The 57,671-nt window shown below is 58.5% G+C and carries 51 protein-coding genes and 1 tRNA gene (1 of these 52 running past the window's edge); 30 read left to right on the top strand and 22 right to left on the bottom strand.

Annotated features, from left to right (window positions below; all coding sequences use genetic code 11):
• Together bshA and HKN37_06165 are read left to right on the top strand one after the other, a co-directional pair.
• Positions 1 to 966: the 3' portion of an N-acetyl-alpha-D-glucosaminyl L-malate synthase BshA gene (bshA, locus tag HKN37_06170; GenBank protein NNE46227.1), read on the top strand. Its footprint begins 183 nt before the window's first position; only the last 966 of its 1,149 coding nucleotides appear in the window; its start codon lies off the left edge, out of view; its stop codon occupies positions 964 to 966.
• Between the two features lie 62 nt (positions 967 to 1,028).
• Complete coding sequence (locus HKN37_06165; GenBank protein NNE46226.1) at positions 1,029 to 2,126, top strand: hypothetical protein; 1,098 nt, start codon at positions 1,029 to 1,031, stop codon at positions 2,124 to 2,126.
• Here the strand turns inward: HKN37_06165 and HKN37_06160 are convergent.
• Positions 2,123 to 2,779: an MBL fold metallo-hydrolase gene (locus HKN37_06160; protein NNE46225.1), complete on the bottom strand. Its 657-nt coding sequence runs from the start codon at positions 2,777 to 2,779 to the stop codon at positions 2,123 to 2,125. The genes HKN37_06165 and HKN37_06160 overlap by 4 nt on opposite strands.
• A 155-nt stretch (positions 2,780 to 2,934) precedes the next feature.
• On the opposite strand from HKN37_06160, the gene HKN37_06155 reads away from it, so the two are divergent.
• From HKN37_06155 to HKN37_06145, 3 genes are all read left to right on the top strand, one after another.
• Positions 2,935 to 4,386 carry a YjgP/YjgQ family permease gene (locus HKN37_06155; protein ID NNE46224.1) on the top strand — a complete coding sequence of 484 codons (1,452 nt, stop codon included), beginning with the start codon at positions 2,935 to 2,937 and terminating at the stop codon, positions 4,384 to 4,386.
• A 3-nt stretch (positions 4,387 to 4,389) separates the two neighbouring features.
• Entirely contained in the window at positions 4,390 to 5,073 is a 684-nt protein-coding gene (gene rsmI, locus HKN37_06150) for a 16S rRNA (cytidine(1402)-2'-O)-methyltransferase (GenBank protein ID NNE46223.1), read from the top strand.
• A gap of 136 nt (positions 5,074 to 5,209) precedes the next feature.
• The gene (locus tag HKN37_06145; GenBank protein NNE46222.1) at positions 5,210 to 8,065 is read left to right on the top strand and encodes a DUF2723 domain-containing protein; all 2,856 of its coding nucleotides are present in this window, start codon (positions 5,210 to 5,212) and stop codon (positions 8,063 to 8,065) included.
• A 24-nt stretch (positions 8,066 to 8,089) separates the two neighbouring features.
• Here the strand turns inward: HKN37_06145 and HKN37_06140 are convergent, their stop codons facing one another.
• The 4 genes from HKN37_06140 to HKN37_06125 form a co-directional block, all read right to left on the bottom strand.
• Positions 8,090 to 8,602: a hypothetical protein gene (locus HKN37_06140; GenBank protein ID NNE46221.1), complete on the bottom strand. Its 513-nt coding sequence runs from the start codon at positions 8,600 to 8,602 to the stop codon at positions 8,090 to 8,092.
• A gap of 2 nt (positions 8,603 to 8,604) precedes the next feature.
• Positions 8,605 to 9,081, bottom strand: coding sequence for a ribosome silencing factor (rsfS, locus tag HKN37_06135; GenBank protein ID NNE46220.1), 477 nt, complete (start codon positions 9,079 to 9,081; stop codon positions 8,605 to 8,607).
• Between the two features lie 65 nt (positions 9,082 to 9,146).
• Positions 9,147 to 9,608, bottom strand: coding sequence for a LytR C-terminal domain-containing protein (locus HKN37_06130; protein NNE46219.1), 462 nt, complete (start codon positions 9,606 to 9,608; stop codon positions 9,147 to 9,149).
• 134 nt (positions 9,609 to 9,742) lie between these two features.
• Entirely contained in the window at positions 9,743 to 10,252 is a 510-nt protein-coding gene (locus HKN37_06125; GenBank protein ID NNE46218.1) for a hypothetical protein, read from the bottom strand.
• A gap of 131 nt (positions 10,253 to 10,383) precedes the next feature.
• Here HKN37_06125 and tsaD point away from each other — a divergent pair, with 131 nt between their 5' ends.
• The 3 genes from tsaD to mltG are packed head-to-tail and all read left to right on the top strand — an operon-like array spanning position 10,384 to position 12,881.
• Entirely contained in the window at positions 10,384 to 11,388 is a 1,005-nt protein-coding gene (gene tsaD / locus HKN37_06120; GenBank protein ID NNE46217.1) for a tRNA (adenosine(37)-N6)-threonylcarbamoyltransferase complex transferase subunit TsaD, read from the top strand.
• A 32-nt stretch (positions 11,389 to 11,420) separates the two neighbouring features.
• Positions 11,421 to 11,804 carry a chorismate mutase gene (pheA, locus tag HKN37_06115; GenBank protein ID NNE46216.1) on the top strand — a complete coding sequence of 128 codons (384 nt, stop codon included), beginning with the start codon at positions 11,421 to 11,423 and terminating at the stop codon, positions 11,802 to 11,804.
• Positions 11,805 to 11,840: 36 nt separating this feature from the next.
• Complete coding sequence (gene mltG, locus HKN37_06110; GenBank protein ID NNE46215.1) at positions 11,841 to 12,881, top strand: endolytic transglycosylase MltG; 1,041 nt, start codon at positions 11,841 to 11,843, stop codon at positions 12,879 to 12,881.
• A 14-nt stretch (positions 12,882 to 12,895) separates the two neighbouring features.
• On the opposite strand, the gene HKN37_06105 is transcribed toward mltG, so the two are convergent.
• Together HKN37_06105 and HKN37_06100 are read right to left on the bottom strand one after the other, a co-directional pair.
• Positions 12,896 to 14,476 carry a hypothetical protein gene (locus tag HKN37_06105; protein NNE46214.1) on the bottom strand — a complete coding sequence of 527 codons (1,581 nt, stop codon included), beginning with the start codon at positions 14,474 to 14,476 and terminating at the stop codon, positions 12,896 to 12,898.
• Between the two features lie 192 nt (positions 14,477 to 14,668).
• Positions 14,669 to 16,087 (bottom strand): hypothetical protein, encoded by a 1,419-nt coding sequence (locus HKN37_06100; protein ID NNE46213.1) that lies wholly within the window; start codon positions 16,085 to 16,087, stop codon positions 14,669 to 14,671.
• 260 nt (positions 16,088 to 16,347) lie between these two features.
• Here HKN37_06100 and HKN37_06095 point away from each other — a divergent pair, with 260 nt between their 5' ends.
• From HKN37_06095 to HKN37_06080, 4 genes are all read left to right on the top strand, one after another.
• Positions 16,348 to 17,823 (top strand): proline--tRNA ligase, encoded by a 1,476-nt coding sequence (locus HKN37_06095; GenBank protein ID NNE46212.1) that lies wholly within the window; start codon positions 16,348 to 16,350, stop codon positions 17,821 to 17,823.
• Positions 17,824 to 17,868: 45 nt separating this feature from the next.
• On the top strand, positions 17,869 to 18,546 hold the full coding sequence (locus HKN37_06090) for a hypothetical protein (protein NNE46211.1): 678 nt from the start codon (positions 17,869 to 17,871) through the stop codon (positions 18,544 to 18,546).
• 140 nt (positions 18,547 to 18,686) lie between these two features.
• Positions 18,687 to 21,173 (top strand): TonB-dependent receptor, encoded by a 2,487-nt coding sequence (locus HKN37_06085; GenBank protein ID NNE46210.1) that lies wholly within the window; start codon positions 18,687 to 18,689, stop codon positions 21,171 to 21,173.
• A gap of 11 nt (positions 21,174 to 21,184) precedes the next feature.
• Positions 21,185 to 21,877, top strand: coding sequence for a hypothetical protein (locus tag HKN37_06080; protein ID NNE46209.1), 693 nt, complete (start codon positions 21,185 to 21,187; stop codon positions 21,875 to 21,877).
• Between the two features lie 66 nt (positions 21,878 to 21,943).
• Here the strand turns inward: HKN37_06080 and HKN37_06075 are convergent, their stop codons facing one another.
• Positions 21,944 to 22,366, bottom strand: a complete 423-nt coding sequence (locus HKN37_06075; protein ID NNE46208.1) for a hypothetical protein — start codon at positions 22,364 to 22,366, stop codon at positions 21,944 to 21,946.
• Between the two features lie 366 nt (positions 22,367 to 22,732).
• Here HKN37_06075 and HKN37_06070 point away from each other — a divergent pair.
• From HKN37_06070 to rny, 10 genes are all read left to right on the top strand, one after another.
• Positions 22,733 to 22,806, top strand: a tRNA-Val gene (locus HKN37_06070).
• 117 nt (positions 22,807 to 22,923) lie between these two features.
• The gene (gene thrS, locus HKN37_06065) at positions 22,924 to 24,894 is read left to right on the top strand and encodes a threonine--tRNA ligase (protein ID NNE46207.1); all 1,971 of its coding nucleotides are present in this window, start codon (positions 22,924 to 22,926) and stop codon (positions 24,892 to 24,894) included.
• Positions 24,895 to 24,953: 59 nt separating this feature from the next.
• On the top strand, positions 24,954 to 25,475 hold the full coding sequence (locus tag HKN37_06060) for a translation initiation factor IF-3 (GenBank protein NNE46206.1): 522 nt from the start codon (positions 24,954 to 24,956) through the stop codon (positions 25,473 to 25,475).
• Between the two features lie 166 nt (positions 25,476 to 25,641).
• Positions 25,642 to 25,836 (top strand): 50S ribosomal protein L35, encoded by a 195-nt coding sequence (gene rpmI, locus HKN37_06055; GenBank protein ID NNE46205.1) that lies wholly within the window; start codon positions 25,642 to 25,644, stop codon positions 25,834 to 25,836.
• 24 nt (positions 25,837 to 25,860) lie between these two features.
• Positions 25,861 to 26,208 (top strand): 50S ribosomal protein L20, encoded by a 348-nt coding sequence (rplT, locus tag HKN37_06050; protein NNE46204.1) that lies wholly within the window; start codon positions 25,861 to 25,863, stop codon positions 26,206 to 26,208.
• A 157-nt stretch (positions 26,209 to 26,365) separates the two neighbouring features.
• Entirely contained in the window at positions 26,366 to 27,376 is a 1,011-nt protein-coding gene (gene pheS, locus HKN37_06045; GenBank protein ID NNE46203.1) for a phenylalanine--tRNA ligase subunit alpha, read from the top strand.
• A gap of 24 nt (positions 27,377 to 27,400) precedes the next feature.
• Positions 27,401 to 29,881 (top strand): phenylalanine--tRNA ligase subunit beta, encoded by a 2,481-nt coding sequence (locus tag HKN37_06040; protein NNE46202.1) that lies wholly within the window; start codon positions 27,401 to 27,403, stop codon positions 29,879 to 29,881.
• A gap of 81 nt (positions 29,882 to 29,962) precedes the next feature.
• Positions 29,963 to 30,253 (top strand): hypothetical protein, encoded by a 291-nt coding sequence (locus tag HKN37_06035; GenBank protein NNE46201.1) that lies wholly within the window; start codon positions 29,963 to 29,965, stop codon positions 30,251 to 30,253.
• Between the two features lie 10 nt (positions 30,254 to 30,263).
• Positions 30,264 to 30,557: a cell division protein ZapA gene (locus HKN37_06030; protein NNE46200.1), complete on the top strand. Its 294-nt coding sequence runs from the start codon at positions 30,264 to 30,266 to the stop codon at positions 30,555 to 30,557.
• A gap of 363 nt (positions 30,558 to 30,920) precedes the next feature.
• Entirely contained in the window at positions 30,921 to 32,618 is a 1,698-nt protein-coding gene (gene rny, locus HKN37_06025; protein ID NNE46199.1) for a ribonuclease Y, read from the top strand.
• 12 nt (positions 32,619 to 32,630) lie between these two features.
• Here the strand turns inward: rny and HKN37_06020 are convergent, their stop codons facing one another.
• From HKN37_06020 to HKN37_06000, 5 genes are all read right to left on the bottom strand, one after another.
• Complete coding sequence (locus HKN37_06020; GenBank protein ID NNE46198.1) at positions 32,631 to 33,743, bottom strand: metal ABC transporter permease; 1,113 nt, start codon at positions 33,741 to 33,743, stop codon at positions 32,631 to 32,633.
• Positions 33,740 to 34,900 (bottom strand): metal ABC transporter permease, encoded by a 1,161-nt coding sequence (locus HKN37_06015; protein NNE46197.1) that lies wholly within the window; start codon positions 34,898 to 34,900, stop codon positions 33,740 to 33,742. The genes HKN37_06020 and HKN37_06015 overlap by 4 nt, the downstream gene beginning before the upstream one ends.
• 12 nt (positions 34,901 to 34,912) lie before the next feature.
• The gene (locus HKN37_06010; GenBank protein ID NNE46196.1) at positions 34,913 to 35,686 is read right to left on the bottom strand and encodes a metal ABC transporter ATP-binding protein; all 774 of its coding nucleotides are present in this window, start codon (positions 35,684 to 35,686) and stop codon (positions 34,913 to 34,915) included.
• Positions 35,687 to 35,701: 15 nt separating this feature from the next.
• On the bottom strand, positions 35,702 to 36,649 hold the full coding sequence (locus tag HKN37_06005) for a zinc ABC transporter solute-binding protein (protein NNE46195.1): 948 nt from the start codon (positions 36,647 to 36,649) through the stop codon (positions 35,702 to 35,704).
• Positions 36,650 to 36,725: 76 nt separating this feature from the next.
• Positions 36,726 to 37,871 carry a hypothetical protein gene (locus HKN37_06000; GenBank protein ID NNE46194.1) on the bottom strand — a complete coding sequence of 382 codons (1,146 nt, stop codon included), beginning with the start codon at positions 37,869 to 37,871 and terminating at the stop codon, positions 36,726 to 36,728.
• A gap of 145 nt (positions 37,872 to 38,016) precedes the next feature.
• Here HKN37_06000 and trxA point away from each other — a divergent pair, with 145 nt between their 5' ends.
• A complete protein-coding gene (gene trxA / locus HKN37_05995) occupies positions 38,017 to 38,832 on the top strand; it encodes a thioredoxin (GenBank protein NNE46193.1) in 816 nt (271 codons plus the stop codon).
• A gap of 52 nt (positions 38,833 to 38,884) precedes the next feature.
• On the opposite strand, the gene HKN37_05990 is transcribed toward trxA, so the two are convergent.
• The 6 genes from HKN37_05990 to HKN37_05965 form a co-directional block, all read right to left on the bottom strand.
• Entirely contained in the window at positions 38,885 to 39,922 is a 1,038-nt protein-coding gene (locus tag HKN37_05990; GenBank protein NNE46192.1) for a radical SAM/Cys-rich domain protein, read from the bottom strand.
• 145 nt (positions 39,923 to 40,067) lie between these two features.
• On the bottom strand, positions 40,068 to 40,400 hold the full coding sequence (locus HKN37_05985; GenBank protein NNE46191.1) for a 4-carboxymuconolactone decarboxylase: 333 nt from the start codon (positions 40,398 to 40,400) through the stop codon (positions 40,068 to 40,070).
• Between the two features lie 98 nt (positions 40,401 to 40,498).
• Positions 40,499 to 42,310 carry an ABC transporter ATP-binding protein gene (locus HKN37_05980; protein NNE46190.1) on the bottom strand — a complete coding sequence of 604 codons (1,812 nt, stop codon included), beginning with the start codon at positions 42,308 to 42,310 and terminating at the stop codon, positions 40,499 to 40,501.
• Positions 42,307 to 43,257: a ribonuclease Z gene (rnz, locus tag HKN37_05975; GenBank protein NNE46189.1), complete on the bottom strand. Its 951-nt coding sequence runs from the start codon at positions 43,255 to 43,257 to the stop codon at positions 42,307 to 42,309. The genes HKN37_05980 and rnz overlap by 4 nt, the downstream gene beginning before the upstream one ends.
• A gap of 3 nt (positions 43,258 to 43,260) precedes the next feature.
• Entirely contained in the window at positions 43,261 to 45,060 is a 1,800-nt protein-coding gene (locus HKN37_05970) for an ABC transporter ATP-binding protein (protein ID NNE46188.1), read from the bottom strand.
• A gap of 34 nt (positions 45,061 to 45,094) precedes the next feature.
• On the bottom strand, positions 45,095 to 45,544 hold the full coding sequence (locus HKN37_05965) for an NUDIX pyrophosphatase (GenBank protein NNE46187.1): 450 nt from the start codon (positions 45,542 to 45,544) through the stop codon (positions 45,095 to 45,097).
• Between the two features lie 88 nt (positions 45,545 to 45,632).
• On the opposite strand from HKN37_05965, the gene HKN37_05960 reads away from it, so the two are divergent.
• The 3 genes from HKN37_05960 to gyrA all read left to right on the top strand — a co-directional run bounded on the left by HKN37_05960 (position 45,633) and on the right by gyrA (position 50,628).
• Complete coding sequence (locus tag HKN37_05960; GenBank protein ID NNE46186.1) at positions 45,633 to 46,949, top strand: SpoIIE family protein phosphatase; 1,317 nt, start codon at positions 45,633 to 45,635, stop codon at positions 46,947 to 46,949.
• 105 nt (positions 46,950 to 47,054) lie between these two features.
• Positions 47,055 to 47,798 carry a hypothetical protein gene (locus tag HKN37_05955; protein ID NNE46185.1) on the top strand — a complete coding sequence of 248 codons (744 nt, stop codon included), beginning with the start codon at positions 47,055 to 47,057 and terminating at the stop codon, positions 47,796 to 47,798.
• A 238-nt stretch (positions 47,799 to 48,036) separates the two neighbouring features.
• The gene (gyrA, locus tag HKN37_05950) at positions 48,037 to 50,628 is read left to right on the top strand and encodes a DNA gyrase subunit A (protein ID NNE46184.1); all 2,592 of its coding nucleotides are present in this window, start codon (positions 48,037 to 48,039) and stop codon (positions 50,626 to 50,628) included.
• Between the two features lies 1 nt (position 50,629).
• Here the strand turns inward: gyrA and HKN37_05945 are convergent, their stop codons facing one another.
• On the bottom strand, positions 50,630 to 51,985 hold the full coding sequence (locus HKN37_05945) for an L-lysine 6-transaminase (protein NNE46183.1): 1,356 nt from the start codon (positions 51,983 to 51,985) through the stop codon (positions 50,630 to 50,632).
• Between the two features lie 150 nt (positions 51,986 to 52,135).
• Here HKN37_05945 and lipA point away from each other — a divergent pair, with 150 nt between their 5' ends.
• From lipA to HKN37_05930, 3 genes are all read left to right on the top strand, one after another.
• Positions 52,136 to 53,140: a lipoyl synthase gene (gene lipA / locus HKN37_05940; GenBank protein NNE46182.1), complete on the top strand. Its 1,005-nt coding sequence runs from the start codon at positions 52,136 to 52,138 to the stop codon at positions 53,138 to 53,140.
• 140 nt (positions 53,141 to 53,280) lie between these two features.
• Positions 53,281 to 53,703, top strand: coding sequence for a nucleoside-diphosphate kinase (gene ndk, locus HKN37_05935; protein ID NNE46181.1), 423 nt, complete (start codon positions 53,281 to 53,283; stop codon positions 53,701 to 53,703).
• Positions 53,703 to 54,998 carry a DUF1343 domain-containing protein gene (locus tag HKN37_05930; GenBank protein NNE46180.1) on the top strand — a complete coding sequence of 432 codons (1,296 nt, stop codon included), beginning with the start codon at positions 53,703 to 53,705 and terminating at the stop codon, positions 54,996 to 54,998. Before ndk ends, HKN37_05930 begins: the two co-directional genes overlap by 1 nt.
• Here HKN37_05930 and HKN37_05925 read toward each other — a convergent pair.
• Entirely contained in the window at positions 54,989 to 55,207 is a 219-nt protein-coding gene (locus tag HKN37_05925; protein NNE46179.1) for a DUF3098 domain-containing protein, read from the bottom strand. The genes HKN37_05930 and HKN37_05925 overlap by 10 nt on opposite strands.
• A gap of 225 nt (positions 55,208 to 55,432) precedes the next feature.
• Here HKN37_05925 and mreD point away from each other — a divergent pair, with 225 nt between their 5' ends.
• Positions 55,433 to 55,903: a rod shape-determining protein MreD gene (mreD, locus tag HKN37_05920; GenBank protein NNE46178.1), complete on the top strand. Its 471-nt coding sequence runs from the start codon at positions 55,433 to 55,435 to the stop codon at positions 55,901 to 55,903.
• 12 nt (positions 55,904 to 55,915) lie between these two features.
• Here the strand turns inward: mreD and HKN37_05915 are convergent.
• Positions 55,916 to 57,671: ACT domain-containing protein (locus HKN37_05915; GenBank protein ID NNE46177.1), on the bottom strand; the 1,756-nt coding region annotated here is incomplete at its 5' end.

Below are 57,671 nucleotides of genomic sequence, written 5' to 3'. Positions count from 1 at the left end.
CTGTTCGAGTATCCGAACTATACGCTGAACCTCACGAGCAAGATGGTCGATGTTGCCAAGCATGAGCAGCTTGACCTGCTTCACGTCCACTACGCGATACCGCACGCAACGAGTGCCGTACTCGCTCGCCAGATCCTGGGCTGCGAGGATTACGAAATCCCCGTAGTCACGACGTTGCACGGCACGGATATCACCATCGTCGGTCGCGACCCGTCCTTTCAACCGGTCGTGAACTATTCCATCAACCAGTCGGACGGCGTGACGGCGGTATCGGAATTTCTCAAGCGTGAGACCTACGATCGCTTTTCCATCCGCAAGGAGATCGAGGTGATCCCGAACTTCATCGACACTCGTCGATTCCGAAAGATGGATAAGGATCACTTCAAGCGAGCGCTCTGCCCCAACGGCGAGAAGCTGCTCATCCACGTGTCGAACTTTCGTCCAGTGAAGAACGCGACGCAGGTGGTCGAGGTATTCCACAAGCTGAAGAGTGAGAACCACTCGGTGAAGTTGTTGCTTGTAGGAGATGGGCCGGATCGAACGGGTACCGAGCGCCTGTCGCGCGAACTGGGTGTCTTTGATGACGTCCGGTTCCTTGGCAAGCAGGAACCGATCGAGGAAATACTGTCGATAGCGGATGCTTTTATCATGCCAAGCGGCTCGGAAACCTTTGGCCTTGCCGCACTGGAAGCCATGGCGTGTGGCGTCCCCGTCGTAGCCTCGGACATCGGCGGCCTTCCGGAGTTGATCTCAGACGGCGAGACCGGGTTCCTGTGTCCGCTGGACGACGTCTCATGCTTCGCGGACCGGATTCGAAGCCTGCTCGATGACGAAAGCATGCGCGACAACATGGGCCGCGCAGCACGGGAATCTGCCGCCGACCGGTTCGACGTCAATCGCATCATCCCGATGTACGAAGAGTACTACGAGAGAGTGAAGGCGGGCGACACGATTATCGTCGACTGAGTTAAAGCGATATCTTTGGGCGGACCGGCGTTTCTCAGAACTCGAGCACGAGTTGTCTCTCAATGGCCGTCGACAATCTCATCTCCCGCAAGAAGGACTCGTATCCGATAAGTGACTATTTCGAGTCCTACCTGCGTCGCTATGGTCGAATCGTAAAGTCCTCGATCCACTACGAGGATCTCCTTCGCTACGCGAACTCTGTTCCCATGTACGACGAGCGCGGCGAGGACACGCTCTGGTCAACCGTGTTCTACAACAATACGGAGCACGAGGAAGTCCACGAACAGCTGAAGGTTGCGTACGCGATTCTGAAAGCGCAGGGCGATACGTCGATCACCGAGCATCTTTACATCGACCGTGTCGACCTCTGTCTGTACGGGAATACGTTGCCGTTTCGAATCCGGATCGTCAACCATCTGAATGACAACCACGACTACTTCTACGTAAAGCGGATCGACGCCAACCGCATCTACGGCCTCGAACTGGAACACATTCTCTCGCCCAACCGGATCAATTACTTCGTGTCCGGCGAAACAATCGTCGAAGAGCACATCATCGGTATTCCGGGCGACGCCTTCATGCGCGAGAACCGCCCGATAAGCAACTTCGACGAAGTCCGGCTGGCAAAGGAGTTCGTAAAGTTCAACGAGCGCGTGTTCGTTCGTCTACTGGGTGATATGCATTCCGGCAATTTCGTTGTCGACATCACGCGCGACTTCGAGAAGTGGCACTACCGTATGCGCCCGATCGACTTCGATCAACAGAGCCACCACTACCGCAAGGAAGTCTACCTTCCGCACTACTACCATCAGAACGGACCACTGATCGACATCGGAATCAAAACGCTCGCACCGGAGAACGTGCTTCAGTATCAGAAGGAAGAGCGAGCTCTCATCGCCAATCGAGTGCGAGTCTCGCACGGTCGACTTCGGAACCTGCTCAATGTGATGGCGGAGGATATCATATCTACAGACAACAATGTCGAGCTGCTGCGCGAACAACTTGCGGAACACTATCAGAATCCGGACTTCGCCCGATGTCTGACGATGGGCGAACTCGTTCGAACCTCGATCAATCTCGTCCTCGACGCTACGAAGCCGGCGACGATGCCGTTCAAAACCATCCGGTCCGCCCAGCAGGTGAAGGAAGGGCAGATTTAGCGCTGGTCGAACTCCTCGCGCGCCACGAGAAATGGATTCTGTGCGACCTCCTGTCCGATCGTGGTGTCCGGACCGTGCCCGGCGTAAACGCGCGTCTCATGTCCGAGGGGCACGAGCTTCTGGAAGATGGATTGCATGAGAGTCGGAAGCGATCCCTGCCACAGGTCAGTCCGTCCGATCGATCCGGCGAAAAGCACATCTCCGCCGAAGACCAGCTTTTCCGACCGGTCGTGAAAACTGATCGAGCCGGGTGAATGTCCGGGCGTGTGAAGTACAGTCCAGGAATTTGCTCCTACATTCACGGTCCCGTGATCTTCCAGAAAGCCGGCCGGCGCCGGAGGTTGGTCGAGCTCCGTTTGAAACAGAAGCGCCTGCTCCGCCGCATGCTCCAGCAGCGGCAAGTCCGATCGATGCATCCAGAACGGGACATTCAGTGCATCGCACAGATGAGCAAGTCCGAAGATATGGTCCAGGTGCGCGTGCGTGAGCAGGATCCGTTCCACATCGAGATCTTCGGCACTGATGTAGTCTATCACTTCACGATGCTCGGCTTCCTCAGCGCTTGACGGATCGATGACCACCGCCGATTGGCCAACCGAGCACACAAAGCAGTTCGTCTGAAAAGGGTTGAACGTGAATGTCTTGACGATCATGGCACTTACTGGAGATTTCCGGGCTTCCACCGATACAGCCCTTGTGTACGCGAGAGTTGGCGCTAATGAGCGGGAGAACCGCGCCCGACGAATCTCGTTCCACCTATCTTGTCACCCCGGTTGAACCCTGAACGGTAAATACGAGCTAATCCCGGATGTTCTCTCGGATCCACCGCATGATTCTCAGGATGTTTCCAGGACCGTTCCTGGGATGGCTGGGAGCGTTCATGTTTCTGCTCGTGATGCAATTCCTGATCCGGTACATGTCGCAGCTGGTCGGGCGGGGACTGCCGGCCACTGCCATCCTCGAGCTTGTCGCGTACAGCCTGGCATACATGGTGGTGCTCGCTGTTCCCATGTCGGTACTCATCGCCACGCTGATGACCTACGGGCGCCTGGCCGAGACCGGAGCGTATGCGGTCATCAAGACATCTGGCTTGTCCCTGATGCAGGTGCTGTGGCCGTCATTGCTCGTCGGAGCGCTACTGACCGCCGGTATGTGGCACTTCAACAGCGTCATTCTTCCCGAAGCCAACTATCGCGCGAAGACGCTGTGGTCAGATATCCGCCAGAAGAAGCCTGGTTTTGAACTCGAGCCAGGCGTGTTTTACGAGGGTATCGACGATTACAGTATTCTGGTGAAAGAGATCAACCACGAGACTGGCGCGCTCACCGATGTAACGATCTTCGACTATTCGCAGGGGTCCAAGCGGCGGGCGGAGATCAAGGCCGCGTCCGGCCGACTTTCGGCTTCGGACTCCGGTTCCGAGTTGACCCTTGAGTTGGCGGACGGTGAGCTTCATCGACTGATGCGCAATCGCGTTGCAACGGGATCCACCGAGCGATACGAGCGCCTGAAGTTCAAGACCTATCTATTTCGCCTCGACCTCTCCGACCTTGCCTTTCGTCGCAGTGACCCGGGCAGTGAGCGTCGCTCCGATCGGACGATGCGGTCACGTGAAATGCAGAGAATCGTTGATTCGCTTCGTGCTACTGCGCAACAGACGCGCGTCGATCTACTCAATCAGACGCTGTTCCTGGGCACGCTTGAGCCGACAGACGGTAACGAAGTGATCCGCCCGGTCACACCCGCTCGCATAGAGGAGTCACTGAACGCAGATGACGCGTTGCAGCATATTCGGAATTTTGAGGGGCTGACCTCCGATCGTATTCGATCCGTGTACAACCGTTCAATACAGTCCGCGCGTCTGGTTCGAAGTCAGATCGACAACACGAAGCGGACACTACACTGGCAGGAGCAGCGTGCGGACCGGTTCGCTGTCGAAATACACAAGAAGTACTCCATTGCCGTCGCATGTATCATTTTCGTGCTCATCGGAGGCCCCCTGGGCCTGAGCATTCGTCGCGGCAGCCTGGGTCGATCCGCGATCGTAGCGGTGGCGATTCTACTCTTCTACTGGGTCACCCTTGTGCAAGGAGAGAAATTTGCGGATCGCGGCCATCTGGAACCCTGGATAGGCATGTGGGCGGCTAACGTCGTGACCGGAATCGGAGGACTGTGGATCTTCTTGTACGCGTATCTGGACCTCAAGGCCACGCCATCACTGACGTCCCGATTTCGTCGGTGGTTGAAGCGCGGACCGTAGCCGATGCTGTACATCGTTCCTACACCCATCGGAAACCTGCAGGATATCACCCTGCGCGCGCTCGACGTGCTGAAACAGGTAGACCTTATCGCGTGCGAGGATACCCGTACGTCCGGCAAACTCCTCTCCCACTACGGCATCACGACCCGGCGGATCTCGTACCACGATCATAACGAGCGCACACGCACTCCTCATCTGATCGCTCGCATGAAAGCGGGAGCGAGCATTGCTCTCATAAGTGACGCGGGCACGCCCGGCATCTCGGATCCCGGATTCTATCTGGTACGTGAGTGTCATCGACACGACGTCGTCGTCGTTCCTTTACCGGGGCCGAGTGCCGTTCTTCCGGCACTGGTGGCAAGCGGAATTCCGAGCGAGCGCTTCGTCTTCGAGGCATTTCTTCCACCGAAAAAAGGTCGAAAGGCCAGGCTGCAGGAGATAGCTGCGGAGACGCGCACCGTCGTTTTTTATGAATCCCCACACCGGATTCTGAAGACACTCGCTGAACTGGAGGAGCTCTGCGGACCCGAGCGGCCTATCGCGGTGGCACGGGAATTGACGAAGAAATTCGAGGAGGTCGAGCGAGGCTCAATCGGCGGGGTTCGTCAGACACTGATGACGCGCACGAAGCAAAAAGGCGAATTTGTCGTGGTGATCGGAGGAGCCGGTAAGGTCGAATCGCCCTGAATGCCGTTGAATCAATACGGCCAAGACCGCGTTAGCACGTAGCTATTTTTCCCTTCGATCGTACGCTCTATCGTTCGCGAGCACGCAGACGCTTCCGTCCGCATCGTGAGCAGGAGCCGGTTTGTCCGCAGCCTCTATGAACTGGATTCGAACAGAGCGGCTTGTAGCGGCCGCGGTATTCGTCTACGCGCTGGTCCTCTACCTTCTGACGGTAGCTCCCACGGCTTCATTCTGGGATTCCGGCGAATTCATAGCCATTGCGAGCCAGTTGCAGGTCTCGCATCCGCCGGGTGCGCCGTTCTACATGCTCGTCGGCCGACTTTTCTCGATGTTCGTACCGGATGCCTACGTCGCGCTCAGCGTCAACCTGGTATCGGTCGCTGCAAGCGCCTTTACGGTCCTCCTCGCGCACCTCATTATCGTACGCCTCGTTCGAGAGTGGCAGGCGGAGGATTCAACCGGCGCCCTCGACCGCATCACCGCGCTCTTTGCAGGCGTCATTGGTGCCTGCACGTTCGCGGTGACGGACTCGTTCTGGTTCAACGCGGTTGAGGCAGAAGTGTACGCGATGTCGATGTTCTTCACCGCCGTCGTCGTATGGCTAATCCTGAAGTGGAGCGAGCAGGCTCGTGTCGAAGAGGCATCGCACAGTGGCGGTCAGCATCCCTTCACACTACAGGCCAACCGGTACCTTATTCTGATCGCCTATCTGTTCGGACTGGCGATCGGCGTCCACCTGTTGAATCTGCTGGCCGTGTTCTTCATCGCACTGATCGTCTTCTACACCGAGTTTGAGAGACAGGACTGGACGACCAGGCAGGTGGTAATGGGACTCATCGCAGCTGGTGCCGTCGCTTCGGCCGCCTTCTTGGTGATCTATCCCGGTGTCATTCTGTGGCTGCCGACGCTGGCCGGCAACATGGATTCGCCCGTACTCCTGCTCTTCGGACTCGTGGCCGGGGTTGTATTCCTTGTCTACTACACGAATAAAAAGCGGATGGCGCCGGCAAATCTCATTGCCGTGTCGCTCGTGATGGTCCTTATCGGATACTCCGCCTACGCCCTCATCTTCATCCGAAGCGCCTCCGATCCTCCTATTGACGAGAATGACCCGGAGAATGCAGCCGCGATCGTCTCGTACTTGAAGCGTGAGCAATATGGCGCGACGCCCATTTTCAAGGGAAACACGTTCGACGATCGGACCGGAAGCCTCGGTGAGAAAGAAGTCTATTTCCCCAGACGACATTCCCCCGATCAGGTACACTGGCGGGAGTACAGGCGCTATGACTCAGATCTGGACTTCTTCTTGAGTTACCAGATCGGCCACATGTATCTCCGATACTTCGCGTTCAACTTTATCGGACGCGCAAGCGACATCCAGGATGCCCCCTTCATTACGGGTATGTCGTTTCTGGATGGGGACAAGGACGTCCCGTTTTTCCAGACGCCGAGCGAGGAGGCGTCGCGCAATGCGTATTTCGCTCTCCCGTTCCTTCTGGGTCTGCTCGGCCTTGTGCACCACTTCTCTCGTGACCGGCGAAGAGCGTTCGCCGTCTTTGTGCTCTTCGTGATGACGGGGGTAGGAATAATCTTCTATCTCAACCAGCCGCCGATGCAACCCCGGGAGAGGGACTACGCCTATGTGGCCAACTTCTTCTCTTTTTCGCTGTGGATCGGGATTGGCGCCGCGGGACTGATCGAGTTTGTACGCCAGGCATGTCGAACCCGCAGCCTGACGGAATCCGCAACGCGTGGTCTGATTTTCGTCACTGGAGGCCTGATTTTCGTCGCTGTACCACTCGTCATGCTTGTAGCGAATTTTGACGATCACGATCGTTCCGGCCGATACGTCGCCCCGGACTACGCCTACAACATGCTGATGAGCCTCGCGGACGACGCCGTGATCTTCACGAATGGTGATAATGACACCTTCCCTCTGTGGTATCTGCAGGAAGTGGAGGGTGTTCGACAGGACGTCCGCGTCGCAAACCTGTCACTGATGAATACCTCGTGGTACCTCCGGCAGCTGAAGAACCAGTCTTCGCGGGACTCCGCACCGCTACCCATGTCGATGTCGGACGACCAGATTGACGCCATTGGACCGCGAGCGTGGCGGCCGAACGAGGTTACCCTGCCTGTGGACAAGAAGGCACTTTTTGGTGACTCCGAGATGGGATTCTCGCTCGATGATACAAGCCTCGTCGAGAGCCCGATGAAGTGGACGCTAGAGGGACGACCACTATCAGAGGAGTACAATTACCTGCATGCCGCCGACCAGGCGGCGCTCGACATTCTCGTTACGAACGCCCGACAGAACTGGCGCCGCCCGATCTACTTTGCGGTAACGGTCAGCCCCGACGGGCTTCTGAATCTCGAGAACTATTTTCAGCTTGAAGGGCAGGCGCAGCGCGTCGTTCCGATTCCGCACGACGAAGGATTCCTCGGGCGTGTCGACCCCGAGATCACACCGGAGCGCCTGGCTGCGTTCAGGTTGCGTGGCCTGGACGATCCGGATGTGTACTTCGACGAGAATATTCGAAATATGCTCGACAACTACCGCAGCGTGTATTCGCACGCGGCGCAGAGTCTGGCGCGCCGCGGCGAGGGCGCCAAAGCACGGGCGCTGCTGGACACGCTCATGCTGAAGATGCCGTTCGAGACGGTACCCGGTGACGCCAACACGTTTGTGATGATGGCGAACGCGTATCAGGCAGTCGGTGCCTCAGAAAAGGCCGTGGAGATCGCCAGGCGTGCGGAACCTGTTGTTCTCCGGAGACTGGAAACGGCCACTACGCAGCGTCAGCTGGAGCTGGCAGCACGGTATGTTCAGCTTGTGCGGCTGATCTACATGGACGGCGGTGACTTCGTCCTCGCGTCCGAACTCGGCGGCCGGATCGCAGACTTCTTCGACGACAGCACATTCCGACAGTCCCCCGAGGAATTGCAGGTGCTCTTCGAGCAATCAACGGCCCGGTCCGCCAACGATAATTGACCTGCGGTCGGGCTTCCGGCCAGCCTACCGGTCGACGGCCCTGATGACAAACGGGTGTGACGAATCGTTGATCTTCAGCGAGTAGTGCCCCGGTTCGTACAGTCCTTCAAGCAACAGATAGAAGCGGTAGGGTCGCACCACGGTCGCGCAAAGGACGCCACGTTGTCGCCGCATCTGAAGCCTGACGTTGAGGATGTGAGCCGCGCGTTCCTGCTCTACGGAGTCAAGTTCCGTGCAAGAGTCAGGGAACGCGCCCTTGATCAACACCTCGACGCGGGTTCCTGCACCATCGGGAGACTCCGCAACCGCCGGCCGTACGTGCACGGTGTCATGAACGGCTGGAAAGTGGACGTATTCGATTTCCGTCTCGGGCGCCCGAATCACGATCGTCTCCCGTCCGTCCGCTGCCTTGCCTTCAAAGCGATGGCCGAATTGCTCATCGGGCGGCAGCTCAGCTGGTCGAAGTCCCGCGCAGGACGCCAGAAGGAGGACAATCGCTGACGAAGAAAGCAAGTGGAAGATCGTTCGGGTATTCATGATCAATCACCGTGGCGAACCGCCCGGGCGGCGGGGCTCTGAAGAAACGGGATGTCAGCAGACGATCCTTCGGAGGACACTGTGCCAATTTCTGCATCCCCCCAAAGACGCTCGAGCTCATAGAAGGACCGCCGTCCTTCCGCAAACACGTGAACCACGACATCCACATAATCCAGAAGTACCCACTGCAGATGGTCGAGCCCCTCGACATGCCACGGCTTCTCCTTGTATTTCGATCGAATATCCCCGCGCACCGACTCGGCAATAGCCTTGATCTGGACGTCGGAATCTCCCGTGCACAACACAAAGAAATCGGCGACGCCGCTGATACCTCTCAGATCCATGACCACCACATCGCGGGCTTTCTTGTCAAGCGCGGCGTCCATGGCACTGGCGGCAAGAGCCGTCGACGGGTTGTTCGTGGCTCGTTTCTCGCTGCCGGAGCGTTGAGGAATGGACGGTAGTTCCGATTGAGTCATGAAGCAGTGATTTGTTGAGAAGGCGAGGTTACGATTGCATACGATTGAACATCTGACCGGATTCTTCAGTCGGGCTCGAACGGTTTCATGTCTTTGTAATCCATGCCTATTACGACGGACGCATTGAGATACAGGTCAGCATTGATGTCCTGTTCGACACGTTCCTCAGCGATACCGAGCACGCGGGCCACCTTCGCGGCCGACTCCATATCTCCGACCCTGTCAATCACTTTGGACTGCTTGACGTCGGATACACTGTAGTTGCCGGTCTCTACCACGTCGAATCCGTGATCGCGAAGGTACTGCGTCGTGATTGCTGCCAGGCCGGCCACACCGCAGCCGTTTCGAACTTCAAGCTGTATCGTACTGCCGACCAGTTTGCCGTCCTCAATTACTCTCTGAGAGTCGACACGGGGTGCAAGCACTCGAACTCCAAATGCGTACAGAAGTAACGCTGCAGCCACACCGGTCACCACAAGTATTGTAGTGAGCAGCCGGTTGGACCATGCCGCCCTTGCACTGACCATAGGCTAGCTGTCTGCGCCCTTGCGGCAAAAAAAACCGCGATGCAGCTGGGACCGGCGGCATCGCGCTAAATCGTTATCAAGAGAGCGGTCTATAGTACCCAAGTATCCTGACGCCTCGCTGGACGGTTCGTGATTCACCGATACCGATAACGCGGATAGTACCCGTATGGAGACGCATGGTAGCCGAACGGAGATGCATAGCTGCCGTAGGGACTCTGACGCACGGACAGATGAATCTGCATGTTCTTCAGCGGCTGGTAGTTGATCTCGGCATTGCGCAGGAACACGCGGGGTGACTGCGAGAACGAACCTCCCCCGTTGAATCCACTGCTGTACGGAGAGTACGCCATGGCAATATCAGCCCGCGCTGCGAACTTGTCTCCAAACTTCCACAGCATGGAATTCGTATACATCGCCAGGGAAGATGAATATCCACCACCGGAGCCCATGGACATCTCGAACGAGTGGTTCATCTTGAAGTGCTGTGGATTGAAGAGGGTATTCATCAGGAACCCCTTCGCACCGCTGTCATAAAGCTGCACCGGCGACGACCCATTCGTGGAGGCGGCGCGGAGCTGAGCCTCAGCCGGCGTGGCCAGAATCAGCATTGCTACCAGGATTGACGATGTCAGGATCGATCTCATCTACTCCCTCCAGGAATACATACGCGGAGTATATAGCCGCTTCATTGTGATGTCAATAACGTAATTCATGACCCAAGGTTCTGCCCCACGCAGCGATTGCGTCCGGGGCTTCCGCCGACCACTGCGCTAAAATGACCATCCTCGGAATCGAGAGCTCTTGCGATGACACGGCGGCCGCGCTGGTCACTAACGGCCGACTGGTGTCCAGTATTGTGTCGTCGCAGGTTCTGCACGAGCAATTCGGCGGGGTGGTGCCGGAACTGGCTTCTCGTGACCATCAGCGCAATATCGTGTCAGTTGTCGAGCAGGCAATCGAGACCGCCGACGCCTCCATCGAGTCAATTGATGCGGTGGCCGTCACATACGGTCCGGGACTGGCCGGCTCGCTCCTGGTGGGCCTGAGCTATGGCAAGGCGCTGGCAGCGGCCCGGGGCATTCCGCTCGTCGGAGTGAACCACCTGGACGGCCACATATACTCGGTGTTCATCGAGGAGCCTGTCCCGGAGTTCCCGTTCCTTTGTCTCGTGGCCTCTGGCGGCCATACGATGCTTGTCCACGTTGATGCGGAGTTTCGTCACGAGCTCCTTGGATCCACGCGTGATGATGCCGCCGGAGAGGCCTTCGACAAGGTGGGGAAAATGCTCGGACTGCCATTCCCGGGCGGGCCGGAAGTCGACCGACTCGCTTCTGCGGGAGATCCGGGATTTCACCGCTTTCCCCGCGCAGCACTCGATGGATTTGATTTTTCGTTCAGCGGCGTCAAGACGTCTGTTCTCTATTTCCTGAAACAACCGCACGGTCAGGACAGGCACGTATTTCTGGAGCAACATCTCGAGGATGTCTGTGCTTCGTTTCAGGATGCCGTGGTCAGTATGCTCATGACCCAGCTGGCAAAGGCGGTGGATGCAACCGGCGCCGCGCGCGTCGCCATCGTCGGCGGTGTCTCGGCGAACACCGCACTTCGCGAGGCGGCCGAGCGATACTGCGAGGATCGCGGCCTTGCCCTGTTCATACCAAGTCCGATCTATTGCATGGACAATGCTGCGATGATCGCCACTGCAGGCTATTATAAGTTGATTGCGGGCCTTTCAAGTCCATTTACTCTGACAGCCGACGCGAACGCAGCGTTTAGCTGAGCAGCGGGTCCGCCCGCGAACCGGACGCTCTCATGCTCATCAAGACCGCCCTGAAACTCGTTAATTCTATCTCCGACAAGCGGCCGCAGGTATCGGACGATCCTTCTGTAGCCGACCTCGACGCGTGGCGCAATCGCATCGACGCCATCGATGTCGCCGTGATGAACCTGCTGAACGAACGATCGGTATGTGCGAACAAGATCGGATTGATCAAGAAGCACAATGGCATGCCGGTATATGTGCCGAGCCGCGAGACCGAGGTGATTGCGAACGTGGTGTCCAGCAACCCCGGCCCGCTCCCTGACCAGGCGGTCCGCCGGTTGTTTGAACGAATCATAGACGAAACGCGTTCACTCGAACGACACCTATATCAAGAAGAACCCCTCTCCGGAGAAGGTGACCCTCATGACGATTGAGCGGCACTACATTCTCGGAACATTCGAATGCAGATCATGTCCCGTCCAAGAACTTTTGCCATCCTCACTGTCGGTGTTGTCGCCCTCTTCGTCGGCGGGTGCGCAATCCTCTACTATGTCGCTTTTGCCCCCAACACGGGCGGCTTTGAGGGAAAGAAATCGGTCAAGATCGCTCCGTCGAGCAGTTTTGCACAGGCAGTAGATTCGCTGGCTGCGGATGGCCTGCTCCGGTCTGCCACAACGTTCAGTCTTATGGCCCGTGTCACGGGATGGGGTGATCAGATCAAGGCGGGGTACTACGAGATTCCGGCCGACGCCTCGAACTACGACATGCTCGAGACCCTGCGAAAAGGACTGCAGTCGCCAATCCGAATCACCATTCCGCCGGGTTCGCGTCGCGAAGTCGTTGCCGCCGTCGCAGCCCGCAACATGGCATTCGACTCCGGTTCGTTTCTCGCTGCACTGTCTGACACCTCGCTTGCCCGGTCGCTGTCAACAGACACGACGCACCTGTTCGGGTTCATTATGCCGGAGACCTACTTCTTCTACTGGCAGACCTCTCCTGAGGATGTCATTCGGACGATCCGGAAGGAATTTGATCGGCGCTACGAGCGCCTTGTTGCGGGTGCCACCGCGGAGCCGCCGCTTACCGCCGACGACGCTGTTACGCTTGCATCGATAGTCGAATGGGAGAGCGACATCGTCGATGAAAAACCACGCATCGCAGGAGTGTACTTGAACCGGCTACGAAACAGCTGGCGCCTTCAGGCTGATCCAACGGTTCAGTTTGCGATCCTGGCCCTGGAGGGATCCAAACGCAGACTCTTCTTTAAGGACTACGAAATCACGCATCCTTACAACACCTACCTGTACGCGGGCCTTCCACCGGGTCCTATCACCAATCCGTCGATGTCTTCCGTCGAGGCCGTGTTGCGCCCGGAGAAGCACCGGTACTATTACTTCGTTGCGACCGGCGAAGGCAACCACATTTTCTCAAGGACCCTTACGGAGCATCAGCGCAACGCCAGAAACTACCGACGCCTGATGCAGCAGCGCAGAGCCCAGGTCGGTGGCTAGAACGCGGCGGAGTCTCAGATAAACACGCGAACGCCAAGGGACGCGCGGTTACGGACGATCTCCTCGTCGACGACGGGTGCTCCGCTTACGTTGTACGGCGCGTAACGGTCGTCGAACCGCTCCTGAGACCAACCGAGATCAATCGCAAACTTGCCCTGCCGGAGGTAGCTGAAGCCGGCAGAGAAGAACATCTTGTCGCGATCGACAGAGTTTACGTCCGTTCGCAAATCCACCCGGATATCTCTTGGATCTGGCTGGTAACCGATGCCGCCGCGCACGACAAAGTCGCTGATCTTGTACTCGGCGCCGAACCGCGTATTCACGACTTGCTGGAGATTCTGCGAAATGTCCTGATTCTCCTGAAAGAAGGCGAAGTCGTCCGAACCGAGTTCCATCTGAGACCAGTCGACGAACTCAGCGTCGGCGAGTAGTGTCAGATCTCCCAGGCGATAGGCCAGTCCCGCACCAAGGCGCCACGGCGTGGTGATTTCGTAGTCGAACGTGCCGTTCCCGACGTCGTCGTCGAAGTCGAAACCGTAGCTGGACTCGAAGCCATCGTCAAAGCGCGTCTCGAGAAACGTCGCGAAATCCTCACTGATCGAGTAGAACGTCGGCGTTTCGATGGTGAATCCGACCTTGAAGTCCCTGGCAGCCTCGAGCGATACTCCAGCGCGCAGGTTCACTCCTACCAGCTCGGACTGCACGGTTTCAGTCCACGTAAGCGCATCAAAATCGACCGTGCCGGCAAGTCCGTCATTGTCATTCTGGAAGTCGTCCTCATCAAAGACCCGACTGTATTCCCATTTGCCGTATGGAACGTTGAGAGTCACGCCGACCATCACGCCTCGAGAAGCTTCGAACGCCGTGCCGAGACTGAATTCATGCATGCTGCCTTCTTCAGATACGACGCCTTGCTGCATTACCGAGCCTGTCGTCACCGCCGGGAAGAACGGTACGTCATCTCCTGCTTCGTATGCGTCGATATCGAGATCAATGCCGAACGTTTCGAAACCGATGAACGAGAGTGCTCGGGAAAACGACGGCGTAAACACGTCGTCGGCTGTGCCCGCAATACCGTCGTTTCCAGGATCCTCGTCGATCTCGAACTCGCCGGGTAGAGGCAGAAAGAACTCGGTCGCCGAATTGGCATCGTTGGTTCCCGAGAAGAACAGCTCCCTGCTGAAGGTTTGCACCCGCTGGTAGCTCGCTGCGATTGCCAGGGCGCCTCGCCGCGTGGGAACCCGATGGGCATACCCCAGATGGTCAAGACCTGTATCGGAAACGTCGTTGCTCGATCCGTTACGAAAAGTACCCAGCGAGTATATCGCATCGTCGTCCGTCGTAAACGACGTGAGTCCTCCGGAAAAGAGGGAGCCTTTCAGGTATGCAAGTCCTGCCGGGTTCGTGTAAAGTGCCGAGAGATCGGCGATACCCGCCGTCCCCGCACCACCGAGGCCGAGAGCGCGCACGCCCACCGAGGGTTGTCGTGCTGTGAACCTCAAAGCGTCTTCGCCATCCTGAGCAAAGGCAGGTTGTGCGAGCAAGATCGTCAGTGAGAGAGCTGCAATGTGGGTCGTCCAGTTTCGCCTGCTCATGATCTATCTCCTGTAACTAGTCTGATTCCTATTCTTGTCCGGGGGTCCTGGCAGCCTGTCTCAAGGGCATAAGAAAGGCCCGCGCGCAGGCACGGGCCCAACCCGGAGTCTGCCATACCCCCCTGTCAGTTTTTCTCAGAACACGGGTGCGGCCGCGAAGAGCGCACCGCACGGCGGCACGTCAAAGCTGGTTTATCTTCGGCTTCTTCTCGAGCTCTTGCCAGAGCTTTTGCTCGAACTGCCAGACGAGCGGCCCGAAGAGGTCCGGGCGCCTGAACTACTGCGGCTGCTGCCGGACGAACGAACCGACTTGCTGCTACCGCTGCGGCTCGAACTTGACCGGGTCGCTCTGCTGCGAGTCGAGGTACTGCGCTTCGGAGCAGAAACGCGACGACTTCCACTCGGTCGACTGTTGCGAACCTGCCGGCTGTTGCCCGAGGAACGAACGGTCTTTGAATTTGATGAGCGCGAGGACGGCCGCGTCACCGTCGTCGATCGACTTCGAGTCGTGCGGCTATCGGGCGAATACGTACGGCGTGTTCCCTGGGCCTGCGAATCGCGATCATACCGGCGGCGCAGCGATCCATCACTCGAACGCTCCGAAGAATTCGAACGATCGGAGCGCTGATAGCGATCTCTCAGAGAGCTCGCGCTGCCGCGGTAGATAACTCTGCGATTGGAAGGAGTCGTGGTTCGACCTACCCCCTGCGATGAGCGCCCATCCCTTCCGGATCGGAGCTCGTTCTTCGAGTTATCGTCGCTGCCTCTCCGCTTGACCGTTCGAGACGTACCGGACCGACTTGATCCCGTGCGGCCGCTGCTCTTCTTGTCACCGCTATACGTTGACCGACCTACGTTTGTCCTCGAACCTGACCGTGTCACGCCGCGCGTGCCAGAGGATCGAGTTCCGTCCTTCGACGTCGTCGTCGCTCCAGTGTTGGTCCGCGTTACGCTCCGGCTCCGTGTACGATCGTCCTTGGAGGTCCCGCTTCGGTCGATTGTACCACGCGTGTAACCACGGCTCGTTCTCGTGCGATCGACCAGCGAACCCCGGCCTGAAACCGATCTTCGAGACTGGATGAATCTGTTCGGCCGGTAAGTCTTGTATCCTGACGCATAGTACGGGTTGTAGTAGCCTCCGTACCCGCCGTAGTATGGTCTGTAGTAGTTGCTATAGAACGGCCGGTAGTAATTGTACCCGTATGGACTGTAGTAATTGCCATAGTGCGAGTACGGCCACCCGAAGGACAAGCCAAAAGAGAAGGACGAGCCATAGTAGAACGGATCGTAGTAGTGCGGCCCGTACGACCCGTAGGGATACGAGTAGTAGTTATCGTAGTAGAACGGATCCCCGTAGTAAGTGCCGAAGTAGCGTCGATATCTTCTCGGCGTGTAGTACGCGTCTTCCTCGTAATAGACGTCATCGCCATAGTAGTCCTCACTGACGATGTTACCATCTTCGTCCTCCACAATTACGACGCGATCCGGCCTGCGGTCTTCGTACCGGTCCGTAGCGGCCAGTTGCGTATAGCACCCGGTCGTGGAAATGACCAGGATGGCGGACGCCGCGATGCCCAGCCAAAGTGTGAGTCTGTTCGTAATGTGTTTCATAGTACCTGGCGACTCTCGTTGGACATCTTCCGTTAGTTTCTCGCCTGCCTTGGACAACGTACGTTTGCTCATCGTGTTTCGTCTCCTGACCGAGCCGTCGCCCCGGTCGTGGACACGGCCTCGGGGCACCGGTATATTCGGTCACTTGTTGCTTGAAGTTCGCGCAAATACCGAGCCGCGCCTGGATTCGCGGCCAATTCGAGCGTACAACGGCACCTGAAAGGATCTGGTGTCCTGCAAAATCTCCAAAACTGTACACTATGGCTGACGCTATTACACCCCGCTCAGAGGACTATTCGAAGTGGTATCTGGACGTAGTTCTCGGCGCCAAACTGGCAGACTATTCTCCGGTGCGGGGGTGCATGATTATTCGTCCCAACGGGTACTCACTCTGGGAAAACATGCAGGCGGTCATGGATCGCATGTTCAAGGAGACCGGACACGAGAATGCCTACTTCCCGATTTTCATTCCAGAGTCCTTCATGGCTCGCGAAGCACAGCATGTCGAGGGCTTCGCGAAGGAGTGTGCAGTGGTCACACATTCGCGACTGAAAGTCAAAGATGACGGGACCGGCCTCATGCCCGATCCCGATTCGAAGCTTGAAGAAAATCTGATCGTCCGACCGACGAGCGAGACGATCATCTGGGACGCGTACAGCCGGTGGATTCAGTCGTGGCGAGATCTTCCGATTCTGTTGAATCAATGGGGCAATGTTGTCCGCTGGGAGATGCGCACGCGTCTCTTCCTGAGAACCATGGAGTTTCTGTGGCAGGAAGGACACACCGCGCATGCAACCCGCGACGAGGCTCTGGCAGAGACGCGGCTGATTCTCGACCTGTACGCTGATTTCGTTCAGGACTACATGGCGATCCCGGTGCTCAAGGGTGTCAAGACGGCCAGCGAGCGGTTTGCCGGCGCCGACGACACGTTCTGCATTGAGGCGCTGATGCAGGATGGAAAGGCGCTCCAGGCGGGTACGAGCCATTTCCTCGGTCAGAATTTTGCAAAGGCGTTCGACTGCCAGTTCCAGAACAAGGACAACGAGCTCGAATATGTCTGGGCCACGTCGTGGGGCGTTTCGACCAGACTGATCGGTGCCCTGGTCATGATCCATTCGGACGACCAGGGTCTGGTGATACCGCCTCGCCTTGCGCCGACACAGGTCGTGATCGTCCCTATCTACCGGAAGGAAGAAGATCGCGTGCGAGTCCTTGAAACTGCGGCCGAAATCCGGAAGGAACTGGACGATGCGGGCGTCTCCGTGAAACTCGATGACCGAGAGAGCCAGCGGCCCGGCTGGAAGTTCCACGAGCACGAGGTGCAGGGTGTGCCGGTTCGCATAGCCATCGGACCGAGAGATCTTGAGAATGGGACTGTGGAGGTTGCCCGACGAGACGAGAGGTCGAAGGAGGTCGTCGCGATGCAGGGGCTGACTGAGCACGTGCAGCAACTACTGGACGATATCCAGAACAATCTTTACACGCGTGCGCTGGCATTCCGCGAGGAGCACACGAGCACGGCCGACACGTACGACGAGTTCAAATCTATTCTTGAGGAAAAAGGAGGATTTGTGCTGGCGCACTGGGACGGCACGGCCGAAACCGAAGCCGTGATCAAGAACGAGACGAAGGCGACCATCCGCTGCATTCCGCTCGACCAGAGTGACGAGGAAGGAGTCGACATGGTCACCGGCAAGCCGTCCTCCGGACGCGTCATCTTCGCTCGCGCCTACTAGCCTGCCTGCCCAGTGGAATCGGATCGCATCACTCCTTCGTCAACCGTGAGTGAAATGCGCCGGGGTTCCGCAGCCAGCCGGTTTGCATTGATCATCACATACGTGGTGAACCCTCTGATCATGCCACCCTTGCTGATGTGGCTGGTTCTCGACGGACTTCAAGCGCGGGCTGCAGAGACAACAATTCTCGTATCTGCAGCATTTGTCATGCTCTCGGTGGCGCCTGCACTTTACCTGATCTGGATGGTGCGTTCCGGCCGGTCCGCATCTCTGAATCTCGAAAATCGGCGTCACCGTACGACGGCGCTCATGATCGCCGTTGCCGCTGCCCTGATGTTGCTGAGCATGGCGTATTTCGTGCTTTCGACGGGTCGCGATCTCGTCGTCGCGATTCTCATCGCCTATGTGCTTGGGACTCTGCTTCTGATTCTCATCAATCAGAACTGGAGGATCTCACTGCACACGGCGTCGGCGGCAGGATTTCTGTCGGTCGTGTTCTATCTCCGCGGCACGGCAGCGGCAGCCGGGCTCTCATTCGAACTATCGCCGTGGATATTCGGAGTGGCTGCCATCGCAATCGTGGCGGCTGTTGGCTGGGCCCGGCTGCATCTGCGAGCCCATTCGCGCGGTCAGGTGGTGGTCGGAGCAGCAGTGGGCTTTGTCGTTCCGTACTTGCTGCTCATGCTAATCAATACGATCCTTCCGCTGTCGCACACCACTTGACACGGAAAAATGCCCCTGCCCGAATGGAACGCCCCTTCGGGGGGCGCGTTTTCAGGAGCGCAATCACCAACCGCATCACGTCGCCATATAGCATACCGTTACCGTAGCTACTCAAACGAATCCCCGGGCGACATTTCTTGATGCGGAGGCTTTTGGCGCGGCGCCTACTGTTATTCCTTCTGTGCGTCCCGTTCACCCCTGTACTGGGGCAGAACTGGGGCGGTGTGGCTGGTACCGTCTCTGACACGACGGGACAGCCGATCTTCGGCGTTACGGTGATCATCGACGACACTAACTTCGGTACATCCTCAGCCGGGAACGGTCGCTATTCCCTTCGCATGCCGGCAGGCTCGTACACGCTCCAGTTCTCGGCCATCGGCTACGAAACCTCCAAACACCCGATACGCATCGTTCGGGGTCAGACCGTTCGTCTGGACCGCGTGCTTCGAGAGTCCGCCATGGAACTCGATGTAATAACGATCGAGGGCAACCGGCCGGAGACTGCGGTCGGCGTGTTCCAGATGGACCCGGAGAGTGTGCAGAACATCCCCAGTCCGTTGAGAGATCCACTTCGGGCATTGAAACTGATGCCCGGCGTGGCCTCCAATAACGAGATGTCGAATCAATTCTCGGTGCGCGGCGGTGGCCTCAACGAGAATCTCCTGTTCGTGGAAGGTTTCGAGATCTTTCTCCCCTTCCGTCCCCGGCAGGGTGAGCAGGAAGGACTTAGCCTGCTGAACGCAGACCTGGCCGACAAGATTACATTCTATACCGGAGGCTTCCCTGTGCGATATGGGGGGAAGCTCTCATCAGCACTCGACGTCAGTTATGTGCGCCCGTCGCGACAGCTCATTCGCGGTTCCGCTCATGTCTCACTCCTTGACGCGGCTGTGACAGCCAGTTCGTCGGCGCTCAACAACCGCATCGGCTGGGTCCTCGGTGTACGAAAAGCGCGTGCGTCCAACTTCTTCGAGACCCAGGAACTGAAGGGGAACTACGAGCCGGACTTTTCAGATGTTCAGGCCATGGTTGACATCAGAGCGGGAGCCGGGTTTGACCTGACGCTGCTCGGCATCGTTGCAGACCACGAGTTCCGCCTGGATCCAAATTCGCGTCGCACCTTCTTCGGCACGTTGAGTCAGGATCCGACGATTGCGCCAAACAACATCAAGTCGTTCTGGACGACATTCGATCCCGACAACGAGGAGTCGGACGGTTACCGGACGACGTTCGGCGGTGCCAGGTTGACGAAGACGATCTCGGACCGATTCTCCGTGAGCCACGATTTCTCCTACTTCGACACGGAGGAGACGGAGCAGTTTACTCTGGACGGAACGGCCGTACTCTACCAGGTGGATCCGGGAAGTGAAAATCCCGACGCAGGGGACGGCCAGTTCCCCATCGGCGCGTCGCGGACAGAAGACCGGGCCGATAACGAGATCGGGGTCACGATGCTTACCGGCCAGGGCCGCTGGCGATTTCCGGTTGGAAGTCACTCGGCAGAGGTGGGCTACTACGGGCGAGCGATGCGTTTTCGGGATCGCATCTTCGAGAAGTCGGTTGTCATCGGCCCGAATCTGGAAGGCGACATCGTCCGGATCGTGGCCGACAGTCTCGAGGGAAATGCCACTTTCAGCGAATCGCAGGCAGGAGCATATCTGCAGGACGAACTTGACGTCTTTCCGGGCGACCCGGGCAAGCTCATGGTGACGGCCGGGGTTCGCGCCGACTACTTCAGCTTCAACAAGCGAGTTACGTTTTCGCCGCGCATATCGGCGCGCTACAGGCACAACAAGCTCACGAGTTTTCTGGCGTCCTGGGGTGTCTATTACCAGGCGCCGGGGTACAGGGAACTCCGCGGTCGACCCGAGCCCGGGCAAACGATTCTGGGGGCACTCAACCGTGACCTGACATCGCAGCGCTCAAATCAGATTGTCGCCGGCATCGAGCGGTTCGTGCCCTCGCGTCGGCTCATCCTGCGGGCCGAGGCCTACTTCAAGGACATCAGCAATGTGATCTCCTACGATATTGAGAATGTCCGGATCAGATACTCCGGCAACAACGACGCCACGGCCCAGGCATACGGTGTGGATGTGCAACTTCGTGGGGAGTTCGTTCCGGGGCTTGAGAGCTGGGCGAGTTACAGCTTTCTCGTCGCACGGGAGCAATTCTCTGATGACTTCGAGACAGACTACAATGCGGGTCGCGTCGCTCGGCCTACCGACCAGAGGCACACGGTGTCGTTGTACGTACAGGATTACATTCCCGGAGACAAGTCCTGGAAGCTGCATCTGCGCACGCTCTTCGGAAGCGGGCTTCCGTACACGCCTCCGGTGCCCGGCGAAACGCTCGGCAATATTGTGACACAGGAGCCCGGCCCGCGCTTGTCGGCTCGATATCCTCGATATTTCAGGTTCGACATCGGTGCAACCAAAGAACTTATCGTGTTCGAGCGCGGTCTCAGCCGCCCGGTTAGGCTCCAGCTGACCGGGGAGCTGCTGAACGTCTTTGATATGATCAATACGGTGTCCTACTCATGGGTGCCTGACGCCTCCGGAATCTGGAACAGAATCCCGACGCGCCTGACGCCCCGCACGATCAACGTACGGGTTCGACTCGAATTCTGATGACACGTAAAGTGAGAAGTACTTTGTCGCTGCCGGTGAGATCGGTATTGCTCGCGGCAACCTTGTTGATGGCGACCATAACGGCCACCGCCCAGCCGGTCGATGTCGGTTCGAACGTCCAGTCTCACAGGGCGCCGGCGGCAGCGGCAGCCATGAGTCTGGTGCTTCCGGGACTCGGGCAGCGATACGCAAACGGCGGCAGCTGGAACGGCGCCGCCACCGTCTTTGCGCTCGCCGACGTGGCGGTTTGGCTCGGCCTCTACGAAACCGTCCGCACGCGCAACAACCGGATAGATACTTACGAGGCTCTGGCGGTATCGCGTGCACGGGCAGACGTCGACGGCAAGGACCGAACGTTTTTTCTCAATCTTGCGACGTTTCGATCCTCGGATGAATACCTGGAAGTGCAACTCCGCAATCGCGCCTGGGACCAACTGGACTACGTCTCGGATCCGTCGTTTCAGTGGGAGTGGGAGGATGAGGAGGGATTCCTGTCGTTTCGCGACCTTCGCGGAGACTCTGAGTCGCTGGGCCGACGCAAGTCGGCATTGATCGCGGCCCTCGTAGCGAACAGGATTGTCTCGGCGCTCGTGGCCGTGCGAGCCGCCAGTCGCAGCAACAAGAACCTGCCGGCGAGTTTGTCGCTTGGGCCACCGGCGCGCGGCGGGGCGTGGCCTTCGCTGAGCGTTCGTGTCGATTTCTGACAGGACCACAAATGAAAAGGGCTACCTCAGTGGAAGCAGCCCTTGCCTGAACGTTGATCGTGACGATTACCCGGCTCGTCGCATGGACTCCCCGTTGGTATCGTAGGTGCTCTGAAGATCTATCAGCAGCAGTGCGGACATGACCGTCTGCTGCGGAAAAGAGGGCATGGACGAGCTGTAGACCTCCTGGACGCCGATTGTGGCCTCATAGCCGAGCGAGAAAGCGAAATTGTATATCTCGCTGCAGATGTCTTCCAGACTCTTGCCGCGGCGATACGCGTCAAGACAGAGCCCGCGCAGCCGGGCTTCAACATCCGGCGAGTGCGTGGTAAGGAACTGCAGCACCGGCGGAAACCGCCTCAGCAACGGCTTCGGGGCACCCAGTCGACCTGCGATAGGATCGCGATCTACTCGAATGCGCTTCTTGGGCGTTCCGGAAACAAACAGGTCGTAAGTCATCTGGCCGATTCTGTACAGTTCGCTGACCATCGGTATCGGCAGCCCGGTATTTCTTTTAAAATCCGGAAGACCGTTTTGAAACGGGCCAAGCAAACAGGCGTTGCGGGGGCCGGAGTGTCATTCGAATGATTGGCGAGCGTGCCGGATTCAAATCCCGCTGGATCCGGCGTCCCTGCTGTGCGCTCTGCTTTGCCAGCCACGCTCCACCCCGGACGCTCCCCCCGTTCCTCGCCTACCTGCTGCGTCCCGAAAGCGTGCGCGCCAATTGTGAGCCGTTGGACCGTCGTTGAAGAACCAGTGTATTCCATCACCGTCAGGTGATGGTCAGCGGCAGTGAGATCTTTTCTCAGCGTAAAGCGTTGGCGGTCGTTCTATGCCGTTGATATATTTCTACGGGGGTCCTTAGCTCAGGTGGCTAGAGCGCTACGTTGACATCGTAGAGGTCACTGGTTCAAGTCCAGTAGGACCCACTCTTCGACGCCCTGAGGCGTCCGTTTCCAGAAAGGCCGAGGCGCTCCGTCGGATGTCGGCGGTGCGCCTTTCTCTTTCGCTCCAGAACCGCAAACGCCTGACCGTCAGTCATCGCCATGCCACAGGTTGAGTTAAAGTTTCCAGACGGCTCCGTCAGGGAGTACGAACCGGGTGTTACCGGGCACGATGTTGCTCGCTCGATCTCGGAGGGCCTCGCCCGAAATGCACTGGCGATCGAGCTTGACGGAGAGGTCCGTGATCTGGCTCGACCGATCGAGGGCAATGCCGGCGTTCGAATTCTGACATGGAATGATGCCGGCGGCAAGATGGCGTTCTGGCATTCGACAGCGCACCTCATGGCCGAAGCGCTTGAGACGTTGTATCCCGGTGTAAAATTCGGGATCGGCCCCCCGATCGAGCAGGGCTTCTATTACGACGTCGATCTCGGAGACCGGAAGCTCTCAACCGATGACCTTGCTACCATTGAGGCGAAGATGCACGAGCTGGGGCGTCGGAACGTCGCGTACGAACGGCGGGAAGTGTCGCAACAGGAGGCCCTCGAATACTACACGGCGAAGGGTGACGAGTATAAGCTCGAATTGATCGAGGATCTGGAAGGCGAGACGCTCACCTTCTACACCCAGGGTGATTTCACTGACCTGTGTCGCGGACCGCACATCCCGTCAACCGGCGCAATCAAATATCCCAAGCTTCTTGCCATCGCAGGCGCGTACTGGCGTGGCGATGAACGAAGACCGCAGCTGACACGCATTTACGGAATCAGCTTCCCGAAGAAGAAGGAGCTGGACGAGCACCTGGAGCGACTCGAGCTGGCAAAGCAGCGCGATCATCGCAAGCTTGGCCGCGAACTGGAACTGTTCACATTCAGCCAGAAGGTTGGTCCCGGCCTGCCGATGTGGCTTCCAAAGGGTGCGATCCTTCGTGATACGCTGATCGGATTCCTGAAGGAAGAGCAACTTCGTCGCGACTACCAGCCTGTTGTCACGCCGCACATCGGACGACTCGAGTTGTACCGGACGAGCGGGCACTACCCGTATTACAGTGACAGCCAGTTTCCGCCCATGATCGAGAACGCTGAGGACGGCGAGGGATACCTGCTCAAGCCCATGAACTGCCCGCATCACATCCAGGTGTATGCGGACAAGTTGCACTCGTATCGCGACCTCCCGGTACGGCTGGCGGAGTTCGGACAGGTCTACCGGTACGAGCAGTCGGGCGAGCTGGGAGGCCTCACGCGTGTGAGGGGATTCACGATTGACGATTCGCACATCTTCTGCCGTCCGGACCAGGTCAAGGACGAGTTCAAGGACGCCATCGATCTGACGCTCAAGGTCTTTCGTGCCCTCGACTTCCACGACTTCAAGGCGCAGGTGTCTCTGCGTGATCCCGATGACAGCGAGAAGTACGTTGGAGAAGACGCCCAGTGGGACGAGGCCGAGCAGGCCGTCCGCGAGGCAGCTGCAGAAATGGACCTCGACACGTTCGAGGCTATTGGTGAAGCCGCATTCTACGGCCCCAAGCTGGACTTCATGGTGAAGGATGCCCTGGGCCGTGATTGGCAACTGGGGACGGTCCAGCTGGACTACAATCTCCCCGAGCGATTCGACATCACGTATGTCGGAACAGACGACCGAAAGCACCGCCCGGTCATGATTCACAGGGCGCCGTTTGGTTCGCTGGAGCGGTTTATCGGAGTTCTGATCGAGCACTGTGGAGGCAATTTCCCGACCTGGCTCGCTCCGCTGCAGGTCCGCGTTCTTCCGATCGGCCAGGATTTCGAGTCCTACGCGCACTCGATCGTCGAGAAACTCCGCGATTCAGGCTTCCGGGCCGACGCCGATACCCGTAACGAGAAGATCGGCTACAAGATCAGGGAGGCGGAAACCGCCAAGACTCCATATATGCTTGTCGTGGGAAAACGTGAGCAGGAGGATGGAACGGTCGCCGTACGCCGACACGGAGCCGGTGCCCAGGAAGTATCAGCCATCGACGCGTTCGTCGAGATGCTCCGATCCGAAGTCAACCAGGGCATGCTTCGGACACCATCCCGGCGGATCGGCAATTGAACCTCACTTACACTAACTTGCGTAGTTACACGCATTTGTTTCACGTTTACGGAGTTTGAATGGCAAGAGTCAAGAGGATTAGAATCAACGGTCAGATTATGGCCGACAAGGTTCGGGTCGTAGATCCGGAGGGAGCACATGGAGTCTACACGATTGAGGACGCAATAGAGCTGGCCGAACAGCGGGGCCTTGATCTTGTAGAGATATCACCCGGGGCAGATCCTCCCGTCTGCAAGATCATCGATTACGGAAAGTATCGATACGAGCTACAGAAGAAGGAAAAGGAAGCGCGCAAGAATGCGCACACGATTGCGCTCAAGGAGATTCGATTTCGGCCGCACACGGACACACACGATTTCGACTTCAAGACCAAGCATGCACGCGAGTTTCTGGGCCATGGCGACAAGGTTCGCGCATATGTGCAGTTTCGTGGCCGCGACATTATCTACAAAGACCACGGAATGGACCTCCTCGCCCGTTTCATTGAGGAACTGAGTGATGTCGCGAAGATTGACCAGGCACCTCGAATGGAAGGTCGCAGGATGACCACGATCCTGGCTCCGTTGAAGACCAGGAAGTAGAAACCGCTCCAAACTTCATTGAATATCCGACTGCAGGACGGTCGCTCGCACTCCGGTCAGTTGCCAAGCGGCTGCATTCTTCCGTACATTTCTGAGCTACACGCAACACCTTTTCGGGCCTGCCCAACGCGGAATATCGCATGCCGGCCCTCTTTCTTGCGATCACATGCCGAAAATGAAGTCAAATAGTGGTGCGAAGAAGCGCTTCAAGCTAACCGGATCCGGTCGGCTGAAGCGTAAGAGCGCGTTCCACAGCCACATTCTTACCAAGAAATCGCAGAAACGGAAGCGAAATCTCAGGAAGTCGACGCTGGTAGACCCGGCGGACGAGTCGCGCATCAAGCGCCTCATCGTATCCTGACGCATCCGTCCCAGGTAGAACAAAATGCCTCGTACGAAGAATAGAGTCGCAGCCAAGAGTCGCAGAAAGCGCGTTCTCGCGATGGCCAGTGGATACTGGGGTCGCCGCGGCACCATCTATACAGTCGCAAAACACGCGGTCGACAAGGCCCTCCAGTACCAGTACCGTGACCGGCGTGCGCGCAAGCGGCAGTTCCGTCGCCTCTGGATTCAGAGAATCAATGCAGCGGCCCGAATAAACGGCACGTCGTACTCCCGACTCATCGGCGACCTCCGCAATGCGGACATCGAATTGAACCGGAAGGTCCTCGCCGATCTCGCCATGCACGACCCGGTAGCTTTCGAGCGGGTTGTCAAACAAGCGACGTCGTGACTATCACCTGTGCTCAGATTTTTGTAGCGTTTGGCCACTAGCGCCTGCCGAGCAGGGTACCAAGCGCAAATCCGACGGTCTTGAGACCGAAAGACCCGCCCCCTCTCTGCAGGACCGGCGGGTTTTTCCATTACTGGACCGGGAGTATGCATAACTAATGTCCGACAATCTCAGCCAGATACGCAGCGAAATTGAATCCGAACGACTCGACTCACCCGAGGCGATCGAGACGTTTCGGCTGAAGTATCTCAGCAAGAAGCAGGGGCGAATCACCAGTCTGCTCAAGGGAATCCCGTCCGTCGAACCCGCAGAGCGTCGGGCCTACGGCCAGCAGATAAACGAACTCAAGGCGCTCGTGGAGCAGATCATCGACTCCGCTCGCACACGCCTTGCCGCGCGATCCGGCGCAGCAGCATCGGCGATCGATCTGACGCTGCCGGGGCGCGTGCCGGCTCGCGGCTCAATCCATCCGATTACAAAGACCCGCAACGACATCCTGCAGATCTTCGAGCGTATGGGATTCGTTGTTGCCGAGGGCCCCGAAATAGAAGACGAGTGGCACAACTTCACGGCCCTCAACTTCCCGGCCGATCATCCGGCACGAGACATGCAGGATACATTGTTCATCTCGCCGTCTGAAACCGGCGACGATGGCGTGCTGCTGCGGACACATACATCGCCGGCTCAGATTCGTGTGATGCGCGAACAGAAGCCACCGGTCCGTGTCCTGGTACCGGGGCGGGTATATCGAAACGAAGCCCTGTCATACAAATCGTTCTGTCTGTTCCATCAGGTCGAAGGACTCTTCGTCGATGAAGGAGTGACCTTCGCAGACCTCAAACATGATCTCCACGTGTTCGCGCGAGCGATCTTTCACGACGACGTGAAGATGCGATTTCGGCCATCCTTTTTTCCCTTCACCGAACCGAGCGCCGAAGTCGACATCTGGTGGGAAGACAGCCGGCTGCCCGAAGGAGGACGCTGGCTTGAGATACTGGGATGCGGTATGGTAGACCCGAATGTGTTTACCAACGTTGGCATTGATTCCGAGCGCTACACGGGCTACGCATTCGGTATCGGGATCGAGCGAATCGCCATGCTCCGCCACGACATCCCGGATATTCGACTGCTGTACGAAAATGACTTCCGTTTCCTCGATCAATTCTGATATCGAACCCCTGCTTCCGCGATCATGAAGATCAGTTACAACTGGCTGAAAGAATACGTCGACGTCACGGCCTCTCCGGCTGACCTGGCAGATATGCTGACGATGGCAGGCCTCGAGGTCGAGTCGGTGGACGCGATCGGCGGCATGCCCGACGGCGTTGTTGTCGGACATGTCCTGAGTGTTGACAGGCACCCAGACGCCGACCGGCTCACCGTTTGCTCTGTCGACGTTGGAGCCTCTGAGCCCCTGCAGATCATCTGCGGAGCACCCAATGTGGAGTCGGGTCAACTTGCGCCCGTCGCGAAAATTGGTGCACGCCTTTCGATTCCTGATACCAGAGCCGAGGGTGGATTCTCGGACATCGTTGTATCCAGTCGTTCGATGCGTGGTGTGGAGTCGAACGGAATGATCTGTGCCGAAGACGAACTCGGACTGTCGACAGATCACTCGGGCATCATGGTACTGGCTAAGGACGCAAAGATCGGCGAACCCTTACAGGAATACCTGGAACGAACGACCGGTCGACGCGAGGACTTCGTTATCGATATTGCGGTGACGCCCAACAGGCCGGATGCAACCTGTCATGTTGGTATTGCACGTGATGTTGCAGCGCTGACGAACCAGCCACTTCGCATTCCAGAGGTGACCATCCCTACCGGGCCAGGGGAGGCCGGGAATCATGTGGCCGTCACCATTGCATCTCCCGAGCTGTGCCACAGGTATGTGGGCGTCGTCGTTGAGGGCGTTCGAGTGGGAGAATCACCCGATTGGTTGAAGGTCCGACTTGAAGCGGTCGGGCTGCGTCCGCGCAACAACATCGTCGACATCACAAACTTCGTGATGTACGAGATCGGCCAGCCGTTGCACGCCTTCGATCTTGATGAACTGTCCGGTGCCAGAATTGAGGTCAGAGCAACCGAGGCGCCGACTAAATTCACGACACTGGACGACAAGGAACGCGAACTCCCTGCGGGCACGCTAATGATCCGTGACGGCGAACGCGACGTCGCCATTGCCGGCGTGATGGGCGGCCAGAACTCGGAGGTTTCGGATCGAACCGTCAACGTACTGATCGAGAGCGCCTACTTCGATCCATCGACGGTACGACGTACCGCGAGGCACACAGGACTTCAGACGGACGCTTCGTATCGATTTGAGCGAGGAGTCGACCCCGAGGTCCAGGCTGTGGCGGCGATGCGCGCGGCGACGCTCATGGCCAAAATCGCAGATGGCACCGTGATTGACGGAATCGTCGACGTGCATCCAGCCCCTCACGTCTTGCGCCAACTCGAAGTTCGGATGATGCGTGCGGATCACGTACTCGGCACACGCATTCCGCGCCCCCAGGCGGTCCGGCAACTTGAGGCGATCGGAATCGGGGTTACCGTTGGTGACGGCGATCGACTGTCCTGCACAATTCCGCCATTCAGACCAGACATCGAGCGCGAAATCGATGTCATTGAGGAAATTGCGAGGCTACACGGCTACGACAAGATCGAGGAACCGCGCACTTCACGGATTCCCGGCTTCATTCCGCGTACTCGCAAAGAGGATGGCGCCCGCGAGCTTCTTTTCTCGCGCCTCACGGGATGGGGATATCGGGAGATCTACACGAACAGTTTACTGCCGGAAGAAAGAGCTCGGGCGTTCTACGACGAAGTCATCTCCGGCGACCTGTATGGTGGTGAGGTTGTGACTACCGCCAACGCGATTACGCAGGAGATGACGACGCTTCGACCGAGCCTGATTCCCGGACTTCTGCAAGTCGCGCGCCACAACGCGAACCATGGCCGTACCGATATCCGGCTCGTTGAAGTGGGTCACGTCTTCTCGCGACAGCAGCACGAATCGTCCATAGTACCGGGCTATGAGGAGCATGAAGCACTTGCCTTGCTCCTGACGGGTCAGGACGGAGAGCGACACTGGTCGCATGAGCCTCACACATTTGATTTCCACGATATCTCCGGCACGGCAGCAGCCATACCGGACCTTCTAGAAATCGGCAACGTGACTACGCGGTTGCATGACGAGCCATCATCCATCGTCGAGCACGGCCTTTCGTATTTCGCAGAGGACGTCTACATCGGCTTCGCCGGACAGCTACGCGAGGAAGTCGCGAAGGAGCACGACCTTGCCGGCCCCGTGCTGTTTGCTGAATTGAACTGGACGCGAATACTCGACAGGATGCCCTCGATCGAGACCCGCACGTACTCCCCGATCAGCCGGTTTCCGACCGTCGAGCGTGACCTCGCGTTTGTCGTCGATGCAGGGCAGTCTGCGGGACCGATGCTCGACACCATCCGGAACGAGAGCGGCCCGCTACTGACATCGGTCAGCGTCTTTGACGTGTATGCAGGTAAAAGTATCGGCCAGGGCAAGAAGAGCATCGGCTTCTTCTTGCGATTCGGGGCAGACAGAACGTTGACCGACAAGGAGGTGGATGCCCGGGTCGAACAGGTCGTGCGCACAGTTGTCCGTGTCTACAACGCTGATCTTCGCGAGTAGATTTATATATTCCTGAGTCAAGTCCACGAACAGGCTGAGACGCGCAGCAGTTTCCGTGTCGAGCCAATGGAGGTGAAGTCGATGTCGACGAAAGGCAAGACCCGGAACGGAAAAGCTGAGCATCTCGCGAGGCCTCGAAAGACGGAGTCGTTGGAACGCCTTCGCGGGCGCGTAGAAGCCGCCGCAGACGAGATCGTGCGTCTTCGCAGTGAGAATGCACGCATGTCCTCAAATATTGCGAAACTTCGATCGTCGGTCACGAAGACCAGCAAGAAACCAGGCATCGTATTCGATGAGCGCCCGGACGTATTGCGAGCGAAAGTCCGGGGTTTCATTGACACGATCGACGAGTACCTACAGACCGAAAACTAGGCTCTTTCTCATGGAGAAGTCAGTCCGCGTCAACGTCCTCGGCCGCGAGTACGGCCTGCGAGTTCAGCAGGACGACGAGAAGATCACGAAGGAAATCGCCGCCTACCTGGACACGAAGATGCGTGCCTTTCGCGAGGCGCATCCGGAGCAGCAGGATATTACGACGGCGGTCATCGCCGGCCTCGCGGTGACGGAAGAACTGTTTACAAACGAGAGCCGTGCGACTTCGGACTCAGAAGAGCTGAGCCGGCAGTTAGACGAATTGAGCGACCGGTTGGACGTGGTACTGTCGGGTCATTCATGATCCGACATTGCGTTCGCGAACTTTTCGATATACCGTACGTCTACGAGACTCCTGCGATTATCAAAGTAAGAACCTAACAGTCTATACTTGAGGGAGCCATCCTTCGCTTCTGGACGGCAGGCCCCAGCCCTTACGGGTCCGATTCTTCGGAGTCGACCGGGGAAGCCAAAAAAGAGGTGAGCGGTACCCACTGTGATGTGAAGGGGTTCTTCATATCATCATCGCAGGACGTAGCCGTCTTGACGGCAAGCCCCGGTGAGGTTTAATTACCTCCCGGGGTTCTTTTGTTACGACCAAAAAATATCTTAGCGTGGGGGTGCGGCCGCACGCACGCGCCCGCTCACACAACTACGATAATCACTCATGGATATAACTACGGTAGGCGTCCTCGTGGCCGTCGCCGTAGCTGCCGCCGCTCTTGGAATTGTCACCGATAGATTCTTGCTCCGGCATTTTGGTCGGAGGCATCTTGCCAACGCACGTGAGGAATCACGTCGCCTCATCGCTGAGGCCGAAAAGGAAGCGCAAACTATCAAGCGCGAGCGAATTGACCGGCTCGAGCAGGAGCTGAACGACAGGCGGATAAAGCTCGACGACGAAACCGACAGGAGCAGGCGAGCACTACGCGAAAAGCGCGAGAAGCTGGAGTCCAGGCAATCCAGACTGGACCGTTCAACGCGACAGATCGAAGACCGGGAGACCGCTTTGCTCTCGGGCATGGATGTTGTCGAGTCGCTCCGGATTGCGGCGGACCAGGCCCAGAAGGACGTTGACGAGATCCGGCACGAGGCCGCACTCCTTCTCGAGGAAGTGTCGGGACGTGAAACGCGGCTTGCGGACCAGGAAGAAGAAGCCGGCAGAGTCAGGGAAGACTTGCAGCGAAAGCGAGATCGGCTGAGCCGGCAGGTCGACGAGCATGTCAGAAAACTCGAGCAGGTGTCGGGACTGACGCGCGCCGAGGCACACGAGGCACTCATTCAACATCTCATTGAGGAGGCCAAACTCGAGGCGGCGTCCATCATCAAGGAGATCCGTGACGAGGCCAAGCTGACTGCCAATCGGGAGGCGCGCAAGGTCATCATCAATGCCATCCAGCGGATGGCCGCGACCCATGCCATAGAGAACACGGTTTCCGTCGTGAACATCCAGTCCGACGAGATGAAGGGTCGGATCATTGGCAGGGAAGGTCGCAACATCAGAGCCTTCGAAGCGGCCACAGGAGTCGAAGTGATCGTCGACGACACGCCGGAAGCCGTCATTCTCTCCGGCTTCAATCCCGTCAGGAGGGAAATCGCCCGACTCTCTCTCAACCGACTTATTCAGGACGGACGGATTCACCCCGCTCGAATTGAGGAAGTCGTTGAGAAGACGACGGCAGAGATCGAGGACGAACTGGTCGAGATCGGAGAGCGTACGGTGATTGATCTCAATCTGCACGGCCTCCACCCCGAGCTCATCAAGATGATCGGGAGAATGCGCTACCGGACGAGTTATGGTCAGAATCTGCTCAGTCACTCGATCGAAACGGCCCGCATCGCCTCGTTGCTCGCGAGCGAACTGGGACTGGATGCTGTTGCAACGCGCCGCGCCGGACTCCTGCACGATATCGGAAAGGTGGACGAGGAAGACACGGAGAATCCGCACGCGCTCGTGGGGATGGAGATCTGCCGGCGATTCAAGGAATCAGAAGCGGTCTGCAACGCGGTTGGCGCACATCACGACGAGATCGAGATGACGGCCACCATCTCACCACTGGTACAGGCAGCGGATGCGATCTCGGGAGCACGTCCGGGAGCGCGGCGGGAGGCTCTCGAGTCGTACATCCGGCGGCTCGAGAAGCTGGAAGAACTGGCGGCGTCCTTCGATGGCGTTGAACGGGTGTTTGCCATACAGGCAGGACGAGAGGTGCGCGTCATCGTCAATCACGACCTTGTCTCCGATTCCAAGGCCGAGTTGTTGGCGCTTGACATCGCGAAGCGCATTCAGCAGGAGATGCAGTACCCGGGACAGATCAAGGTGACAGTGATCCGCGAGACGCGCTCCGTGTCCTACGCCAAGTAGCGAGACGCGGCGCTAGTTTTGAACGATCGCCTCGGAAGCCAGGGCGCGCCCGGCTTCCGTCAGCAAGAGCAGGTCACCGCGGCGCACCACAAGGCCGTCGCGCTCGGAGAAACGCACGACGCGCTCGGCGAAGTCGGGCTTCCAACGGAGATGTTCCTGGAGGTGGGCCGGCCGGTTTTCGCGAGCTTCCTCGGGCAACCCTTCGTGCTGCTGAAGGTGGATCGAGAGCATCTTCTCCGCGAAGGTCCACTTCAGCCGCCAGCGACGACGGTAGCTTGCGATAATGCCACGCTCGGGCGCGAGGATCAGGACCGCGCCAAATACGATCCCGACAGCCACCGCGATGCAACCCGCAATCGATGCGTCGAGCGCGAACGACATCCAGTAGCCCCCGATGGCCGAGACGGCCCCGATGATGAGGCTTAGTCCGATCATCCGTGCCAGTCTGTCGGTCAAGAGGTACGCTGCCGCGGGCGGTCCAATCATCAGCGCCACAACGAGAACAGAGCCCACCGCATCGAAGGCGCCAACGGCGGTTACCGATACTAGTGCCATCAGGATATAGTGCAGAGCGGCCGGAAAAAACCCGAGCGCCGCCGCCAGCCCCGCATCAAACGTCGACAGTTTGAGCTCCTTGTAGAAGACGATGACGAAGAGTGCATTCGCAATCAGAATACCAGTCATGGTCGTCAATGACTTCGGACCAATATCGACGCCGAAGAGCACCAGGCGATCAAATGGGGCGAAAGCCAGCTCGCCCAGCAACACGGCGTCCGTATCCAGGTGAATGTCTCCCGCGTAGCGAGCGATCAGCACGACGCCAAGACTGAAGAGAATCGGAAAGACCAAACCGATCGCCGCGTCCTCTTTCAGCAGCCGGGTCTTCAGGATCGATTCTACGAGGAAGACCGTCAGGATGCCGGTCGCGCCAGCCGCGATTACGAGGAGCGGTGAATTCAGATCGTGAGTGATGAAAAAGGCCAGCACGATGCCCGGCAGAATGGCGTGACTGATCGCATCGCTCATCATGGCCATGCGCCGCAAGACCAGGAAGACGCCCGGGATGGCGCACGCAGCAGCAACAACCACTGCAATAAGCTGTATTTCGATCTGCTCAGGCGTCATTGACGGGGACCACCGTTGTCATTCGCTGCGTTGTTCGTCTGGTTGTCACGATCCAGGATCGCCTGGGCGCGCGCCACGCCCGCACGTGTGAGTGACCACAGCGTCGGATTGATCTGACGGGCAAATCCGCGCTCTTCAAGAATCCTGAGATTCTGTCGGGTACGAGCCGTCGGGTCGCTCATTATGTTGAGGACGGCCTCTTCGTGGGGATGGTCGCTCCGGTCGTGCTGAACCGACAGCGCCCAGAGATCGAGGAGCACCGCCTCGAGCCGCAGCCGCCGGCCGTTCCGCCATTCCCGCCACAGCCGCCACGCGATACCGCGATTCGGCGCAAGAAAGAACGAGATCATGACGATGACACCGATGAAGAGAACGATCGTGGGGCCCGTGGGCAGATTGGGCACGTGACTGCTGATCATGGCTCCGCCGACACCCGAGACCGCACCGAAAAGCGCGGAGAGGAGCACCATTGATCCCAGCCGGTCCGTCCACTGTCGGGCCGCCGCCGCCGGCGCGATGATCATCGCACTCATGAGTACGACGCCCACCGTCTGCAGTCCGATCACAATGGACAGCACAAGCAGGGTCGTCAGCCCCGCATCGACCACACCTGTGGGCAATCCGACCGTCCGACCGAATTCCGGATCGAACGAGAGCAATTTGAACTCCTTCCAGAACATCGCTACACAGGCGACGCTAACGAGCCCGACCGCACCCATGATGAGGACGTCCTCCACGATGAGCGAAGCGGCCTGGCCGAAGAGAAAGGAGTTCAGCCCTGCCTGGTTGGCATTCGGGCTTTGCTGAATGAAAGTCAGCAGCACAAGGCCTAGTCCGAAGAACACGGCCAGCACCAGACCCAGGGCGCTGTCATACTTGATGCGGGTGGAGCCGGCGATGAATGAGACGATCATCGTGGCGACCCAGCCGGCAACCGCAGCACCGGCAATCAATGCCAGGGGGACTTTCGAGCCCGTCAGGATGAACGCGATCGCGATCCCCGGCAGCGCCGCGTGAGAGATGGCATCCCCGAGAAGACTTTGCTGCCTCAGTACGGCGAACGTCCCCAGTGTGCCGCTGGTAATACCCAGGACGGCCGAACCGAGAGCAACGGTGCGCAGCGTATAGTCGGTAAACAGTTCGGCGAGGAATTCCATGGCGTGAACCGGCTAGCTTGCCGACTGGGACTGGCGCCGAACACCCTCCCGAACAAAGCCAACACGACCACCATACGTCAGGCGCAGGTTGTCTTCCGTATACACGTCGTCCACCGTGCCCGACGCAATTCGCCGGACGTTGAGGAGCAACACGCTGTCAAAGTACTCAGCCACTGTCTGCAGATCGTGATGCACAACGATGACCGTCTTGTCGCGGGCTCGCAGGTCGTGAAGAAGAGCGACAATCGCCTTCTCTGTGGTTGCGTCGACTCCCTGAAAGGGTTCGTCCATCAGGAACAGATCGGCATCCTGCACCAGGGCGCGTGCAAGAAAGACTCGCTGTTGCTGACCGCCGGAGAGCTGACTGATCTGCCGGAAGGCGTACTGCTCCATGCCCACTTTCTTGAGGGCCTCGGTCGCCAGACGACGGTCACGCGAACGCGGGCGCCGTATCCAGCCGATAGAACCATAGAGCCCCATTGTGACGACGTCAACAACGTTCGTCGGGAAGTCCCAATCGACACTTCCGCGCTGCGGGACGTACGCCACACGGCTGCGCTGCTTCTCATACGGTTTGCCGTACACGAGCACCTCCCCTGCAGCCGACTTCACCAATCCCAGAATTGACTTGATGAGTGTCGTCTTGCCGGCACCGTTGGGCCCGATGATTGCCATCAGGACACCCTTCGGCACATCGAGGTCAATGTCCCAGAGGACGGGCTTCTCGCGGTACGCGACGGTCAGGTCGCGCACTTCAACGGCGGGTGTATCGGTCGACAATTCCATGTTAAACGGCTCGAGTCAGTGCGACGCAGACAGCGCGTTGACTATCGTATCTATGTTGTGTCGAAACATTCCGACATACGTTCCTTCGGTAGTCCCCGCAGCACCCAGTGCGTCGGAAAACAGGTGCCCGCCGATGGCGACGTCAAACCCCCGAGAGCGGACCGCCTCACGGACCGCCTCGATGCCACGAGGAGGCACGGACGATTCCATGAACATAGCCGGTATTCTGCGATCCGCGACGAATGCTGCCAGCGCCTGGACGTCGGCCGCTCCTGCTTCGGTCGCCGTGCTGATACCCTGCAAACCGCGGACGTCGTATCCATAGGCCCGACCCAGATATCCGAACGCATCGTGCGACGTGATGACGACTCGCTGATCGACCGGCACCTCGAGCGTGCGCGCCCGAACATAGGCCTCAAGGGAATCCAGTTGCTGCCCGTAGGCCGTCAGGCTTGAGTCAAAGATGGCCGCGGAGCTCGAGTCGAGGTCCACGAGTGACTCGTAGACAAAGCGGGCTGCACCTCGCCAGAGCGCGATGTCAAACCAGATGTGCGGATCGTAGTTGCCCCCGAAGTTCGGCGAATCGATATACAGTGAGTCGGGATTCCCTGCGGTGACTGCAAAGGTGGCGATGCCCCGGCTGTGCATGCGCTCGAAGACCTCCGTCATCTTGCCCTCAAGATGCAATCCACCATAAAAGATTGCGTCCGCGGCAGCCATTCTCCGGACATCTCCCTCGCTGGCCTTATAGAGGTGCGGATCTACGCCGGGGCCCATCAGCGAGGTGACGTCGACGCGGTCCGCTGCAATCGTACGGACGAGATCACCGACGAGGTTTGTGGTCGCAACGACCGAAAGCCTGCCGTCGTTGGATCTATCGGTGTTCGAGCCACCCCGACACCCCGAAAGGGCCAGGACCAGCACCACGAATACCGCTTTTACGCAGTCTGAGAGACGATTCATAGTCAGAAGAGTCTAAAATTTAGACACGTCTAACTTTTCTTCTGGCAGCGGGTTTCGCAGCTCTCCAGATAGGGGGTCACGAACCGAAGCTGATATCTACGTCCTCAGGCAGTTCGATCCAATCGGCCACGAAGATGTTTGTATCACGAGACGGTGCGCGATCGGTCCGACGATTGGACGCAAAGACCAGTCTGGCTCCGTCAAACGAGAACATCGGGAAGGCGTCGAACGTGCCGGAGTACGTGATCTGCTCCAGTCCCGATCCGTCCAGGCCAATCATAAACAGATCAAACAGCCTTCCGCCTTCATTCGTCGAATGATGATTCGAGGTGAAGATGATCTTCGTCCCGTCCGGATGGAAAAACGGAGCCCAGTTTGCACCTGTGAAGTCTGTGATCTGCTGCGCATCGGACCCGTCGGCGTTCGCGACGAAGAGATTCAGGTTGGCCGGTTCAACGAGACCGTCCGCCAACAAATTCTGATACACCGCAGCGGCTTCTCCCTCCGGTCGACTTGCACGCCATACAATTTTCTTCGAGTCGGGCGAGAAGAATGCGCCTCCGTCATAGCCAAGGCCGTCGGTGAGCTGCAGGAGATCGCCTGTCGCCAGTTCATATCGCCACAGTTCGAGATCGCCCGTTCGTGTCGACGTGAATATTACGTACTTGCCGTCCGGCGACACCGTTGCCTCGGCGTCGTAGCCGTCTCCGCCGACGAGCACCTCCGGCTGCGAGCCATCCGCCCGGGCAACGTAGATGTCGTACGAGTCATAGATCGGCCACACGTATCGACCCTGTACCACCATTGGTGTTTCCGGGCATTGCGGTGCCGCGGCGTGGGTCGATCCGTAGATGACGCGACCGTCAGGCAGGAAATACGAACATGTGGTGCGACCGAGGCCGGTCGATGCCAGCTGATACCTCTCGCCCGGTGCCACTTCCGACCCGTCGACGTTCATTACGAAAATCTGATCGCAACCCTGTGCGTGGAGGGCCGAGTGGTCACTCTGAAAGATCAGCTGTGAATTATCGAAGCTCCAGTAGGCCTCGGCATTGTTTCCGCCAAACGTCAATTGTTGAATATTGCGGAGGTGCACTTCACCCGGAAACCGTAACGAATCGGCGGCCGGATCATAGTCGGCGGCCGACGGACCGGATCCTCCGCATCCCAGGAGGGCAATACTTAAAGATGCCGTGAAAGCGAATCCGAAAACACGAGACATGGTACACATAGTTCACTGAAGATTGATTACGCGACACTGGACGCTGACCCGCCGATAGCCACAGTAATCGCTGTTTAGCGCAAAAAACAGGCTTTCTGGCTGGCGGCTCACAGACTGGCCGAACGGAAATAAAACTATTCAGGTCATGGCTTACGACGTGCAGAATTTTCAAGAAGATGTTCTCGATGCGAGTCACAAGACGCCGGTTGTCGTCGACTTCTGGGCTCCATGGTGCGGACCCTGTCAGGTACTGGGCCCTGTCCTCGAGACGCTTGCGAAGAAGAGCGACGGGCGCTGGAAGCTCGCCAAGATCAACACGGATCAGAATCAGGAATTATCGATGCAGTACGGGATTCGCGGCATCCCGGCCGTGAAGATGTTTGTGGATGGCGAGGTCGTGGACGAATTCACCGGAGCCCTGCCTCAACATGCGGTCGAGCAGTGGCTCGAGAAAGCCGTGCCCAGCGAGAGTCGATTGCTCGCTGATGACGCGCGCAGCGCGATGGCAGAAGGCCGTGTAGGGGACGCCCGGCGCCTCCTGGAGACGGCATTGAAGGAAGATGCCAGCGATGCGTCGGCTGCCGTTACCCTCGCACAGCTCGAGGTCTTTGAACATCCCGACCGGGCCGAGAAACTATTGAACGGGATAGAGCTTGTCGACCCGGCACTGGTACAGACTGCAGACGGGATTCGGGTGCTGGTCCGGCTTCTTTCTCTGAATGGCACCGCCGGCGCTCTGGAAGAAGGCCCGGGGCGCGAAGACTATGCACGCGCCATTAAAGACCTGCGCGAGCGCAATCTAAGCAGCGCACTGGACGGCTTCATATCCGTGATCATGAAGGACCGGTACTACGACGACGACGGCGCACGCAAAGCTTGTCTCGCCATCTTCAGTATACTTGGAGAGGACAACGAGATGGTGCGCGCACATCGCCGACGATTCAATATGGCGCTGTACTAGAGCCGCTCTTCGCTCTCGTCGGCACGGATGCTTCGCCGACTCTCGCGCGATGTCACGTGATCGCGCCGCCGCAGCCGCTTCCGGCCCCCGCCGTGCAGCCGTAGCAGTGGCGATGCGTCAGAATGTCGTGGGTCTTCCACACTGACAGGTCGAAATCCCGGACATGCGTTCTACCCGTGCCGTTGAGTCTCATGTCCATTTCGAGCTGCTGATTAAAATCGCAGTCGTACAGGTAGCCGTCCCACGACACCGACAGCGTGTTGCGGCACATCAGCCCGCAAATGGTCTCCGGATTGAAGGCGTGAACCAGTCGCTGCATGTACTCCTCGAGCTGCCCTTTTGCGAGTAGCCACTCCAGGTATCTGGACATCGGCATATTGTTCAAGGCGAGGAGTCGGTCGAAATGCACGCCGTGGTTGAGATCCAGTGCCTTCTTCCAATCCGCCTCAAGAGACGCCTGACTACCGGCGAGGAACGCGCCGACGGGATTCGTCACGAGAGTCAGCTGAAGTCGCGGATCTCCGTAGCCATACCCGGCCTCGTTGAGCATCCGCAGTGCTTGAATTGACTTCTCGTAGGCGCCATCGCCGCGCTGGGCGTCGGTTCCGGACTTCCGGTAGTGCGGCAGCGAGCAAACGACCTCTACACCTCTTTCGGCGAACCACACAGGAAAATGCTGGTATCGGCGCACGGTCAGGATCGTCAGATTGCACCGGTCGATCACCTTCTTGCCACGCGCGACCACTTCATCGACCAGATACTCGAAATGCGGATTCAGCTCGGGAGCACCTCCGGTCAGGTCAACGGTAGCCGGATCGCTCAGGTCTATCGCTCGCAAACAAGCGTCGACGGTTGCGCGATCCATATTCTCGTCCAGGCGGTCGGGACCCGAATCGACGTGGCAATGCCGGCACGTCATGTTGCACAGCTTGCCGAGATTAATCTGAAAGATCTCGAGGTCGGATGGTCGCAGCTGATTCCACCCCGATGCGCGAACGTCCGCAATAAAATTGCCGGATGCGGTCGGGCCCGCGGCCAGCTCTACGCCATCGAGGATTTCGAATTGGGCAGCGGGACTCGCCAGCGGCATGCGGCGCGCGTGAAGACTCGTGGTGGTCCTTGGCCCTTCAACGTCAACGATAGCGCCGTCTCCCCTGCTGATGATATCCAGCGGAATGAGAGTGGCCTGCGCTGTCGAACTGGACATGTTGCTGTCCTTCATAAACGATTCCCGCTTACATCACAATCTTCTTTGTCTGCTCGAGCATCTGTATTCCATGCACCAGTGACGCGCCACCACGAATCGCCGTAGCAACATGTACGGCTTCGGTCATCTGTTCGAGATCCGAACCTTTCTCCAGGCAATCCGACGTGTACGCGTCGATGCAATACGGGCACTGGATGGTATGTGCAACTGCCAGGGCAATAAGCGCCTTCTCGCGCGCCGACAGCGCTCCGTCCTCGAACACCTTCCCGTAATAATTGAAGAAGGCGTCAGCAAGCTCTTGCCCGCCTTCCGCAATGCTGGAAAACTTCGGCAGATGCTCCGGCTTGTAGTATGTATCCATAAGTCGTTTTCCGTTGCGTACGAAACTGGCTGATTAGGCGAACTGAGCCGTTGCGAGTCCTTTAGACTATCACACGCGCGCAATGTTACGAACGGGGGTCAGGCCGCACTGGCCTGCTCCTGATCCTGATACTGCAGCTCGTACAGCTTGCGGTAAAGTCCGTCGAGTGTAATCAGTTGCTGGTGGGTGCCCCGCTCACGAATCTCGCCGCGATGCATGACCAGAATCTGGTTGGCATGCTGGATGGTCGAAAGCCGATGAGCGATCGCGATAGACGTGCGGCCACTCATCAGGGTGCTCAGTGCAATCTGAATCGCCTCCTCGGTTTCGGTATCGACACTCGACGTAGCCTCATCCAGCACCAGGATTGCAGGATTGTATACCAGTGCGCGTGCGAACGACAGCATCTGGCGCTGGCCGTGCGAAAGCGACATGCCGCGTTCCTTCACTTCATGATTTAGGCCTTGCGGCAGACGGCCCACGAACGCGTCCGCTCCTATCAACGATACGGCCTCTTCCACTCGGTGCTTGCTGATGGCAGGATCGTCGAGCGTGATGTTGTCGATGACGGATCCGGAAAAAAGGAATACGTCCTGAAGTACCAGACCGATACGCCGGCGAAGGTCCGTAAGCGAAAGAGTCCTGATATCGACGCCGTCGATACGGATTGCGCCCTTCTGGATTTCGTAGAACCTCAGGAGAACACTGATGATGGTGGTCTTGCCTGCCCCGGTCGCGCCCACGATGGCGGTGCTCGTGCCGGGCTCGACGACAAACGACACACCCTTCAGAATCCAGTTGGCCTCTTCGTCGCTCTCATAATCGCGATCGTAGGTGAACCACACGTCCTCGAATTCGATCGTGCCCTTGAAGTCGTCGAGTACGTTCGGGGTATCGGACTCGGGCAGAGCCTCGTCGGTGTCGAGCAAGTCGAAGATCCGCTCGGCGCCGGCCATGGCACTCTGCAACGTGTTGAACTGATCGGACAGATTCCGAATCGGCTCGAAGAACTGTCGCGCGTACTGGATGAACGCGATAAGTACACCGAGTGTCAGTGCGTCGCCCATGGCGCGAACGCCACCAACCCAGATGACCAGACCAAGTGCCGTCGAACCCACAATATCGATGGCCGGCCAGAAAAGTGCGAAGTAGAAGATCGTCCTGATCTGCGCGCCGCGGTGGTCGTCATTGATGGCTTTGAAACGACTCAGCTCTTCCTGCTCGCGATTGAAAAGCTGAACGATGCGCATACCGGTCACGTGCTCCTGCACGAACGAATTCAGCCGCGCCACCTGCTTGCGGGTTTCCCGATACTGCTCGCGAACGACCCGTCGAAACCAGAAGGTGACGCGAATCATCAACGGCAATACGGCCAGCGTGACCAGCGCAAGCACCCAGTTCAACGAGAACATGAAGTAAGCGATGAATATCAACCGGAAGAGATCACCCATGATGGTGACGACGCCGGCCGACAGCACATCGCTCAATGATTCGATGTCGCTCGTGACGCGAGTGATCAGGCGCCCGACAGGATTTCGGTCAAAAAACGAGAGCGACTGTCTCTGGATGTGACGAAACAGTTTTGTCCGAAGATCGAAGATCGCTTGTTGTCCGATCCACTGGGTCAGATAGGCGTTGACGAACGACAGGAGCCCTTCACCGACCAGGATGAGAAAGAGCCAGAAGATGATGCGGCGCAGCCCGTCGAGCTGTCCCGTCACGATATACGAGTCGATGGCAACCTGCACCAGCTTGGGCCGCAGCGGTCCAAGGAAAGCTGCCGTCATCACGGTCACGAAGGCGATGATGACCCAGCCTTTGTAAGGCAAGAGATAGGTGACAATGCGGCGGAGCAGACGCCCGTCAACACCGGGCACCCGCACGGCACTTTGTGTCTTCTTATCGCTCACTGATCAGCCTCCTCCGTCTCGCTCCGCTGCAAAGCGTACCGCTGCAACTCAACCGCCGCCTCCGTGTCAAGGAAGTCACTGCGCGCTTCCTCGATCAACATACCGATATCGGAATAGCGGGAACTGAAGTGACTCAACAACAGCCGCCCGACTCTGGCCCGGCGGGCGATTCGCGCCGCGTCCACAGCTGTCGAGTGACCGGTCTCGGCGGCACGCTGCGTCAGATCGGCCGCGAATGTGGCTTCGTGGTAGAGAATGTCAGCTCCCTTCGCCAGATCAAGTGATCCTTCGCAGGGCCGTGTATCACCGACATAGGCGAAAACTCCTCCGGGTGATGATGCTCCCACCACCTCCTCCGACCTCACAACATTGCCTCCGTCACCCACAACGGAATCCCCCGTTTTCAGTCGCCGGAAATCCTCAAACCGCGTGACCCCCATCGAACGAGCCCGCTCAACATCGAGATTACCCTGCTTTGTCGATTCCTCGTATCGATAGCCGTATGCGGGGACGCCATGATCGACTGAGCGTGCGAATACCCGGTACGAATCGGTTTCGTGAACGACGATTCGCCGATCATTGTCATCCAGCTGAATGAAATCGATGTCAAACGAAGTCTGACCGGGCCCGAGGCCCGGCATCGTCTCGACAATTCTTTGAATGCCGATTGGACCCACCACACGCATTGCTTGTCCCCGCTGCAGAAGCGACATCGTAGAAAGCAAACCGGGAAGTCCAAAAATGTGATCGCCATGTAGATGAGTCAGGAAAATCGACTTGATTCGGGAGAATCGTATTCGACTGTCGATCAGTCGAGCCTGCGTCCCTTCGCCACAGTCAAACAGCAGCGTCTCCTCGGGACGCACCACCGCCACGGAGGAAAAGCTGCGACCCTGAGTCGGGACGGCAGAGCCTGTGCCTAGCGGAACGATTTCTGTAGAACTCATGTGTCAGACGATCGATTCGATTTCGTCTTCGAGAAGCTGCTTGCGATACAGATTTGCATAGAGTCCGTCGACCTCAAGCAACTGCCGATGCGTGCCCAGCTCCGCAACACGTCCTTTGTCGAGCACCGCAATCTGATCAGCATCCTGCACGGCCGAAACCCGGTGACTCACTATAACAATGGTTCGGCGACCGTAGTGCCGACGCAGGTGCCGGAGAATCCGCCGCTCCGTATCCGTGTCCACGGCCGACAGCGCGTCATCGAGGATGAGAATCCGCGGTCGACGAATAAGTGCACGGGCGATTGAAGTTCGTTGCTTCTGTCCTCCGGAAAGGGTGATGCCACGCTCCCCGACATACGTCTCGAAGCCATCCGATAGATCCTGAATATTGTCCAGCAACTCCGCTTCTCCAGCGACCTCCTCGATCGCTGACATGGCGGCACCCATGTCGCCGAAGGCGACGTTGGCCGCTACCGTATCGCTGAACAGGAATACATCCTGCGGAACGTAGCCGATCGAGCCGCGGAGCGTTGCCAGCGGTATCGACCGGACCTCCATGCCGTCGACGAGCAACCGGCCCGAAGTGGGTTCAAGAAGTCGAGGAATCATCTCGACAAGCGTACTCTTGCCCGAACCAGTCCGGCCCACGATCGCAAGGGTCGATCCGGCCGGTACGTCAATCGTAATGTCGTCAATGACTGGCTCGCCTTCGACGTAGCTGAAGCAGACGTGATCGAACGATATGGCGCCCTCGAGCGACTCGATATGCGGATTTGTGTGCTCGCCGTCTGCGATATCCGGCACCGTATCAAGAATCTCGGCGATACGCGTGATCGATGCCGAGGCACGTTGAATCATCGTGATGACGAATCCCATGGAGGCGACGGGCCACGTCATGAGCGCCACGTAAATGATGTACTCGGCGATGTTACCGATGGTGATGACTCCTTCTGCCACAAGGCGACCGCCTACCCAGACAACAATAATCGTTGACATTCCAACCAGCAGCAGGAATACGGGCCGCCACGCCGCCTCCACGAGCGCCAGATCCAGCATGCGCCGGCGGTAGTGTCGGCTTTCCTCGTCAAAGACAGCGGCCTCTGACGATTCGCGCGTGTACGCCTTCAAGACGCGGATACCGGAAAGTGCCTCCTGGACACGACTGGTCAACCGGGAGTATTGCTTCTGCAGCGCGTCGCTCCGCGAATGCACCATGTGGGCTACGAGGAACACGGATACCGCAAGGAATGGCATCGGAATCAGTGCAAAGAGAGTCAGTCGCGGCGAAATGACGAACATGACGGTCATTGCTGTGACTACGATGACCAGGGCCCGGGTCAGGTACATAATGGCCGGGCCTATGTAGCGTCGCACCTGCTCGATGTCCGACGTGGCGCGCGTCATGATATCGCCCGTCGGATGCTTCAGGTAGAACGAGCGCGACAACTTCTGAATGTGCTCGTACAACTCATTGCGCAAATCGTATTCGATGTGTCGCGAGGCCACGACCACGGTCTGCCTCATCAGAAACGAGAACACGCCGCTCATGATGCTCAGTCCGAGCACCATCAGACCGAACAGGAGAAGCGTCACGAAGAATGACGTGAAGAGATGAGACTGTGCGGCAGAGCCGCTGAAGACGCGGTAGGTAGCGACAAACCGCGGGATGCTGTCGACCGCCTGTCGCACCACCATCGGCACGGTAATCGAGAAGCCTGCCGATACCACCGCGCACAGCAGACCCGGTACAAACAGGTGCTTGTACTTCCAGTAGAATCGATTCAGTCGGGCCAGCGGTCGCATCAATCAGTAATCAATTTGCAGTCCAATACTCAATTCACCCGACTCGCCAACTCACGGGAATATCCCGGTCAAGTTCCTCGTGTACGATACCCAGCAGCCGACGCTGTTCCGGCCAACATAGTAACTGGCATGCCGCTTCGTAGTCGTACCATCCAAACGCATCGTGTTCATGATTCAGGACGGGATCGCGGTCAATCTCGGCGGCGAACGCCGGAATAACATGAACCGTATCCAACTCCCACTCAAAGAAGATATTCGCAGACGGGATGGCCCACATCACGAGCGGCTTGCAACCGGTCTCCTCCTCCAATTCGCGGCCGGCTGCCTGCCAGGCCCTCTCCGAGTCCAGAATCTTGCCTCCCACCATGCGCCAGTCACCTGAATAAACGACCCCGGGGCGTCTGCGCAGCAGAAGATACTCACGGTTTGCTGCAGAGCCGCGGTACGGGTACACGTCTACGAGATTGGCGACGACGTCGGCCATTGCCGGCAGGGATACGGTTGATAGGGATAGTATTCGTACAATTTACTACGTTTAGGCACGTTCGACGCACGCCGTTTCGCGGTACAGAATGCCGGAACTGACTACATCATCAAAATCAACCAACCCGCGGCTGGGTCAGCTGCAGCTCGAAAACCAGCGCCTCCGGCGAGCGGTCGAAGAGCTGTCAATTCTCAACGATCTGGCAACGGCCATTGGAGGGACGAGCGATCCGACCGAAATCATGCGGATCATCGTTAAGCGGTCGCTGAAAACAGTAGGCGCTGAGCAGGGAGTCATCACACTCATCGACCAGACTACGAATGATCCGTCCAAGACGCTGATCCGCACCATGGAGAGCTCGAAAGAGCAGGAGGCGATCCATCCCGACCAGAGTGTACTTGGATGGATGATGACGTACCAGCGGCCGCTCGTAATCAACGATACGGAAACCGACGTACGATTCAAGGGCACAAAGTGGGATCCGTCCGTCCGCTCAATTCTTTGCGTCCCGATGATCTCGCGGTCCAATTTGATCGGTACGCTGACCATATACAACAAGAAGGCGTCAGGTGGTTTCACGGAGCCGGATCAGCGGCTCGTGGCCATCCTGGCCGGTCAGTCGGCGCAGGTGCTGGAGAACGCGAGGCTCCACGACGAGGAGCAAACGTACCAGCTGATCCAGGAAGAACTGCAGGTTGCGAATCAGATTCAGTCGCGGCTCCTTCCGCAGAGCATGCCGGCGATCGACGGATACGATATCGCAGGCACGAGTTTGCCTGCCCGATCGGTGGGCGGTGATTTTTTTGACTTCGTTTCACTTGAAAACGGGGAGCTCTGCTTCTGGGTTGGTGATGTCGCCGGAAAGGGTTTGCCCGCTGCCCTGACGATGGCCACCGTGCAGGCCACCCTTCGAGGAAGCACAGCCTCTTCGCACGAGACGGCACACTGTCTGTCGACAACCAACCAATACCTCTGCGCCAACACGGCCAGGGGTATGTTTGTAACCCTGTTTGTCGGATTCCTCAATCCGATGAGACACATCCTCCGCTATGGCAACGCGGGGCATAACCGGCCACTGCTGTTCCGGGAAGGAGAGCCGACTCGCGGCCTCGACGAGGGAGATCTTGTTCTGGGCTTCTCCGAAGAAATCGTCTACAGCGAGTGGCGTGAGACGCTTCAGCCAGGCGACATCGCACTTGTTTTCTCCGACGGAATCACGGAATCCATGAACCGGGAGCGGGACCAGTTTGGCGATGACCGACTGGCAGAGACCATCATGGCCAATCGAAACAAGGGAGCGGCCGAGATTATTGAGAGCATTGTAGCGGAGGTTGAGGCCCATGCCGATGGCGAGGCACAGGCCGACGACCTCACGATCGTGATCATCAAACGGACCCGGGGGTGACCCATGGCGCGTTTCCGCCCCATGATGTTGACTATCTGCAAACCAACGTGTACTGTCAATCAGAGCGTCGTCCGCTCAAAGGTAGCCGAGAGGTAATTCATGTTTATGCGGTTCGTAAGATTGTCAGTGAAGCCGGAGTCCCTTGACGCGTACGTCAAGTTCTTCGAAGAGGTTGACTCCAAGGCGCTGCACAAGATCGATGGTTGCCTGTTCGCAGGACTTATCCGGGCTGATAGCAACTCCAGCGACTGCATCGCCCTGACGCTATGGAAAAGTGCCGGTCACGCTCAAGCGTATGAAGAGAGCGGGCAATACGCCAGGCTGCTTGACGACAACAGACCCTTCCTTATCGATTCTTCGGAGTGGAGAGTGCAACTCTCGGAAGATCTGACCCTTCAATACGCGCCTGTCGAAAGCGAACCCCAGGTCGACACGTTTGAAGTGACGGCATCGACCGACGACGATGCGCCGACAGAGGATGAACTTTCGCATATGTTCTTGAGGACCACCACGCTGAACGTGCAGGCCGGCAAGGAGAATGCCTTCGTCAAGCTCTACACCGAGAAGATCATCCCGGCACTCAAACAGGTCGATGGTTTTCGACACGCCTTTCTCGTGGAGAGTACACAGGATCCGTCCGACATGCTTTCGGTGACGGTGTGGGAGAACCGCCAGAAGGCGGAATCCTATGAGGCGAGCGGGCGGTTCGGGTATCTCGTGGATGAAGTGAAGCCTCTGCTGTCGTCTCTCTTTCAGTGGAAATTCTCGCTCGATTCGTCCAAGAAAGACAGCGTTGTGACGTCCGACGACCTGCGTGTCGAGGGTTTTGAGATGCTCACGGGCGATTGATTCGGGATGTCCTTGCGGCGGCTCGCCTGGACGTGTCATTTCACTGATTTTGAAGCATTTCGGGCACCTGATTTGCTGGATGCCCACGCAGGCGTTTCGTACCTTTCGATACCCATTTTTGCGGCCCCGGCGCACGGCAACGTACGATCCCAGCGGGGCGCTGATGCTGCCACTTTTCGAGCACCGTGAGCCGTTGCGATTACGGGTCCACACCTTCCCAGAGTCCGAATAAAACATCATGGAGCAGGACGATTTCCGCATAGTCCCGATTAACATCGAGGAGGAGATGAAGTCCTCCTACATCGACTATTCGATGTCGGTGATCGTGGGTCGGGCCCTGCCGGATGTTCGCGACGGACTCAAGCCCGTTCATCGGCGTGTGCTGTACGGCATGAGCGAACTGGGGTTGACCGCCGCGAGTGCGTTCAAGAAGAGCGCCAGAATTGTCGGAGAGGTTCTCGGAAAGTACCATCCCCACGGAGACACTGCCGTCTACGATACGATGGTCCGGATGGCGCAGGAGTTTTCCATGCGGTATCCGCTCGTGCACGGCCAGGGGAACTTCGGATCCGTTGACGGCGACCGGGCAGCGGCAATGCGATATACCGAGGCACGCATGACGCGCCTCGCCGAGGAGATGCTTCGGGATATCGACAAGGAAACGGTCAACTACCAGGAAAATTTTGACGGCTCTCTGAAAGAGCCCGTCGTCCTCCCGTCTGCGTACCCGAATCTGCTCGTCAACGGCACGGACGGCATCGCCGTCGGAATGGCCACGAAGATTCCTCCTCACAATCTCGGTGAGGTGATTGATGGAATCCTGGCGTTCATCGACGATCCGGAAATCACCATCGACGGGTTGATGAATCATATTCCCGCCCCGGACTTCCCGACGGCTGGAATTATCTACGGTCACGTCGGTGTCAGGCTCGCCTACCACACGGGCAAGGGACGCGTCGTGATGCGCGCTCGAATCGAGGAAGAGGAGATCCGTGCCGGCAAGCATGCTCTAGTGATTACGGAAATCCCGTTCCAGGTCAACAAGAGCACGCTCATCGAGAAGATCGCATACCTGGCTCGTGAAGGCCGCATCGAAGGGATCACCGATCTTCGTGACGAGAGCGACCGCGACGGGATGCGAATTGTGATCGAACTCAGGCGTGATGCCATGCCGCTCGTCGTCCAGAACCAGCTGTACAAGTTCACGCCGTGTCAGCAAACGTTCGGCGTAAACTTCGTGGCGCTCGTGAACGGCCGGCCCCGGACGCTCACGCTGAAGGAAGCAATCACCCACTACGTCGACCACCGGCACGAGATCGTTGTTCGACGCACCGAGTACGACCTTCGGAAAGCCGAAGAGCGCGCCCACGTCCTGGAAGGCCTGAAGATCGCGCTCGATCACCTCGACGCCGTCATCACGATCATCCGGAACTCACCGGATACGGACGCCGCCCGGCAAAACCTGATGGACGGCGTACTACCCGCCCACCTGACCAAAGCGCAACTCGAGCGACTCGGCCTTCCGACCGAAGGAAAGCCCCTGTTCTCGCTCAGTGAGATCCAGGCAAAAGCGATCCTGGATATGCGACTGAGTCGACTGACCGGACTCGAACGGCAGAAGGTCGAGGATGAGTATCGTGATTTGTTGCAGCAGATCGAACGCTTCAAGAGCATCCTCGGAAATGAGGGGCTCCGCATGCAGATCATCAAGGACGAGCTCGCGGAAGTCAAATCGAAGTATGCGGACGCCCGCCGCACCGAGATCGACTACACCGGGGGCGATGACCTCATCGTGGAGGATCTCGTCGAAGACGATCAGATGGTCGTCACCATCAGCTGGCAGGGGTTGATCAAGCGGACCGACGTAGGCGAGTACAGGAAGCAGGGCCGTGGCGGTATCGGCATGCGCGGCAGTGGAATGCGAGACGAGGACTACATCGAACACCTGTTCGTGTCCTACAATCACGACTACCTCCTCTTCTTCACTGACCACGGGCGGTGCTACTGGCTGCGCGTCTACGAAATACCCGAAGGGGCCCGTACGGGCAAGGGGCGATCAATCCGAAATCTGATTCAGATCAGCCCGGAGGATCGTATTCAGGCCGTGCTCCCTATCTCGAAGGAGAACTTCCGCGACAAGCAGTTCCTGGAAAGCCACTATGTATTCATGGCGTCGCGCGGAGGCAAGGTCAAGAAGACGCAGTTGTCTGCGTTCCGTCGGCCGCGTGTCGACGGCATCATAGCAATCTCTGTCGTCGAGGGCGATCAGTTGCTCGAGGCAAAGCTCACCGATGGCGGGGCACATATTATTCTCGCCTCGTCGGCCGGTCTTTCGGTTCAATTCGATGAGGAAGATGTACGGCCGACCGGTCGCAATACACAGGGTGTGCGCGGCATTTCGCTCCGAAAAGGACAGGAAGCGATCGGGATGATCGTGCTGAGGGGAGACTCGCCGCAAAAGCAGGTTCTGACGATCAGTTCGAATGGCTACGGCAAGAGAACGGAGGTCGAAGACTACCGTCTGCAGAGCCGCGGCGGCAAAGGAATCATCACTCAGAAGACCACTGAGAAGACAGGCACTGTCGTCGCCATCAAGGCGGTGCTGGAAACGGACGACCTCATGATTGTCACGCAGAAGGGTCTGCTGATCCGCATGCACGTCGCCGGCATCAGTACGCTTGGACGAAACACACAGGGAGTGCGACTCATCAAGATGAAGTCCGGCGACTCCATCGCGGACGTGACGCGACTTGTAGTCGACGACGACGATGACGAGAGTGGTGCGGAGACGATTGTGCCCTCAACCAACGGCTCTCCTGTCGCGTCGTAGGTCAGGCAGACCCGTTGGCCTCGACGGCATGCAGCGCGTCTATCAGCAGTCCGAGCCCTTCGTCGATCTCCTTCTCTGTGATGGTCAACGGCGAACGGAATCTGAGTGATTTCTGTCCGCAGCCGAGAATCACGAGCCCCGTCTTGAAGCATCGAGCCCGCACCGCGTCCCGCAGGGCTGTTGTCGGCAGATCGAACGCGCACATGAGGCCGCGGCCCCGGGCGCCCGAGATGGCCGCCTCCGATTCCTCCAGTTCGCGAAGACGCTGCAGCAAGTAGTCGCCGACGGACGCGGCGTTCTGCACGAGATTATCCTCTTCGATGATCTCAAGGATCCGGTCGAATCGAACCATGTCGACAAGATTACCGCCCCACGTGGAGTTGATGCGGCTAGGCAGCTCGAAAACGTGATTGTCGACCTCTTCAATCTTGCGACCGGCCAAAATTCCACACACCTGCGTCTTCTTGCCAAAGCAGAGAATGTCCGGTTCGACTCCAAGGGCCTGGTGCGCCCAGAACTCGCCCGTAATACCGACGCCGGACTGGACTTCGTCAAACACCAGCAGGGTATCGTTCTCGTGGGCAAGATCTTTCAGCGACTGCAGGAATTGCGGCCGAAAATGATTGTCGCCGCCTTCACCCTGAATCGGTTCGATGATCACGCACGCGATGTCGTCCCTGCGCTCACGAAAGTGAATCTTCGCCTGGTCGAGGGCGAGCTGCTCGCGATGCTCCAGATCTAGCAGTCGTTTGTCCGTAATAGGAAACTCGATCTTCGGATTGCTGACGCGCGGCCAGTCGAAACGGGGAAAGTACATCGTCTTCCTCGGGTCGGCCGTGTTCGTCAGCGAAAGCGTGTAACCGGATCGGCCGTGGAAGGACTGTTCGAAATGCATCACCTGGCTTCCAAGCTCACGCCGGTGTCCTTTCCGGAAGTTCTTCCGAACCTTCCAGTCGAACGCCGTCTTGAGTGCGTTTTCGACCGCCAGGGCGCCACCCGAAACGAAGAAGGCATGGGGCAGATAATCCGGAATGCCGACACGGCTGAACGTATCGACGAAACGAGCCAGGTGTACGGTGTACACGTCCGAGTTCGTGACCTTGTTCAGGGCCGCTTCGGTGAGACGCTTCATGAAGTCCGCATCTTCCGTGAGTTTGGGATGATTCATCCCCAGCGCGTTCGAAGCGAAGAACCCGAAAAAGTCGATGAAAGCGCTTCCGGAATCCGCGTCCAGAAGATGCACGCCATGGCTCTTCTCCATGTCGAGAACCATGTGAAAACCGTCCGTCAACAGGTGACGGCCCAAAACCTTCTTCACGACGTCTGGCGTCACAGACATCTTCGAAACGACTTCCATAGACACCCTATTCGTAATATCCGAAACCGGAACAGCTATCGCGACCGTCCGGGTTCGGGATCAATTTGTCCGGGATCGTGGTTGCCCAAACCCTCGCGTGCGACGCGCGTTGAACTCGGCAACAACGACGAAACCAGGAAAGAACACCTCATGGCCGGAACCAGCCACGAGAACGACAAGACGGCCAGAACACCCCGCCTCCCGGGGCAAATCAGCCTGAAACACGTTTCGCGTGAGACAATCAATGCAACGGGCGATGGCGATCCGGGTTTCGTTGAATTGCCGGTTGTCGAGGCCGTCGCGACCCCTCCCGGGAGGGCTCGAAGACCGGACTGGTTGCGCGTCAAGCTGCCCTACGGAAAGGCCTACAAGAATCTCGTCGATATCATCGACACGCATGAGCTCCACACGGTCTGCCAGAGCGCCCGATGTCCGAACATGGGCGAGTGCTGGACGGCAGGCACCGCCACGTTCATGATCCTTGGAAATGTGTGCACCCGATCGTGCGGGTTCTGCGCCGTGCTCACGGGAAGGCCCGACGAAGGACTCGACTACGACGAACCCCGCCGGGTAGCCGACGCCGTGAAGAAGATGGGCGTAAAGCACGCGGTCATCACGAGCGTAAACCGCGACGAACGCAAAGACGGCGGCGCGCCGATATTCGCCGACACCATCCGGCTCATCCGTGAAGCGACCTCGGGGTGTACCGTCGAGGTGTTGATTCCTGATTTCCGAGGTCTCTGGGACGCACTCCAGATCGTCCTCGACGAACGTCCCGACATTCTGAATCATAACGTCGAGACCGTGCCACGCCTCTACCGGAAAGTGCGGCCCCAGGCCGAGTACCAGCGATCCCTCGAGGTGCTCAGCAGGTCGAAGGCTCAGAGCCTGCGCACAAAGAGCGGGATCATGGTCGGCCTGGGCGAGTCCGACGATGAGGTGCTTGCACTAATGGATGACTTCGCCGGCATTGGCCTGGATGTCATGACCATCGGGCAGTATCTCCAGCCAACGCATATGCACTTGCCGGTGGAAGAGTTTGTCCACCCGGACAAGTTTGCGTGGTACAAGGAGGAGGGCGAAAGACGGGGGATCGAACATGTCGAGAGTGGACCGCTCGTCCGCTCGTCGTACCACGCTGAGCGACACGTGTAACATCGCGTCTATTCACCCCGATTTCGACGCTTGAGCGGGTATGCCTGAGCACACCCCGCGAAATCCGTCGATATATTTTGACCAACTGAGTCCGCACGGTGCGGGCCGACTCACCCGGCACAACAGAACGACCCATGGCAATAGAACGAACACTCGCAATTCTCAAACCGGATTGCGTACGCAAGAATCTCATCGGCGAAGTCGTCGTCCGAATCCAGAAAGCCGGCTTCCGCGTGCGGGCGATGAAAATGGTGCAGCTTTCCAAGAAGGAGGCCGAAGGGTTCTACGCTGTGCACCGCGGCCGTCCGTTCTTCGATGAACTCACGACGTTCATGTCGAGTGGCCCGTGCGTACCGATCGTCCTTGAAAAGGGGCATGCGGTGGCAGACTTCCGAAAGCTGATCGGTGCCACAAACCCGGCGGAAGCGGCAGAAGGAACGATCCGACAGCTCTTCGCGGAGTCGATGGGCGAAAACATCGTGCACGGCTCCGACTCCGTCGAGAATGGTCGACTGGAGGCGTCGTACTTTTTCCCCGAGCATGTTATCGTGGCGAACAGTTGATGGTACACCTACAAAGAGCATCAGCCATCCTCGGGATCGGCATCGCCCTGGGTCTCTCAGGATGCGCCGACAGTCCTCGCACACTGGACGCGCCATCTAGTACTGCGAGCCCCTCGCCCATAACGACAGGGGCAGATGCTCTGGCCGCTGCCGACTTCGACGTGTTGAGCGGCTTGCGCGTCGGCCTGATCTCCAATCACACGGCCCGGGTCGGAGATGCACATCTTGCGGATCTCCTTGCAGCGTCGGACAACGTCGAGCTCGTTGCCCTCTTCGGACCGGAGCACGGCATCCGCGGGACCGCCGACGCAGGAGATGTCGTCGGCGACTCCGTGGACTCATCCACCGGCGTGCCGGTATACAGTCTCTACGGTAAGAACCGTGCGCCAACCGAAGAGATGCTGGCGAATGTGGATGTCCTTCTGTTCGACATTCAGGATATCGGCGCGCGCTTCTACACGTATATCTCGACCATGGGCCGCTCCATGCAGTCGGCAGCCCGGTACGGAAAACCGTTCTACGTCCTCGATCGACCCAATCCCCTGTCCGGGGAGTACGTCTCCGGCTTTGTGCTCGATGAGGAGCATCGGTCTTTCGTGGGCGAGTATCCGATTCCTGTTGCCCACGGAATGACGGTGGGCGAACTCGCCGTAATGATTCACCGGGAAGGGATGCTTCCCGGGCTTGACTCGCTCGAACTCGAAGTCATCCCGTTGCAGGGTTGGGAACGTTCGATGCAGTGGCCGGAAACCGGTTACGACTGGATCGCACCAAGCCCGAACATTCCAAGCTTCGAAACGGCTCTCGTATATCCGGGAGCGTGCTTTGTCGAGGCGACCATCGCAAGCGAGGGACGAGGAACGCTGAGCCCGTTCCTCTGGATCGGGGCCGAGTGGGCCGGACCACTGGCCGACGAACTCAATGCGCGGAATCTGCCCGGCGTACGCTTCGAGAGTATCCAGTTCACGCCGCGATCAATTCCCGGGATGTCGACGCGGCCCAAGCTGCTCGACAAGCCGCTGGAGGGAATCGGGTATCAGATCGAAGACAGAGATGCCTTCCTTCCGGTCGAGACCGGAATCCATGTTTTACACGGATTGATGAAGGCGTACGCGATGTCCGGCGGTGAACGGTCCGAACTGATCAGGGAGTCGGGCATGTTGCGCCTGGCCGGAACGTCGCGACTGACGGAAATGCTCGTTGCGGGAGCGGAGCCTCAGGAAATCATCGACGCGTGGGCCGGAGAGATCGACTCGTTTCGTGCGCGGCGCGCGCCGCACCTTCTCTACCCCTGATTCTGCGTGGGCGCTTCGGTCTGGTCGGGACGCGGTCGCCACAGAATGGCGTAGATGATCTCGAGATAGCCTCCCAGAATAATGAGCGGCGCGACGTAGAGAGAGATGAAGCCGTCCATCTCATTCTCCAGTCGCATGGCGGTGTAGCCGATCACGATCATCGCCACGCCCAGGCCCACGAGGATGTAGTTGCGGCGCGTGAACACCATCTGGGCGGCGGCAGCGCGTCGCCCGCCGGTTCGGCGCTGCTGGGACTTACGCTTCTCAGATTTTTTGGCCATCGGATGTCTTGCTTCGTGGGCAGGTCAAACCCTTCGGCTGAAAGCGATGTTCCGATGGCAACGGACAGCCTGCGAATCGCGCATCAACCCTGTGGTTCGGTATCTGCCAGGCCGTGCGTAGATTAGTGCCCTTCCCCACCCGCAACCCGGACCATGCCGCTTATCATTAGACACGTCGTAATCGGGGCCATCGTCATCGTGGTCCAGTGGCTGGTTTTCGGAAGATTGACGATTCTCGGAGCCACGCCCGACGCCGTCCTGTTGTTTGTGGCTTGGATCGGCCTCAGCTACGGTCGTCGTTCGGGGGCCGTCGTGGGCTTCTTCATGGGGCTCGTGATGGACGCGATACTCGACACGTGGGGCATGCACATGATGCTGAAGACGGTGGTGGGATTCGTGCTCGGCCTGCTGCCCTCTGACGAGTACGACGAACTCGTGATACTCCCCCGTCAGGCCCTGCTGGGCGGATTCGTTATCGCCTTCCTGCACAACGGGTTGCAGGTGGTGTTCCTCGCGATACAATCGGGAGCCGCGAGTACATCGCTGACGCTCAGCGTGTGGCTGGGGTCCGCCATCTACACGGCGCTGGTCGGAACGCTTTTCGCCCTGTTTGCCGTTCGATAGGGACGCCAGCGTTCAGTTGATAGTGCGTGCGGCTACCATAATGTCGGCGAAAACGCCGCCGGCCGTCGTTTCGGGCCCGGCTCCCGGGCCGCGTACGATTAGCGGATTGCCTTCGTGGCGGCGCGTCTCAAACTCGAACAGATTGTCAGTACCGGCCAGCGACCCCAGTGGGGATGACCGATCCACATGTTCGATCGACGCTCGAGCACCGTCGGGACCGATCTCACCCACGTACTGAATCCGGAATCCCTCCTCGCCCGCTTGGCGGGCGCGTTCCGACCAAGCGGCATCGATTCCTGGAATCCGCGCCAGAAAACTGTCGATGTCTCCGTCGTGCAGCGAGTCGTCGAGGATCGGCTCCAGCACCACCTCATCGGGCTCGATCCGGAGACCCATCTCGCGCGCCAGAATGACAAGCTTGCGTCGCACATCTGCACCGCGCAGATCTTCGCGTGGATCCGGCTCGGTGAATCCGCGCGACATCGCGTCCATGAGCGCCTGCGAAAACGCACGGCCGTCCGACACCTCATTGAAAACAAACGACAGCGTGCCGGACAGAATAGCGCGGATACGAATGATCTGATCTCCCGAATCAACCAGGTCCCGGATGGTTACGAGCACGGGAAGGGCCGCACCGACCGTAGTCTCGGACAGATACGGCACGCGACCCTCGCGCTGCGCCTCACGCAGGGCGTCGAACTCGACTTGCGAGGCCGAGCTCGCCTTTTTGTTGGCCGTCACGACCGCGATACCGCGGCCAAGCAGCGCGCCGTACATACCGGACACCTCCGGAGATGCGGTTGCATCAACCACGATCAACCGATCGAGCTTTGACGACAGGAGACGTTCAAGAATGGATGTGGCGGAGGATGACTCGCTCGACTTCTTGAGGCCGTCAACAGCCCGCTGCGGATCGATTCCCTCTTCGTTCCAGATCATAGACCGACTGTTCGCGACGCCGACGAGGGACAGGTCGATCTGCTGTTCCGCCTGCAGCCAGGCCTGTTGCCGCGCGAGCAATTGCAGAAGCGCCGATGCGACTCCGCCGGCCCCGAACACGAACAGATGTGCACGGCGCTGCGACCGGGCAAAGGCGGCGTGCAGGGTGGTGAGTGCCGGACGCAGGTCCGCCTCCTCGATGACAGTTGAGATGTTGGACTCCGACGCACCCTGCGCGATGGCCAGCACATTCACGTTGCAGCGGCCCAGCGCCGAGAACATGCGTCCGGCGAGACCCGGCTTGTGCCGCATTCGATCGCCGACAGCCGACAGGATCGCGCAGTCGCGAATGGAATAGATGCGGCTGATATCTTGCCGCGTGAGCTCAACGTCGAACGCGCCGATGAGACTGTGTACAGCCGCCTCCGCTCTCGCGGCCATCACGACGATGCAGATGCTCTGCTCGCTTGATGCCTGAGAAATCATCAGCACGTTGATCCCGTCGCCGGCGAGCGCCGAAAAGGCCCGCGCGGATACGCCCGGTACCCCCGCCATACCGGTTCCTTCGATCATCACGACGGCGACGCCGTGAACGGATGTGATGGCTTTCACGCGTCCGCCCGACGGTTTGCCTTCCGGCGTGATCACGGTACCGGCTGCACCGGGGTTGAACGAGCTCTTGATGTGCAGCGGGATCGAATGTGCCAGCAGTGGACGCATCGTTCGCGGATGCAGCACCTTCGCGCCGAAGTACGCGAGCTCACCCGCCTCCGCGTAGCTGAGGGCGTCGATCGTAAACGCATCTTTGACGATCCGGGGATCAGCCGAA

The sequence above is a fragment of the Rhodothermales bacterium genome, from assembly GCA_013002345.1.
Classification (GTDB): Bacteria; Bacteroidota; Rhodothermia; order Rhodothermales; family JABDKH01; genus JABDKH01.
This window is presented reverse-complemented; position numbering and strand designations above follow the sequence as displayed.

What these genes read in the sequence shown, in the direction of transcription:
- mreD (NNE46178.1), top strand. Translation starts at nt 55,433, where the DNA reads ATGCCGCTTATCATTAGACACGTCGTAATCGGGGCCATCGTCATCGTG.
- HKN37_06100 (NNE46213.1), bottom strand. Translation starts at nt 16,087, where the DNA reads ATGAAACACATTACGAACAGACTCACACTTTGGCTGGGCATCGCGGCG.
- HKN37_06105 (NNE46214.1), bottom strand. Translation starts at nt 14,476, where the DNA reads ATGAGCAGGCGAAACTGGACGACCCACATTGCAGCTCTCTCACTGACG.
- rnz (NNE46189.1), bottom strand. Translation starts at nt 43,257, where the DNA reads ATGAGTTCTACAGAAATCGTTCCGCTAGGCACAGGCTCTGCCGTCCCG.
- mltG (NNE46215.1), top strand. Translation starts at nt 11,841, where the DNA reads ATGTCCCGTCCAAGAACTTTTGCCATCCTCACTGTCGGTGTTGTCGCC.
- rsmI (NNE46223.1), top strand. Translation starts at nt 4,390, where the DNA reads ATGCTGTACATCGTTCCTACACCCATCGGAAACCTGCAGGATATCACC.
- HKN37_06165 (NNE46226.1), top strand. Translation starts at nt 1,029, where the DNA reads ATGGCCGTCGACAATCTCATCTCCCGCAAGAAGGACTCGTATCCGATA.
- HKN37_06005 (NNE46195.1), bottom strand. Translation starts at nt 36,649, where the DNA reads ATGAATCGTCTCTCAGACTGCGTAAAAGCGGTATTCGTGGTGCTGGTC.
- HKN37_05985 (NNE46191.1), bottom strand. Translation starts at nt 40,400, where the DNA reads ATGGATACATACTACAAGCCGGAGCATCTGCCGAAGTTTTCCAGCATT.
- HKN37_06000 (NNE46194.1), bottom strand. Translation starts at nt 37,871, where the DNA reads ATGTCTCGTGTTTTCGGATTCGCTTTCACGGCATCTTTAAGTATTGCC.
- gyrA (NNE46184.1), top strand. Translation starts at nt 48,037, where the DNA reads ATGGAGCAGGACGATTTCCGCATAGTCCCGATTAACATCGAGGAGGAG.
- HKN37_06160 (NNE46225.1), bottom strand. Translation starts at nt 2,779, where the DNA reads ATGATCGTCAAGACATTCACGTTCAACCCTTTTCAGACGAACTGCTTT.
- lipA (NNE46182.1), top strand. Translation starts at nt 52,136, where the DNA reads ATGGCCGGAACCAGCCACGAGAACGACAAGACGGCCAGAACACCCCGC.
- HKN37_06040 (NNE46202.1), top strand. Translation starts at nt 27,401, where the DNA reads ATGAAGATCAGTTACAACTGGCTGAAAGAATACGTCGACGTCACGGCC.
- HKN37_06075 (NNE46208.1), bottom strand. Translation starts at nt 22,366, where the DNA reads ATGGTCAGCGAACTGTACAGAATCGGCCAGATGACTTACGACCTGTTT.
- trxA (NNE46193.1), top strand. Translation starts at nt 38,017, where the DNA reads ATGGCTTACGACGTGCAGAATTTTCAAGAAGATGTTCTCGATGCGAGT.
- rsfS (NNE46220.1), bottom strand. Translation starts at nt 9,081, where the DNA reads ATGACTCAATCGGAACTACCGTCCATTCCTCAACGCTCCGGCAGCGAG.
- HKN37_05965 (NNE46187.1), bottom strand. Translation starts at nt 45,544, where the DNA reads ATGGCCGACGTCGTCGCCAATCTCGTAGACGTGTACCCGTACCGCGGC.
- HKN37_05970 (NNE46188.1), bottom strand. Translation starts at nt 45,060, where the DNA reads ATGCGACCGCTGGCCCGACTGAATCGATTCTACTGGAAGTACAAGCAC.
- HKN37_06145 (NNE46222.1), top strand. Translation starts at nt 5,210, where the DNA reads ATGAACTGGATTCGAACAGAGCGGCTTGTAGCGGCCGCGGTATTCGTC.
- HKN37_05945 (NNE46183.1), bottom strand. Translation starts at nt 51,985, where the DNA reads ATGGAAGTCGTTTCGAAGATGTCTGTGACGCCAGACGTCGTGAAGAAG.
- rplT (NNE46204.1), top strand. Translation starts at nt 25,861, where the DNA reads ATGCCTCGTACGAAGAATAGAGTCGCAGCCAAGAGTCGCAGAAAGCGC.
- HKN37_06010 (NNE46196.1), bottom strand. Translation starts at nt 35,686, where the DNA reads ATGGAATTGTCGACCGATACACCCGCCGTTGAAGTGCGCGACCTGACC.
- HKN37_05955 (NNE46185.1), top strand. Translation starts at nt 47,055, where the DNA reads ATGCGGTTCGTAAGATTGTCAGTGAAGCCGGAGTCCCTTGACGCGTAC.
- HKN37_06155 (NNE46224.1), top strand. Translation starts at nt 2,935, where the DNA reads ATGTTCTCTCGGATCCACCGCATGATTCTCAGGATGTTTCCAGGACCG.
- rny (NNE46199.1), top strand. Translation starts at nt 30,921, where the DNA reads ATGGATATAACTACGGTAGGCGTCCTCGTGGCCGTCGCCGTAGCTGCC.
- pheS (NNE46203.1), top strand. Translation starts at nt 26,366, where the DNA reads ATGTCCGACAATCTCAGCCAGATACGCAGCGAAATTGAATCCGAACGA.
- HKN37_05960 (NNE46186.1), top strand. Translation starts at nt 45,633, where the DNA reads ATGCCGGAACTGACTACATCATCAAAATCAACCAACCCGCGGCTGGGT.
- HKN37_06035 (NNE46201.1), top strand. Translation starts at nt 29,963, where the DNA reads ATGTCGACGAAAGGCAAGACCCGGAACGGAAAAGCTGAGCATCTCGCG.
- HKN37_06020 (NNE46198.1), bottom strand. Translation starts at nt 33,743, where the DNA reads ATGACGCCTGAGCAGATCGAAATACAGCTTATTGCAGTGGTTGTTGCT.
- HKN37_05990 (NNE46192.1), bottom strand. Translation starts at nt 39,922, where the DNA reads ATGCCGCTGGCGAGTCCCGCTGCCCAATTCGAAATCCTCGATGGCGTA.
- HKN37_05930 (NNE46180.1), top strand. Translation starts at nt 53,703, where the DNA reads ATGGTACACCTACAAAGAGCATCAGCCATCCTCGGGATCGGCATCGCC.
- pheA (NNE46216.1), top strand. Translation starts at nt 11,421, where the DNA reads ATGCTCATCAAGACCGCCCTGAAACTCGTTAATTCTATCTCCGACAAG.
- HKN37_06060 (NNE46206.1), top strand. Translation starts at nt 24,954, where the DNA reads ATGGCAAGAGTCAAGAGGATTAGAATCAACGGTCAGATTATGGCCGAC.
- HKN37_06140 (NNE46221.1), bottom strand. Translation starts at nt 8,602, where the DNA reads ATGAATACCCGAACGATCTTCCACTTGCTTTCTTCGTCAGCGATTGTC.
- HKN37_06125 (NNE46218.1), bottom strand. Translation starts at nt 10,252, where the DNA reads ATGAGATCGATCCTGACATCGTCAATCCTGGTAGCAATGCTGATTCTG.
- rpmI (NNE46205.1), top strand. Translation starts at nt 25,642, where the DNA reads ATGCCGAAAATGAAGTCAAATAGTGGTGCGAAGAAGCGCTTCAAGCTA.
- HKN37_05925 (NNE46179.1), bottom strand. Translation starts at nt 55,207, where the DNA reads ATGGTGTTCACGCGCCGCAACTACATCCTCGTGGGCCTGGGCGTGGCG.
- HKN37_06095 (NNE46212.1), top strand. Translation starts at nt 16,348, where the DNA reads ATGGCTGACGCTATTACACCCCGCTCAGAGGACTATTCGAAGTGGTAT.
- HKN37_06130 (NNE46219.1), bottom strand. Translation starts at nt 9,608, where the DNA reads ATGGTCAGTGCAAGGGCGGCATGGTCCAACCGGCTGCTCACTACAATA.
- tsaD (NNE46217.1), top strand. Translation starts at nt 10,384, where the DNA reads ATGACCATCCTCGGAATCGAGAGCTCTTGCGATGACACGGCGGCCGCG.
- HKN37_06015 (NNE46197.1), bottom strand. Translation starts at nt 34,900, where the DNA reads ATGGAATTCCTCGCCGAACTGTTTACCGACTATACGCTGCGCACCGTT.
- thrS (NNE46207.1), top strand. Translation starts at nt 22,924, where the DNA reads ATGCCACAGGTTGAGTTAAAGTTTCCAGACGGCTCCGTCAGGGAGTAC.
- HKN37_06085 (NNE46210.1), top strand. Translation starts at nt 18,687, where the DNA reads ATGCGGAGGCTTTTGGCGCGGCGCCTACTGTTATTCCTTCTGTGCGTC.
- HKN37_06030 (NNE46200.1), top strand. Translation starts at nt 30,264, where the DNA reads ATGGAGAAGTCAGTCCGCGTCAACGTCCTCGGCCGCGAGTACGGCCTG.